Genomic DNA, 57,671 nt, shown 5'->3' with positions numbered 1-57,671 from the left:
TTGAATGTTTTGACCAACATTCTTCAAAAGCCTTACGAGCACGTTTTCAATGAATTTGAAGAAAACGTAGACCTGGAAGAATACAGAGACGGTGATGTAAAATATCACATGGGTTATACCTCGCAGGTGTCTACTCCCGCTGGTAAAAGAGTCAGTATGAAACTGATGGCAAACCCTTCTCACCTTGATGCGGTAGACCCTGTGGTGTTGGGTTATGCTAGAGCAAGGGCAGATGCTCACTATGAAAGTGGTGGACGAAAAGTCAATAACTTTGATGATATCTATGATAAAATCCTTCCGATTTTGATTCATGGAGATTCGTCGTTAGCCGGTCAGGGCATTTTGTATGAAATCATTCAAATGTCAAACCTGCCAGGCTATTATGTTGGTGGTACACTTCACTTGGTGATCAATAATCAGGTTGGTTTTACAACAGATAACGATGACGCCAGGTCAAGCCTTTACTGCTCTGACGTAGCAAAAATTCTTGATACACCGATCTTCCACGTGAACGGTGATGACCCTGAAGCAGTGGTTTACGCCATGCAGTTGGCCATTGAATTCAGACAGGAGTTTAATCGTGACGTGTTTGTGGACATGATCTGTTACCGTAAGTACGGTCATAACGAGGCTGATGAACCAAGGTTTACTCAGCCGACCATGTACAAACTGATCAGCAAACACAAAAACCCAAGAGACCTCTACCTTCAGAAATTGAAGGAACAGGGTGATGATAACCGTGATCTTGCCAAACAATTGAAATCTGCTTTTGATAGCAACCTTCAGGATCTTCTGGCTAAAGTGAAGCAACGTCAGTTGCCATACGAGCCGCCAAAACTGGAGCGGGACTGGTTAAACCTGAGGAAATCCGAGAAAGGAGATTTTGAGACATCTCCAAAGACTGGTATAAGCAAAAAGGATATTGAGAAGATTGGGAATGCTATGAGCAATATCCCTGAGAACTTCAATCCAATAAAGCAAATCTCAAAAGTGCTTGAAGAGCGTCAGGAGATTTTTGCCGGTAAGAAAGAATTCAACTGGGCGGCAGCAGAGCTGATGGCTTATGGTTCAATTCTGAATGATGGCAAGTGGGTAAGAATGTCTGGTCAGGATGTGGAGCGTGGTACTTTCTCGCACCGTCATGCTGTTCTGCATGATATTGAGACCAACGAAAAATACAACAACCTTGAACACATCGGCGAAGGCCAGGGTAAGTTTGAAATTTACAATTCCCTCCTCTCTGAATATGGTGTAATGGGTTACGAGTATGGTTATGCTATGGCAAACCCAAATGCTCTGGTTATTTGGGAAGCTCAATTCGGTGACTTTGCCAATGGAGCTCAGATCATGATTGACCAGTTTATTTCAGCTGCTGAGTCAAAATGGAAAACTATGAATGGTCTGGTGCTACTTCTTCCTCATGGTTATGAAGGCCAGGGACCTGAGCACTCAAATGCCCGTCCGGAGCGTTTTCTTCAGCTTTCGGCTGAATATAATATGTATGTGTGTGCATGTACTACTCCGGCTAACTTCTTCCATATGATCAGAAGACAGCTGGCCTTGCCTTTCAGAAAGCCATGTGTGCACATGTCGCCGAAATCAATGCTTCGTCATCCTTTGGCAATATCGCCAATGAGTGATTTCACCAGCAATACCACTTTCCAGGAAACAATTGGTGATGATTACGCCGATGCTAAGAAGGTGAAAAGAGTCTTGCTCTGCTCAGGAAAGGTTTATTATGATCTTTTTGAGAGACAGCAGGAAGAGAGCAGAAAGGATATCGCCATTGTTAGAGTAGAGCAATTACACCCATTCCCGAAAACACAGGTGGAAGCTCATCTTGCCAAATACAAGAAGGCAGAAACCATCTGGGTACAGGAAGAACCTGAAAACATGGGAGCCTGGTCATTTATCTTAAGAGAATTCCCTGAAATCGGAATCTCGGATGTGATCGCCAGAAAGAAAAGTGCATCACCTGCCAATGGTTACACCAAATACCATCAGGCTGAACAAAAAGCAATCATCGACAGAGCTTTTAACATTTAAGGAAATCAGAAAAGACAATAGAATAAAGAATCATGGCAATTGAAATGAAAGTGCCTTCAGTAGGCGAATCTGTAACTGAAGTAACCATTGCAGCCTGGGTAAAACAGGACGGTGACTACGTGGAAATGGATGAAGTCATTTGCGAATTAGAATCAGACAAAGCAACATTTGAGTTGCCTGCAGAGGCTGCCGGTGTTTTGAGAATCATCGCTTCTGAAGGAGATACACTTGAAATAGGTGCTCCAATTTGTAAAATTGAAAAAGGAGAAGCTGGCTTAGCCTCTGCTCCTGAAGCTCCGAAAGAGGAAGCTCCTGCCGCTCCGGCTGAATCAGCAGCACCTGCCTCTGGCACTGGAGAAACTGTTAAAGTTACCATTCCTACTGTAGGTGAGTCTATTACTGAAGTCACTGTTAGTTCATGGGCTAAGCAAACAGGCGATACCGTGGAAATGGATGAAATCATTTGTGAGCTTGAATCTGATAAAGCTACTTTTGAGCTACCTTCACCAGCGGCTGGTGTAATTACCACAATGGTTGAGGAAGGTGCTGTAGTACCTGTTGGTGATCTTGTGGCTACTATTGCCGCAGGAGCCTCTGCCCCAGCTGCTGCTCCGGCCTCCAAAACTGATTCTCCATCTAGTTCACCTGCGACCTCAGGTAGTTCAGACTCTTATGCCTCAGGCCATCCTTCGCCTTCTGCCGCTAAGATATTAGCTGAAAAAGGAATAGACGCTTCGGCAGTAAAAGGTACCGGCGTTGATGGTAGAATTACCAAAGAAGATGCTCAAAACGCTCAGAAATCTGCTCCGAAAGAAAGCAAGCCAGCGGCTGCTGAAACGGCAGCACCGGCTCCGGCGGTTAAAGGAAGCCGTGATTCACGTAGAGAGAAAATGACTTCTTTGCGTAAAACAATTGCCAAGCGACTGGTTTCTGTGAAAAATGAAACGGCTATGCTAACCACCTTCAATGAGGTTGACATGAAGCCAATCATGGATTTGAGAAAAGAGTATAAGGATAAGTTTAAAGAAGTACATGGTGTAGGTCTTGGCTTCATGTCTTTCTTCACCAAAGCTTGTGCAATTGCCCTTCAGGAATTCCCGAATGTGAATGCCTTTATTGACGGAGAGGAAATTGTCTACAATGATTATGTAGATGTTTCAATTGCCGTATCAGCACCAAGAGGTCTTGTAGTGCCGGTAATCAGAAATGCAGAAGGTCTGAGTTTCAATGAAATTGAAAGTGAGGTGGTTCGTTTGGCCACAAAAGCTCGTGACAATAAACTTACCATTCCAGAAATGACTGGTGGAACCTTTACCATCACCAATGGTGGGATTTTCGGGTCAATGCTTTCGACACCGATCATTAATGCTCCTCAATCAGCGATTCTTGGAATGCACAATATCGTGCAAAGACCGGTTGCTATTAACGGACAAGTAGAAATAAGACCTATCATGTACGTGGCCTTGTCTTACGATCACCGTACAATTGACGGCAAGGATTCAGTAAGCTTCCTGGTACGAGTGAAGCAGCTACTGGAAGATCCGATGAGAATGTTATTGATGGTTTAATAAATACAAAATGAAAGACCTGAGCACTTGGGTCTTTTGTTTTAAAAACAATATAGAAAATGGATTTTGATGTTATCATAATTGGTTCTGGCCCAGGTGGATATGTTGCAGCTATCCGTGCAGCACAATTGGGTAAAAAAGTGGCCATTATTGAAAAATACAATGTTTTAGGCGGCACCTGTCTTAATGTAGGCTGTATTCCGTCAAAAGCTCTTCTTGACTCCTCAGAGCATTTCCACAATGCCAAACATCATTTTGCGGAGCATGGTATTAAAATCAATGCACCCAAAGCTGATCTGAAAACAATGATTGGCCGCAAAAACGAGGTGGTTGAAAAAATGAATGCCGGTGTTGAGTTTTTGATGAAGAAAAACAAGATCACCGTTTACAATGGTTTTGGGTCTTTTGTTGACAAAAACACAGTCAAAATTGCCAAGACAGACGGTGGTGAAGAGACTATTTCAGGTACAAATGTCATCATTGCTACAGGCTCAAAACCTTTGATTTTGCCTTTCATGAATTTCGATGGTGAGCGAATCATCACATCGACTGAAGCCTTAAATCTCAAAGAAATTCCGAAACACCTTATCGTTATCGGTGCAGGTGTTATTGGTGCTGAGCTGGGTTCGGTTTACGGACGTTTGGGTTCTAAAGTAACTTTCGTTGAGTTTGCCAGTAGCATGATTCCAACCATGGATGGTACAATGGGCAAAGAGCTTCAGAAATCACTGAAGAAGACTATTGATGCCGAGTTCAACTTTGATACTAAAGTGACCAAAATTGAGAGCAACGGAAAAGAAGTTACTGTAACTGCTGAAAACAAAAAAGGCGAGGAAGTTACTTTCAATGGTGACTATTGTCTGGTTTCTATCGGAAGAAGACCTTACACCGATAAGCTGAACCTCGAAGCTGCGGGAGTAAATGTTGATGACCGTGGAAGAGTGGCTGTTGATGATCATACTCTTGAAACAAATGTAAAGGGTATATACGCAATTGGCGACGTAGTTAGAGGTGCTATGCTAGCTCACAAAGCAGAAGAAGAAGGTGTTTTAGTGGCCGAGACTATCGCAGGTCAAAAACCGCACATTCATTATAACCTAATCCCAGGTGTAGTTTATACTTGGCCTGAAGTTGCCTCTGTTGGAGCAACAGAAGAGGAATTGAAAGCCAGCGGCAGAGCGTATAAAAACGGTAAATTTATTTTTAAAGCTTTGGGTAGAGCCACCGCCAGCGGGGATACTGATGGTTTGGTGAAAGTATTAGCTGACAAAGAAACTGACGAAATCCTGGGTATGCACATCATTGGGGCTCGTGCGGCAGATATGATTGCTGAAGGTGTAACGGCCATGGAGTTCAGAGCCAGTGCAGAAGACCTTGGACGTATTTCCCACGCCCACCCTACTTATATGGAGGCGGTTAAAGAAGCTGCTTTGGCGGCTACAGATAATCGTTCCATTCATAGCTAATGTCTATTCGTTAGATAATATTCAAAGAAAAGCCGGAAGTTTGTACTGCAATGAAAAAGCTGTACTTCCTTTCGGTTTTTGCTTTTCTTTCAGCCTGCATTTTACCTTATGACAAGGCTTTTAAGGCTCAAAGGACTGTACTCATTATCGACGCTCTCCTTACTGACAACCCTTCCTTAAATAAAATCACTTTAAGCAGAACAGAGCCATCTCCCGCTATTGATGTTTATAGTTTCAAAGAGACCGGAGCCGAAATATTTCTGTTAACCGATACTGGGGAGCATATTACACTCATCGAAAACAAACCCGGAGAGTACCATTTTCCTGAGGGTTTTATTGCCAAAGAAGGACTCTCCTATTTTCTCAATATTACAACAGCGGATGGCTCTTATTTTGAGTCAGACCCTCAGAGACTTACTCCTACATCCCCAATTGAAAGTGTTACTCAGGTATATAAAACTGAGAATGAAGCTGATTTTATTGGAGCCAGAGACGGACATTCAATTTACTTGAACAGTTCTGATAAACCAGATCAGAAGAATTTCTATCGGTGGGACTGGAAGCTCTATGAAAAAGCTACATGGTGCAAAACCTGCAACGAATCAATCTATTATCGCGATGATACTACACCTCCTGAAGGAGAATGTCGGGCGTCAAGAGGACAATTCAGAAACCTCGTGTTTGACTATAGCTGCGACGGTGAGTGCTGGAGAATAATTCAATCACAAAATACCAATATCATGAGTGATGAATTTGTGGATGGCAGACCCATTCAAAACCGACACATCGCCAACATCCCGATTTATCAATACCGTGGTGCTATTCTTGAAGTCTTTCAATACGGTATAGACGAAACCGTTTATAACTATTTTAAACTGGTTCAGGGAGTGGCAGAAAACACCGGTGGATTGGCAGACACACCACCCACCAGTCTACAGGGAAATGTACGATGTATCTCAAATCCCGGTCAGCCCGTAGCCGGAATGTTTATAGTAGCCGGCGTTTCAAAAACCAATTATTGGTTGGACAGGTCAGATGCACCAACTGACTTTCCTGCTATCGGTTTTCTTGATGGACGTTTTCCAAACCCTGAACCAACTACACCTACAAGGCCGCCACTTGCACCATGTTTGGAGAGCTTGGGCTTCACTTCCACTAAGCCTGTCGGTTGGCAAGACTAATTTGTCGAAATGTTATAATTCAACTATTCGACTGTCATTATTAAACAGTATCTTTCCGATTGACTTTAAACTATTTCATGTCTAATAACCTATTGTCTATCCTTAAAAAAGCAGCTATTGCCTTTCTTTTGGTTAGTGTCGCGTGTGTAGACCCCTATCTCAAAAGGTTTACGGGAACCCAAGACATTATTATCGTAGAATCTATCTTATCCGATCAGGTGATGGGTAATTATGTCTCTTTAACCGAATCAAAGGCCGGTGATGGATTTAATACCAGTTACCAGCCTCTAAAGGGAGCTCAGGTTACGGTCAAAATAAATGATTCTGAAACTATAGCACTCCAGGAAACAGAATCAGGCTACTACGCATACCCAAATGGTTTTAAAGGGGAACCAGGCAATACTTATCAACTTTTCTTTACGACCAAAGGCCAAAACTTTGAATCACGAAAAGAGACGATGCTTGCTGCCCCGGTTATTGAAAATATTTACCATGAGTTTGACTCCAGAGGCATTAAGGACCTTGATGGGAAGCTCAGCCCTTCTCAAAAAGTCTATATTGACACCTCTGACCCTGTGGAATCCCGCGATTTTTATATGTGGAACTGGACTCTTTTTGAAGAACAATTATGGTGTAAAACCTGCGACAATGGCTATTACTATCGTGATAACTCCACCGGTCCTTTGGGCGAATGCCGTGAAGAGCGTTTCAGAAGAGGAAAATTTGATTATCTCTGTGATACACGTTGCTGGGATGTTTTTTCCCAAACTGAGATAAACATTATGAAAGATGAGTTCTCAAATGGACAAACGATCAAGGGAAGGTTAATTGCTAATCTTCCCATTTATCAATTAACAGGTTCTCTCGTTCAGGTTCAACAATTCAGCATAAGTGAAGAAACCTACAAATATCTAAATCTGGTACAGACCCAGGGGCAAAATACAGGCGGACTGGCAGATACGCCACCTGTAACTCTGATTGGGAATGTTTCAAGTACTACAGACTTCAATCAGCCTGTGGCAGGCTATTTCGTTGTGGCCTCTTCAGATCAGAAACTTTACTGGCTTGATAAGCTGGATATTCCAAAAGGAACAATTGCTCTGGGTCTTCTGGGTGACGGCCGAAGTGCCAGACCTGAACCCTCAGGAATGGACCTGACAAGGCCTCCGCTTGCTCCTTGTATCAATAGCGACAAAAGAACATCCGTTAAACCTGAAGGCTGGATAAACTAAGAATTTCATGAGATTACTTATAGCTGTTTTGTTCCTGATATTAACCGGCCCTTTGGCTGCTCAGGAAACTTTTCTTTTTAAAGGAATAGTCACCGATAGCCTTGATGGTGAACCACTTGTAGGAGCTACGGTAACTATTGACTTTGGTGACCAGACCGACTTTGTAAACGAAAAAGGAGAGTTCACATTTGTACTGCCCCGAAAAAAAGTGGTGGCCGTTGTAAGGTACGTTGGCTACTTGCCTTACAGACAAACCATCAACCTTCCTGAAGAGAATCTGAAGGTAAAAATGAGGAGAGTTGAGAATCAATTACAGGAAGTTATTGTCAGCGGGCTTGGGAGTGAAACAGTTAAAAGACCGGTTCTTGGAGTAAGTACTTTGAGTGTAAAAGCCATAGAAAAACTACCCACTGCCCTGGGAGAGGTCGATATTTTGAAGGGTCTTCAAATGCTTCCGGGCATTTCAAGTGTTGGAGAGGCCTCAAACGGCGTAAACGTAAGAGGGGGCACCACAGACCAAAATCTCTTCCTTCTAGATGATGGGCCAATTTTCAACCCTACGCACATGTTTGGTTTGTTTTCGGCTTTCCCATCAGAAGCCGTAACCAGCTTTGATCTTTACAAAGGAAATGTACCCGCTCGTTTTGGCGGTAGAGCAGCGGCCGTACTGGATGTAAAACTTGCGAACCCTGATCTCTCAAAATTCAAAATGCAGGGCGGCATCAGTTTGGTGTCTAATAAGCTCAAAATGGATATCCCGATCATCAAAAACAAGATGGGTTTAATGGTGGCGGGTAGAGGTTCTTTCAACGATTTCCTCTTTCCGATTATATCTGACCAGTTAAGAGATCTTAAAGCAAAATTTGGGGATGGAGCAGCCAAGCTGTTTTACCAGATCAACGATAAACAAACCTTAACTCTGTCTTCTTATTATAGTTACGACTTTTTCCAGACCGAAATGCTGGGAACTATCGGAAATATTAATGCCTCGGCATCGCAATTTGAATACAGCACCAGAAACTTCTCAGGTAAGTGGTTCTGGGCCTTAAGCGATAAAGCTAATATTCAAACAACCCTTGTCAGCTCTTACTATCAACCAAGCACATTGCTACCGGAAAACAACTCAGATAATACAGTAGAAATAAAGCAATCAATCGATTATCAACAGGCCAAGACTAACCTCAATCTTTACCAAGGTAAAAACAACATTGAAATGGGACTAGATGTGGTTAAATACTCCATCAATCCAGGGCAAATTTTACCGGGGATGAGTGAAAGTGTTTTACCGCTAAGTACACCGGTAGAGCAAGGGGTGGAAATGGGCTTTAGCCTAGAAGATGTCATTGACCTCAATGATCGTACAAGCTTCTCACTCGGCCTTCGTTACTCTCATTTTCTAAGTCTTGGGCCTTCAGATGTTCGTGTTTATACTGAAAACGAACCCCGTGATACCAGATCCCTTTCCGAAACTATTACCTATGCCAAAGGTGAAGTGGCTCAATCATACGGAGGTTTTGAGCCCCGTGCAGGATTACGATTCTCTTTATCGGACAGGAGTAGTATTAAACTGGGGTATAATATGGCCCGACAATACCTTCAAATTGTCTCCAATACCACCACGCCGATTCCGACCTCCCGATGGAAACTGTCTGACCTTAACATAAAACCTCAGGTTAGCCAGCTTTACTCTGTTGGCTATTTTCAGGATTCTCCGGGCTCGGTTTTTGAATTCTCAACAGAGCTCTATTACCGTAATACAGATAACATCATTGACTATAAACCGGGGGCCGACTTTCTGTTAAATTCGACACCTGAAACAGAGATCTTACAGGGTATTAACCGCTCGTACGGTGCTGAATTTATGTTCTCGAAAAAGAAAGGAGAGGTTACAGGATGGGTAAACTATACCTATGCCAGATCGCTAAATCAGGTTAATGAAGGACCAAAACAAGATCAGCAGGTGAATTTTGGACAGTGGTACGCGGCTAATTATGACAGGCCACATACCCTGAACGCCTCAATGGTGATTAATCAGGGAGAGCATCATGATTTCTCGTTCATATTCACCTATTCCACAGGCCGGCCATTCACCTCACCACAGGGTTATATTTCCTATAATAATCAGATTTTGCCGTTCTATTTTAACCGTAACGATATCAGGCTTCCCGACTATCACCGCCTTGATTTTGCCTGGAATATTTACAATCCAAAGCTTCGAAATAAAAAGTTCAAAGGTAATTTCGCCTTCTCTATTTATAACCTTTACGGCAGAAAGAACGCTTATTCAGTCTTTTTCAGATCAGAAAATAACAAGTTGAATCCGTATAAACTGACGATTTTTGGAGCACCAATACTTTCTCTTGCATATAAGTTTACCTTCAATCATTGAGTCAAGGCCGAGCATCATAAATTAACTTCTGTCTAATTTCGAGATGACAGCTGACTATACTTTGAGGCAGTCAAAAGCTGATTTTGCTCCGCAATTATAGGTATCAAAAGGTCCCCTCAATTTTTACCGCGTAAATAAACTTTAAAGCGTAAGGTTCTTAAAAAATGAAGGCATCCTTACTCAACAAAACGAACTTCCAGCCTTTGAAAGTAAGACTTTATTAAAAGCCTTACTCCCAGCGAATATCCGTTGCTCCCGCCGGTAAAACGATACCTCTTCCTGATTGAGACAAATAAGAAGATCCCACATAAAGTTCTCTTACCGATTCTTTCCCGTCGACTTTGAACCTGACCTTATGACTCCCTTTAGGAGCGACCTCTACCTTTAGACCGGAACGGAACCCTTTCATTTTTCCCTGATTCTGACTAGCCATAAGGCTCAACTCTCCTTTGGTGTCCACAAAACTCACGAGAGCCTTTCCATCTCCGGGCACTAAAAAACCAGAACTCCAACTCTCAACAAAACCGCCCTTTTGGTCATTGATTAGAAGAAGACCATTGGAAGCATCATAACGACCCGAGTGCTGTTCATTTCCAAAGTTATTACCGACCATAAGTACATCGGGGTAACCATCCTGATTAAAGTCCTGAATGTTGGTACCATTCATAGCGGATAACTGTGCTCGCACAGGCAACTTTTTAACTTTGAATTTCCCTTCGCCAAGGTTTTCGACGTAAACACTGGCGTTAAAGTTCAGAATATCTTTTCTCGCCTTTTCACGTTCTGCCTCAGTTAGAACATTTTCTAAACCTGCTTTTGTAAACTCACCAAATGTCTTGAAGCGTGTCCTGATCGGGTTTAGTTGTTTGTTCAGGTCATCTCTGGTGTTATAAGGCACCTGAATTCTGTTATTGACAGAGTCTCTGAAATACACAAACGGAATAATATCATAGACACCATTTCCATCAAAATCAGCCGAATAGACCTCAACCGGATACTCAGGAGTACCTTTGAAAAGTGCATTTTCTCCAATATTACCAACGATATAATCAACATCACCATCAAGGTCAAAATCAGCACCGTTTATACTTGACCATAAACCTTTTATACCTTCTAAACCTGTTTCAGAAAGTTTTTCGAATCTTCCATCAGTATTCCTGAAAACTGTAATCTCCATGAAATCGCCGGCGACTATCAAATCATTATCGCCATCTCCATCAAAATCTGTCCACAAGCCATCACAAATAAGGCCTATATCAATTAAATCAGGAATAACGGCCTCTGTCACATTACTGAATTTAGGTACACCGTTGACAGATTCGTTTTTCAGAATATAACTGCTGGTAGGCATTGGGTATTTATGAGGTACATTTCTACCAGCGACAAGAAGATCGAGATCCCCATCACCGTCGTAATCACAAGCACGCACACAGGAGCCGGCAGTTTTGACCTCGGGTAAGGCATTTTTTGTCAACTCAAACTTTCCTTTTCCATCATTGACATAAAGCCGATCAAGAAATGACTCTCTTTGTGGCCATTTTTCATTTCCTCCGCTGACCACATAAAGGTCATTATCTCCATCGTTATCAGCATCAAAAAGCAGTACACCAGTATCTTCTTCAATTTTGGAAGCCGAATCAACTTTTGGTAGAAGCAATGCATTCTCAAATCCTCCATTGCTATTTTGCAATAAAAAACGACCTTGTTTAAAGACGGGTCCTCCGAGGAAGACATCTTCCAAATTGTCTCCATTCACATCACCCACCGCTAATGCAGGGCCCATTTGAGATAATCTGAAAGGAATAAGGTTTTGAAAGTTAAAGTCAAGAAAATCTGCTTCACTGTGTGTGAAATTAACCTCAAACTCCTCAAAAAGCGGTTCTAAATCATCTATCTCAGGAACATAATCAAGCTCAGCATCAAGCAAATTGACCGTCAAAACCTGATTGGAGCTGACATCTTTCATTATTTGCATTTTGCCATTAGGCCAAATAACCCGAAGCTCAGAAAGCAAAGAGTCCTTCCCCATCCCAATATGACAAAAAGGCTCCACTGTCGATTTATAGCCTCTGAAAGGGCTATTTTCAAAACTAAACTTTTCACCTTCCTGGTAGATAGCTTCAACTCTGGCACCGATTCCGTTTTGATTTAATGGGCCACCCTTAAAGGCTATACGTAAATAGTTTGTTGAGTTACCCTCCGAATCATTTGAAGTGTTTCGATAGACGAATGCTTCGTCATTTATATTATTGACTACATAATCTAAGTCTCCGTCATTATCCAGGTCAACATAAACAGCTCCGTTACTAAACGACGGTCTTTTCAATCCCCATTCTTCAGTCTTATCACTAAAGCTTAAGTCTCCGTTATTCTTAAACCCATAATTCGTGATTTTAACCGCCGGAATCTTCTCAAGAATTGTCTCTTCTGTCACCAGATTCTCAATTTCAGCCCGGTAAGCCATAAAATCCATGTCTGTTACATCTTTCGGGAAACCATTGGTAACAAGAAGATCACGGTATTTATCATTATCAAAATCTGCAACGGAGGGTGTCCAGCTCCAATCTGTTTCCGCTACGTCAGCGTAGAAACTAATATCAGAGAAAGGCTGGCCCTCACCATTATTGAGCTGCAAAGTATTTCTACCATACTGATAATTGAACTTGTGTTTATCACTAAACTGGAAGAACAGCGAACTATTCGCCGGTGTAAACAATTTCTTACGCTTATTATCACGTGGTACCATGTCTAAAGCAATGATATCGTTAAGACCATCATTATTGATATCAGCGACGTCATTGCCCATAGCAGAATGACTTGTGTGCTTCAGGTATTCGTCCAGTTTATTGGTAAAAGTACCATCCTGATTGTTGATATAAATAAGATCATTGGTCACATAATCATTGGTCACGAAAATGTCCTTCCAACCGTCCCTGTTAATATCAGTAATGTTTATTCCAAGCCCAAAACCCTCAATTTGAATGCCTGCCTCTTTTGAGACATTAGTAAAATAAGCATGTCCAAGGCTGTCAGAATAGTCATTCCGGTAAAGCCTGTCAGTGTTCGCATTTTCACCGGCTACATATTTCTCTCTGAAGAAATTCGGGAACTGGTCAATCTTGTTGGTAAGAACATAAAGATCAAGATCCCCATCGTTATCATAATCAAAAAAAGCAGCGTTTTCAGAATGCCCGTCGTCATTGACTCCATATTCAGCAGCCATTTCCTTGAAAATTGGGATACCGTTTTCAAGTCCCTGATTTACAAAAAGCGTGTTCTCCCGATCTTTGGCCACACTATTATTGGTGGACGTTGCAGCAACATAAATATCCATCAGTCCATCCTGATTAATGTCAACAATTGCTACACCGGAAGACCATTTGTTTTTACCCGCTACACCGGCTATTTCAGTAATTTCCTCAAATTTAAAGTCACCTCTGTTTAAATAGAGCTTATTCTCGGTTTGATTACCACTGAAAAACAAATCCTGATTGCCGTCACCGTCAAAATCACCTACTCCAACTCCCGCTCCGTTATAGATATAATCAAACGAAAGAATGTTAATTGTATCATTCTCAATGATGGTATTTGAAAAGGTAATTCCACTTTCAGTGGAATCAACTAACTCAAAAAGCGTACTTTCCTTTTTACAAGACAAAGCTGAAAGTACGATTAGAAAAATTGCAATTCTTCTCTGCATCCCTAAAAACCTATTTCTTTTCAAAAATTAAAACCTTATCGTTATTTCTGGCCACCACTAATTGATCATTAATCAAAGCCAGATCACGAACTTCTCCCTTTACCGATATACCGGATTTTTGAGGATCAATAAATTTGAACTTCCCATTCCCAATACCTTTAAAATATCCACCCTTGAAACCATCATGTCTTCCTATTTCAGGCTTGAGACGATAATAATTGCCACCAAGGATATAATCTGTAATTCCATCTTTATCAAGATCTGACACTTCAATGGCAAAAACAGGTGAAAGCTGGGCCTCTGCCTGTAAAGGCTCTAAAACCAGCCCGTCAGGTGTGTTTTTCAATACCGAAGTCGAGAAGTTAGTGGCTACCCTCTGAGTAGATTTCACCAACGCGTCCTCCGGAAAAATATCCCTGACTTGCTTTTGTGCATAATCCTGATATTTTAAAATACTCTTTTTCAATGAAGGCATCTGAGTGGTCAAATCCATCTTTGTGGCGAAAGGATAAGGCTTTTGGTCCTCAAAAGAAAACCACTCCATAATGATATCGGGTCTTTGATTTCCATCAAAATCATTAATATATAACTTGACAGGTCTCTTTTCACTAGCCTTTATTTTCATATTCTCACCCCAGTTGCCAAGCAAAAAGTCAGTATCTCCATCTCCGTCATAATCGGCCGCTTTGATGCTATTCCACCAGCCGTGACTCATAGGAACTTCAAGGCCTTTCTCAAGGCTTCCCTGATTATTGATAAAAACTGTGACCGGTATCCACTCCCCTACTACAATTAAATCAGGAAGTTGATCCGCATTTAAATCGGCCCAAACGGCATCTTTTACCATTCCTATTGGGCCTGTATGTTCACTTGTAATATCCGTGAAAGTACCACCCCCGTCATTTCGTAAAACATAAGACCTTGGACTCAAACCATATGCTCCGGGAATAGACGACGCTCCAAGAAATAAATCAAGGTCGCCATCATTGTCGATATCCTGCGGCTTGATACAACTGAATTGACCTTTGGCCTTAGGCCCCTTGACCGCCTCTTTGGTAAAATTACCTTTACCATCATTCAGGTAAAATTTTGTGGTAAATACTGATATGTCGCTTTGGGGTTCATTTCCACCAGTACCAGCCAAATAATCTAAGTCTCCATCTCCGTCAGCATCAAATAATGCTCCGCAAACTATCTCCGCTTCCTTCTCCAACTCAAAAGCCGGAGTCTTCTTGAGAACAAATCCATTTCCCGTTTGAATAAATAACTGGTCTGCAAAGCCTTTGGCCCCGGGTAAAATCAGGTCCTCCTTTCCGTCATTATTGACGTCTCCTTTAATAAGTTGAGGCCCCTCGGCAGAAAGCATATGTGGTAGAAGCCTATCCTGATCATAGTCAATAAACAGATTCTCAGTATGGACCATTTGAGTCTCTATTTTTCCGAATTCCCCCGACTGAGAAGAAGGGTATGAAAACATTTCAGTGGCGTCTGCGATATTGATACTTAAGATTTGATTGACCGCCTGCTCTCTTAAAAGTTGACTTTTACCACCCGGCCAGATGATTCTAACAGAATCAATTTTCTCAGAATTCGGGAATCCAAAAATTAAGTCGGGGTCAACCGAACTTTGAAATCCCCGGGCTGTTAGGCTATGAGCATTTTGAGCTAACTCATTCTGATATACGAAAACCTTTGTACCAATTCCCTTAGGATTTTGTTCACCTCCCTTCAGCTTGATTTTCAGATAGTTCTTTCCTGACTCTACAGCCTTATTTTGATAAACAAAGGCCTCCATATTTACATTATTGACCACCAGGTCAAAGTCTCCATCATTATCCAAATCTCCATATGCCGAGCCATTGCTGTAACTGGGTTGGTCTAAGTCCAACCCTTCCGAAAGATTCACAAACTGATTACCTGATTGATTGATGAAAGCATAATTTTTCCGCTGGTTATTTGGCAGATATTCTACAAAATCAGAAAAATCATATCGCCCTTTTTCTTCAACTACTTTTTTAATTTGTTCTCTATCACTAATAAATTCGATGAAATCTGAATCCGTTATATCGTGGTAAATGCCATTACTAACGAAAAGGTCTTTAAGGCCATCCATGTTCATATCAAAAATCAAAGCTCCCCAGCTCCAATCAGTTGCACCAACGCCCGAAAAATAAGCCGACTCCGTAAACTGTCCATCTGCAGAATTTATCTGGAGGCAATTCTGGATGAATTGGTAGTAGTAACTGTTTTTATATTTTAAATCAAACTGATAATACTCATCAAATTTTGTTGCTGCCTTTACTCTGTAATTATCCGGCGGCAACATGTCCGTGGTAAAAATATCCAGCGTACCGTCATTATTGATATCCGCAATATCAGACCCCATACTGGATACTGAAGTATAAGGAATCCGTTCAGTTAGTTCGTCCTTAAAAGTACCGTCCTTTTGATTTATATAGAGATAATCTCTCTCCCAGAAATCATTTGAAATGTATATATCAGGATAAAGGTCATTATTAACATCACCCACCGAGATTCCAAGGCCAAAGCCAATATCGCTCGAGTATATCTTAGATTCTTCTGTAATATTGGTAAAGCGGCTGCCGTCATTTCGGTAAAGCCTGTCCCCACCACTGCTGTTATAATCGAATCTATTTCTGGAAATTAATGAAATGCGTTCAGGGTCTTTGTAGCTATTATTGAGTACGAAACAATCCAAATCACCATCAAGATCATAATCAAAAAAGGCCGCATGTGTTGATAGACCAGAATCATTTAAACCAAACTCAGCCGCACGCTCCGTGAATGTTAGATCGCCATTATTGAGAAATAATTCATTCTCCTTATTTTCCTTTGCTGCATCACCTGAATAACAAACGTAGATATCCAGAAGACCATCTGCATTAACATCAGCAAAGGTTACTCCGGTACTCCATGAGCTTTTCCCTTCTACTCCAGCGGCTTCAGAAATATCTTCAAACTTCATATCTCCTTTGTTGAGATAAAGTTTATTCGGACTCATATTAGCTGTAAAGTAAATATCATTCAAACCGTCGTTATTGATATCACCTATAGCCACACCCCCACCGTTATAGTAATTCCGATAGGTCAGGACATTAAAGTCTTCCCGATCCTGGACTTCGTTCACGAAAGTTACACCGCTCTCTGAGCCTGAAACAAGCTCAAAAGGGATTCCATTATAACCGACCTCAGCTAACTTATTTCCAGTTTTAGCACATGCGAGAAGCAAAGGAATAAGAGAGAATATTAAATACTTCATTTAACTTTCCAGGAGTAGAATATGGTATACAAAACTAACGAAAATTACATGCCTGATCATAGTAATCAGGTTATTATAAAAACAAAAAAGGGGCCCTGAAGGCCCCTTTTCTATATAAACAAAATCAGATTTTAGTAACCAGGATTTTGAGTAAGTGTACCATTAGATTTAGAAATCTCGATAGCCGGGATAGGGAAAGCATCATGTCTTGGCTGAACAGGCTGAGCGTTGTTCAGAGCAGGAACAAGAACTTTTTCTCTGGCTACATATTCTGCCATGTGAGCAGCATAGTTACCCCATCTTTTCAGGTCAAATACTCTGTGTCCTTCAAGAGCAAGCTCAAGTCTTCTCTCAGTTCTTACAGCCTGACGAGCAACAGCTTTGTCTGTCCATGGAGAATCATAAGTACCCACATTATAGTTAGCCCAAGTGATTTCCGGAGAATCGATAGGAACCATAAGGTTTCCAACCTCACCCTGAGCACAGTTACCAGCTCTCTCACGAATCATGTTTACATATTCTCTGGCTTTCTCTAGTGAACCAATCTCTACTTCACACTCAGCAGCCATTAGAAGCACATCAGAGTAACGTAAAAGAGGAATGTTCAAAGCAGAAAGCTGAGTACCTGTCCAACCACCGGCAAGAGTAGGATTAGCTTTAAGGTGAACCGTTTTCTTAGGAGAGTACCATCCCTGATAACCCTGGCCACGAATCCAGCCATCACTATGTACATCCCAGTCAAGGTAAGGAACACCTGTACGACCAGCAGCATAATCAACACGAGGATCCAAAACATCAGAAGCACCAGACTCAATTCTTTTCACTGGTACACCAGTTGTAGACATTGGAAGTCCGTTATCGTCAACTTTAAATGCCATTACTAGGTCAAACGTAGGTTGCTTAAATCCACAGCAGCTCGTAAAGCTGGCACCGTGAGGAAGTCCAAGACGGTCATGGTTGTTAGCGTTAGCTCCGTTAGCATCACCATCATTTACTGAAGACTGAACAGATAGCATGTTCTCACTGTTGTTCTCCGTTGCAAGATTGAAGTTGTCAAAAATACAATCAGACAATTGATACTTACCACTGTTAATTACAGTATTGAAGTCAGCTAGTGCACCGGCATAGTCACCAGAGTATAGCTTCGCCTTACCAGCATAAGCAGTAGCAATAGTTCTGTCTACTCTACCAACAGCTGTTTTGTTTGGAGCCGCCATTTGAGCAGCTTTTTCAAAGTCAGCGATGATCATAGGCATAATATCCTGATCATTTGGCTTGTTAAACTCGGTATCTTCCTCGTTGAAGTAAGGAACATTTTTGAACACTTTATAGAGCTCAAAGTGCTGCCAACCTCTTAGGAAAGTAGCCTCTCCTTCAACCTCTGTTGCATAAGAAGCCTGATCAGGGTTTGATTCAGCAAACGATCTGGCAGTTGTAATAGCAGAGTTTGCTCTTACAATACCTTCGTAACAAGAAATCCACTTATTATGGAATGATCCTTCAGCCGGGTTCCATTGGAATAACTCAACAGCCAACCAGCCATCACCATCACCGGGCTCAGAGCCTTTGTGAAAATCATCAGCTGCAAGGTTGTATACCCAGTTAGTTGGAGCAGCACCCCATGCGTTAGCACCTGCACCAATCCAGCCACCAAGGCTTTTATAGGCAGAGATCAGGGTAGCGTCAACACCACTTTGATTCGAGGCCAAAAGTGTGTTTGAAAGAGCCGCCTGTGGAGGCGTATCCAGAAACTCATCTTTACACGAATAGACGCTGAGTGCCATCATAGCCGTGGCTCCCATCAGTATTTTTAATGAAAATTTCATATCGTATTAATAATTATTAATTAAAATTCTAAGCTAATACCCAAGTTCCACTGCTTATTAGCCGGGTAGTTACCGTTGTCAATACCCATACCACCATCGTTTACGCCACCACCAATATTTGCATTAGAAATATTAGGGTCAGTACCAAAGTAGTTAGTCAAAGTAATCAAGTTTTGACCTTGAACGTACAATCTGGCGTTAGAAGCTCCAATCTTGCTGCTGATAGAAGCAGGAAGGTTATAAGCCAACTGAAGGTTTGTCATTCTCAGGTAAGAACCATCCTGAACATAGAAGCTAGATACTGCAGGAGACGATCTGTCCTGACCATTGATAGCAGGCCAAGCTTTACCGTCTACTATTTTGCCTTGATTTTCAAGAATGTTGTTCAATACGTTGGCATTGAAGTTCATGAAATAAGACTGAATCCAGTAACCAGTGAAGATATCGTTACCGTAAGAACCAAACCAGAATGAAGTCAGATCAAAGTTCTTGTAGTTCAATCCGATGTTCAAACCACCAGTCAATTTCGGGTGAGGATTACCGATGAAATCCACATCAGCACCAGTTACTTCACCGTCTCCATTAACATCTCTGAACTTCAGACCACCGATGGCAGATCCACCAGTACCAGTGTGCGTAGCCAGTTCAGCTTCGTTAGTGATCAGACCGTCAACCACGTATCCGTAGAATGAAGAGATAGAGTGACCAACCTCGTTACGAACAGAGATACCAGAGTTAGGAATACGGCTGTTAAGAGAAGTTCCATCCGGATAGAAGAAATCCTGATCTCCAGATACTCTCTCGATAGTATTCTTGTAATGGCTCAAGTTCAAACCAAGGTTGATTCCGAAGTCATTGCTAAGGCTCTTACGCCAGTTTGCAGAAAGGTCAAATCCTTTGTTCAACATCGAACCTACGTTTACAAACGGAGGAGATGCAGCACCAGCAGTTCCAGGTAGTGCAGGGTTAAACAATAGATCTGAAGTACTTCTTGAATAAACATCAAGAACTACGTTGATCGAGTTGTTGAATAAACCGGCATCAAAACCAATGTTTCTTGTTTTTGAAGTCTCCCATGTTGTATTCGGGTTACCAAATGAAGTCTGAGCATAACCAGTAGCAGCACCAGAGTTTGTACCATTGATATCGTAGAATGTAGTACCAACAGCACCACCATAAATAGAGGCAAAGTTGTAATCTCTGATCTGCTGGTTTCCTAGCTCACCATATGATGCTCTAAGTTTGAAGTCAGACAGCCAGGTAAGATCCTGCATGAAAGACTCCTGAGATAATCTCCAACCAACGGATACCGCAGGGAAAATACCATATCTTTTTTCAGGAGTAAACTTAGATGAACCATCTCTACGTACTGTAGCCGAGATCAGGTACTTATCATCAAAAGTATAATCCACTTTACCGAAGTATGAAGCTAATTTAGCCTCGTTTCCGAATGAGCTAACCGATCTTGAAGCAGGATCACCCAAAGCAGTATTCAAGTACCAAGCATTAACATCAGTAGTGAAATATCCAGCTAACTGACCGAATACCTGTCTGTACTTGTTAGAAATAGCTTCCTGACCTGCCAAACCACTAACCTGGTGCTTACCAAACGTGTTGTTATACAAGAACGTGTTAGTAATGTTCCAGTTTGTAGACTGATCCCATCTCTCATTAAAGATTCTGGAAGCAGGTGTTTTAGGTCCTTCAGCACGATATGGCTGCTCGTAAGTAAAGCTACGTCCCCAGTTCTGGCCAAAGTCAGCACCAAAATTGGTTCTGAATTTCAAGCCCTCAACAATCTGAAGTTCAGCAAAGAAGTTACCCAATACTCTTCTTGTTGTATTGGTATTGTTGCTACCATCAATCAAAACCTGAGTAGGGTTAGTAAAGTTACCAGTTGTAGCTGCTACGTGTCCACCAGGGCCACCATTGATGTTTTCAACAGGTACTACAGGAGTTGCCTTGATTACCTGACCCATGATACTAAACTCACTGTTCTGACCACCGTCAAGAACACTCCAGTTGTTAGCAAACATTAGGTTCTCACCTACTGTCAATCTCTTACCAACTTTGAATGTAGAGTTCGCTCTTAAAGTAGCTCTGTTAAACTGAGTAAAGTTCATGATACCTTCCTGATTCAGGTATGAACCAGAAACATTATAAGTAGCAACGTCATTACCACCTGATACATTCAGGTTATGATCGTTAATCTGAGCCGTTCTGGTGATTTCATCCCACCAGTTAGTACCTACCTGATTCGTTTCAGTTACAATGTTATTGATCGGATCAAATTCACCTGGATCAACATTACCATAAATGTTGTTGGCATCATGTACGTAACGCGGTAGAGTACCTGGAGTAGCAAACCAAGCCGGAGTATCAGAACCCAACTTCAATCTTACTGCATCAGCATAATACTGAGAAGATTGGTTTAAGACCTCATCATATCCTTTCACAGGATTTGCAAAACCTACTGAACCGTTATATGTCAATTTAGCTTTACCCGCCTTACCTGACTTCGTTGTGATAACGATTACACCATTAGATGCACGAGAACCATAGATAGAAGCAGCAGAAGCATCTTTCAGCACCTGAATAGACTCAATGTCATTCGGATTGATGGTGTTCTGGTATTTGTCAACGGTTGGTACACCATCAATTATATACAGAGGGTCATTTGAAGTAAATGACGAAATACCACGAATACGAATGTTCGTAGCATCACCAGGCTTACCTGATGTAGAAACATTCAAACCTGAGGCTCTACCTGCAAGGTTTTGAATAAAAGAAGAAGACTTTACGGCTGTCAATTCTTCGGCATCTACTACCGTTACCGCACCAGTAATGTCTTTTTTACGAATTTGCTGGTAACCAGTTACTACGATTTCCTCTAGTGAGTTAACGTCAGTTTCTAGAGTGAAGTTAATCACTGACTGGTTTCCAACAGTTACGGTTTGCGTGTTGTAACCCACGAAACTCACAACCAACACATCGTTGTTGCCTCTTACGTCAATAGAGTAGTTACCGTCAACATCAGTAGTTGTACCTGTAGAAGTACCTTGAATAACTACCGAAGCTCCCGGAATACCCAAATTGTCGTCAGAGCCGACAACCTTTCCACTTACTTTTCTACCCTGAGCGAATGCACTACTTAATGTAACTGCAACACCCATGGTAACCAAAAGAAAGTACCTTAGATAAAGCTTAACTTTCATAAAATAAAAGGTTAAAATGGTTTTAAATAAAAAATAGATAGTCCTTAACCCATCTCCGTTTGGTACTATTTCATCACAAAACAATACCACTTTGATGAATTAGGGGGCAAATAAAAACAATATCTTCTATAAAAAATACTATAATGTTAAAGTTTTTTAAAAATAAGTGTCGGACAGACATATTTCACCGTTTGAACCCATAATAGCCCCGCTCGTAGTCAGAAATGAATGTTTCATAAACATAATCTGAAGAAATAAGTTAAGGTTTAGGTTTTAAGTGCACAGCAAGTCAAACACCGAAGATTAATGTTTCCAGATACCCTGTTAATACACAATCACAAATCTAAGACTATTGCATTTTTACGTCAAATAATTGCACTTAAAATATGATTTAACGGTGGAGTATTTTGTTTATCTAGCCTTGGCAAGAAGAATTTTAGCCCGTTGAGAGAGAACGTCACCGTCAGTAATATACTGTGCCACAACAATATAATATCCCATTGAAAGATTCTCTCCTGTAGCATCAGAACCATCCCATTGTGTGGTAAAAAATCGATTAGTATACTGGTTTTTTGAGATAGTTTTTACCAAAACACCATTGATATCAAAAATTGATATATCTAAAACCCCACCATCCTGAGCATTTATTGAAATAGTCGTTTCTTCATCTATTCCATCATTATCCGGAGTAAAGACTTCCGGGCTCAATACTAAACGGAACCTGTCATCAACATTGGCAGGTACTGCCCCATACCCAGGGGTAGCATAATTTTCAGAAGCGGAGGCAGATTGCCAAAAAGTGTTTACCGCAGAATTATTTTGAATAACGCGTTCCAAAGAAACTCCGTCCGGATCATCAATGGATACATGGTGCATATCTTCATGATATTCGAAAGAATCAAAAATTCTGTAATCAGAGTCTATCAAGAGCACTTCGCCTGTCTCATTCGTATAAGATGGTAAGCTTGCTATTTCAATAATATTACTTTCTACCGCTTTAGGATAATTGATTACCTGAGCTTGCTTATCTTCTGTAAAACATAAATATTGACCCGGTTCTATAATGATATTATTACCAATAAGATCCGGTTCCTCAATTTCTCCTATGGTATTTTTTCTGCTGAAGCCCAGTTCTCTTAAACTTAACTTCTGATCTGAAATGTTCACAATTTCAACAAAGTCAGAACCGCCTGGTCGCGGATTGAACAGCACTTCCGATAAAAGCAGGTCACCCGGCTCGGCTTTCCGTATGTTACTCAACTCCAACTCAAGAATGTCGGCTGAATTCCCTGTACAATCTGCCACTCCATCAATAGTGAGCGTGAAAGAATCGCCGGAAGTAATTTCGCTCTCTAGCTCTACAATGAGCCTGTTCCCTTCAACAATCCTAAATTCTGCAATATTGATAACGCCCGGTTCCAGAACAACGACCAAATCCCCCACTGATTCATTAATATTTTCTGAAAAGATCAATTGGTAAACCAAATTGTCTTCAGAACTGTAGCTCAACAATTTCGGAGGCTCGGTATCGACAATTGAGTTAGCCGATGCATTAGCCTCCCCGGGAGTTGCTCCAAGTTCGGAAAGGCTGGAAGTCCAGTTTTCAAAATCCTTGCAAGCATAATTTAAATCAATCATCTCCAGAGAATATCCCTGATCGCGACCGGGAGAGTACCAGTCAGAAGAATAGGCGACCTCAAAAACCAATTGACCGTCGGCATTATACAGTGTCAAAGTGGTGCCGGAATTCAGCAAACTGAACTGAGAAAGAGAAATAACATCTCCGTAGGGCTCAAAAAGTTCAGCATTATTAAATCTTGCCGCAATTACATAGGCACCCGGCTGTAACTCAAAATCAGGCAAAGTAACCTGTGACGTATTATAATGAAGCTCAAAACCTTTAAGAGAAACGACAGAATTGGAGTTATTATAAAGTTCAATAAACTCTTTATCCGGTAAGCCTCTTGATGGAGTAGGATCCGCGAAAATCTCTGTAATTAAGATCGAGTGATATCCCTGAGCACTGATATTGAGTGCAATACTGAAAAAGAAAGCGAATCTAACAAGCAGTTTAAAGTTCATGGATCATAGTATATCTAGAATTTCAGCTCGCTGTTTTAAAGAAGCAATTCTATATTTGATAAACATTTCTATGTCCGAAACTAACTATTTCATTAATGAAGTACATTCATATAAAACGAATAATTTATTCTTCTCTCTCCCTAATTCTTTGTTTCAGCCTTGCCGGATTTTCTCAAAATCCGCAAAAAAACATATCGGAATATACGTTTAGCGAAAAAACAAAATGGGCTGACGAATTCAATACTTCAGGCCGGCCCGACAGGAATATCTGGGGCTACGACCTCGGTGGCGGAGGCTGGGGAAATAATGAACTTCAAACCTATACAGACAATATTCAAAATGCCCGTGTAGAAGATGGTTTTCTAATTATTGAGGTTTTAAAAAATGAAACAGAACCAACCTACACCTCAGCAAGATTGGTCACAAAAAATAAAAGAGATTTTCTTTACGGTCGGATTGAAGTCAAAGCGAAGCTACCCGAAGGAAGGGGCACCTGGCCTGCAATATGGACTTTAGCTACTGAAAACAATTATGGAAATAACTATTGGCCTGATAACGGTGAGCTCGATATCATGGAGCATGTGGGATATGATCAGAACAGAGTTCATTCAAATATTCACACTAAAGCGTTTAATCATGTCATTGGAACTAACAGAGGCAATAATCGAATCGTAGATAAGGCCTCTGATGACTTTCACCTTTACCGTATGGACTGGTATCCAAACCTGATCCAATTCTTTATTGATGATCAAATGCACTTTGAGTTAAAGAAAGAAGAAAAGTTTGGTTGGGCCGAATGGCCTTTTGACAAACCTCAATACCTCTTACTCAATATCGCCGTAGGAGGAAACTGGGGAGGTCAGAAAGGTGTAGACGAAAACATATTTCCTCAGAAAATGGAGATTGACTACGTCCGGTATTACGAATTGGAAGAGACTAACCCTTAATTGAACAAAGGCTGCTTTACTTTAACAATTACCCGGTCGTTAATTACAACACCCGTGTATGTTTCAATTCTGAAATGATAAGTACCATCATTCAATGGCCCTAAATCGAAGACATTACCAAATTCAGGGATATTGTAATAAACCTGGCCTGAGTTAACATTTACGAGCCTTTGGTCCATGTCCCAGTTAATACCTTGCACGGTTACAGATACCCTTTTGTCATGTCGGGTCATCGTGGTAACAGTAGACCAGTGTCCTCCCTGATAATTTCTGTAAACATTATATCGTGCGGCAGTCTTCCACCCATCATTTGACACATCTAAGACGAAATCTTTCCTTGCAGGAAACAAGGCAGGAGTGTCCATTTTGTCAGGATTAGATCTGAAGGAAAACAAATCATAGGTGTACAGTTGGAACTGAGAATATTGGCTACCGTCAACACGGAGAGATAAATTATTTACCACTCTATCTGTAAACAAGTTATACACCGGAATAGCATCGTAAAAGCCCCTATGCTCAAGCTCTGAATTCACCATAAAGTTAACATCGATAGCCGCTGGTTGAGTATTTCCCATCGATGGAGTAGAGAATCCAGTTTCTTCCTCAAGCGTTTCAGCCAGCACCTGCTGATTTCTTACATCTCTGAATTCCTGACAGCCAGCCTTAGTTCTAAGAATAATATTACGCGAACCTCCATCTGAGGGTTCCTGAAAATAAAACAGCTTCTCAGCAGAACCCGGTTTAACGGCTCCGGCTGAGCTCATTACTTTCCAGTCCGTTAATCCCTCAATTCGATACTCCGGAGCGTAAATAGCAATAAGATTTCCAACAAATGAATTTGAAGAAGTATGTCCGTATAAATGTGGATTTGCCGGTCCATGATTCGCGAGGTTTTCACAAACTTTCTCACCTGTTGGTGTCGGATCAGGATCGGGGGTTGGATTGGGGTCTGGATTGGGATTAGGATCCGGGTTGGGATTGGGATTAGGATCAGGCTGGGGCAACTGGGCAACGATACGGGCATCAAAACTGCTTCCGTTTTCTGAGTCAAAAAAGTCTTCCAAATCAATATTATCTGTAGCCTGAACTTCAAGACAGCCTGCGGTGGTACCTTTCACCAGTGTATTAATTACAATAACCGAATTAGATGATCGCTGAACACAGTCTGGTCCGTCAATAATTTCAGATATTTGCAATTCGGCAGCTGTGCCAAGTGCATCTGAAGTTCCATTGGTCCCTCCTACCGGGCTTTTTTGAGCTATTGTGGTAAGAGACAAGAATAGGAAAGCTGTTAAAATTCTTAGTACTCGCATAAGTATTTATCAATTCCATTAATTCATACCCAAGAATTATGCCACTTAATCAAATCACAAAAACAAGTATGGAGGGTCTGAACAGGTCTGACCTTGAAACTTTCAGGCGAGAAGAAAAAATACCGGTGGTTTTAGTCCTTGATAATATCAGGAGTTTGCAGAATGTAGGTTCATTTTTCAGAACTGCTGACGCCTTTAAAATTGAGAAAATTTATCTTGTGGGCATTACGGGGTCTCCGCCGAACAAAGAAATTGAAAAAACAGCTCTGGGTGCGACTAACTCGGTGGCCTTTGAACATATACACTCCGAAGTAGAGTTAATTAAGAAGCTTCAATCCGAAGGCTTTTCAATTGTTTCGATCGAACAAACCAATCAAAGCGTCATGCTGAATGAAGTCACTTTTGAGAAAGGGAAATACGCTTTTGTATTCGGAAACGAAGTTTTTGGCGTAAGCCAGGAATTCCTTGATACTTCAGACAGAGTCATTGAAATTCCTCAATTTGGGACCAAACACTCACTCAATGTAAGCGTTTCAGCAGGAATTGTCATTTGGCACTACTACTCAAAAAACAGCCTGAATCTTTTCTCCAAACCGTCGTAATTAACGACCATGATATAGAAGCCATGAAAGACCTGCTGATCAAAAACAAACTCATATGGCAGGTTTACATTACGTATCTGCTGCGATCTTACCACCGCTTTCCCCTGAGTATCAAAAATACCTATCGAAAGTAGATCAATAGGCTGATCTGAAGTAAGGTAGACCTTATTATCAACCGGTGGGGAAGGATAAACCACAAGTCCTTGAGCATCCTCAACCTTCTCAAAGAATAAAAGTCCGGAGTCATTTGAAAGGCACAAGGCGGCAAAAGGAGCCTGGTGCCTTTCATACCCTGCTATATTCAAAAATCCATTGGACGGAGGAGCCACCTGATCAGAGTTCTCACCTTCGAGCAGTTGACCCTCAAATTTCCAGATATAGCTCTCATAAACCTCATCATTGACTACCCCAACAGAGTAGGGTCCATTTTGAGTGATCGTTGGAGGTGCTGGTTTCGGGTAAATATTTACCTCCACCTCATCCGAGAATGGCGAGCTACAGCCTTCTGGAGTTTCCGCCTTGGCTGAAAAGATAAAATTACCCACACCCGAAACGCTCTTTGAAACACCTTCGCTACCGTCACTCCAGATCACCTTAGCTGCTGAAGATTGTGCGTTCAGTATAACTGCACCTCCCTCACATTCTCCGAAATTACCATTTGCACTTGTCAGCACAGGGGGAGAAGGATTGGCAACTACTCTTAATGATATCTGATTAGACAATGGTGATGTACAACCCTCAGCATTGGTATACCTTGCATAAATATCCTCCGTTGTTGTTGCAGTGTAAATGGCCGCTTCTGAGCCGTCTTGCCAGGTGATTTTATAATCGGTTCTATCGGCTGTAAAGGTAGCTGTACTTCCCTCGCAAATCGTGTTTTGGCTTTGGCTGGAAATAACCGGGGCAGAAGGAAAAATATTTTTTACTTCAATGACCTCTGAAATACTTGTATTCCCATTAGGATCTTTCACTTTAGCACTTATTCTGCCAGATGACAACTGTATTACATCGGCTTTAACTCCATTACTCCAACTTGGTGTGTTGGTACTATTGTCTTTCAAGCTTATACGGGCATTTCCACCACTTACACAAACAGCATTTAAAGGCAAAATTGGCTTCCCTTGAATCGGTGTCATCTGGTTCAAAAGGTTTTGATTCAATGTACCATTCAGAGCCTCTGCCAATTCAGAGATACCATCTAAAAAACCGTTATTAAAGAGGTGTACACCATCGTAGCGGGGAATCCCGACATAGTCTGTTAATGGACCGGAAAACACATTCGGCAGCTCATTGATTACTTTCCCCTGTGCAAACAATATTTTGTCAAAAGAGAGATTAAAGTTCAATGATGTTTTTGTAATTATCCATGGAATAGTTTTCCCAACATCACTCCCAACTTTATTCACAAAATACTTCAGGTTAGCGTAATAAATATCTCCGTCAGTCTGGTAATCGCTCTCACCTTGTATCCAGATGATAGAACGCATTCCATAAATATTGACATGATTTTGAAGAATTATCTTCAGAAATGAATAAGGAGCACCTCCCGTAAAAGTGAAGCCATAACCCTGGTGTTGAGTAGTTTCGCCTCTGGCACTTTTTACCCAGTTTTCAATCAAGGTGCCTTCGTACGCAGTATTGAAAAACAAAACAGGCACATTGTACTTGGCTGCCAGCTTGTCCCCCAGCTCACCCCAGGCCCAGGCACTTTGGCCATGAGGACCAATATTCAGTTCTCTGTCGATATGCCTGATGTCAGTCAAAGTTGCGTTTTCGTCAATAAAATCAGCTTTGTAAAACCCATAACCATTGACACGATCATCCACTGAACCTTTGGGATTAAACCGTAAAAAGCCTTGAGCATTTGATTGCCCCGATATCACAAAAACCTCCCCTATTCCCACTTTCTCAATCACGGAAATTGACAACAAATTACCATTTGAAAAAGCCCTGACCTGTAGTTTATACCAGCCACCTTTTCCCGAGATCTGACCTGAAAACGTACCACCAATCAACTGTTCATCAATTAGTTGCCAATCCGTCTCAGTTCCCTGACCAGCAACTACAGGAGTAAGTTTTGCTTCAATAACCGTTGCCTCTTTTGAAGCAATTCCCGAAATAGTAATATAACCGTTATTCTGATTATCCCTTTGAAAAACGGCTCGTTCAGCAGGAAAAGTGATCTCTAACTGTGCGTAGGAAAGACCAGTGAACAATAAGTTTGAAACAAGAAAAACAGCAACTTTTATTAACCGACTCATCTCAGATTTAAGCACCTTTAAACTGACTCAAAAAGCGAACATCGTTATCAAAAAACAAACGAATATCATTGATATCATATTTCAACATGGCTATTCGCTCTATCCCCATTCCAAATGCAAAACCAGTGTATTCTTCCGGATCAATACCTGAACTTTCAAGAACAAACGGGTCTACCATTCCCGCACCACCGATCTCTACCCAACCCGTTTTTTTACAAATATTACAGCCTTCACCTTTACAGATAAAGCACGATATATCTATTTCTGCACTAGGCTCTGTGAATGGAAAATAACTCGGTCTCAATCTGATTTTTGTATCCTTACCAAACATCTCTTTCGCAAAGTGGAGAAGTGTATCTTTGAGGTCCCTGAAACTTACGTTTTTGTCAACATAAAGGCCTTCAGCCTGATGAAATTGGCAGTGAGCCCGGGCAGAAATAGCTTCATTTCTGTATACCCTTCCTATCATAATTGACCTTAAAGGAGGCTTTTGATGCTCCATCAACCGTATCTGAACGTTTGAAGTATGGGTACGCAATAAAGTATCATCTTTTTGCTCTTTACCCCTCGCAATAAAGAAAGTATCCTGCATCTCTCGGGCGGGATGATTCTCAGGAAAATTTAGGGCGGTAAAATTATACCAATCAGTCTCCATTTCAGGGCCATCTTCGCTGTTAAAGCCCATTCTGGCAAAGATTTCAGATATTCTTCTTCTGGTCAGCGTCAATGGATGCAGAGCCCCGAGACCATCAGGTACCTCTGGCAAGAAAATATCAGGACGATCAGCCGAATGCCCGCCAGACTCATTTCCTTGTTCTTGCAAGGAGCTGAACTTTTCCTCGATTTGGGTCTTTAACTTATTCAGCTCTTGCCCAAATTCTCTTTTTTTCTCGTTGGGAACCTGCTTGAATTCATCAAAAAGCTGATTGAGCTTTCCCTTCTTACTCAAAAAAGCAAGTCGAAAATTCTCAACATCCTGTGCACTTTTTGCAGACCACTCTGAAGCTTCTTTCAGAATACTTTCTATTTTTTCTAACACGCTTTTTTCGGTTTTGCTTAAGAGGCACAAAGATAATGAGTTTTAAAAAACATCGACAACCTCGGCCAAACCTAAATACATATCAATAAAGTGATAATTTATCTTCTTTTCATCTAAGGTATTTTTACCTAATACCTAGAGTAAAATCTCGCATTTTGGTATACCTAAATTATCACAATGCACTATTTATCAAATAGTTAAATCAAAACAAGAGCCCTTCAGGCAGTTTGAATCACCATACTCCCTTCACTAACTTGGATCACAGATTTAGAACCACTACCACAAGTATTAAATGACAACAAAAAACAAAAACACCCTTCGTTTCATGAAGGGCAAAAGTGAGCATAGGGTAAAAAAAGAAGATATTATTCGTCTTGAGGGCAAAGTCAATTACACCTTCGTATACACTAAAAATCAGTCCTTTCTTAGCTCTAAAACCTTGAAGGAGTATCAGTATGAGTTGAACTCCTCCGACTTTATCAGAACCCACAAATCACATATCATCAATAGAATTCACGTCATATCAACGGATTTCCAGAAAGGCCAAGGACAGGTCGAATTGAGAACAGGTGATAAAGTAGATGTCTCCAGGAGACGTCTGCGAGAAGTGAAAAGACTATTGTCTCCACACCGACTTACCCTCTAATACTTTAGTGGTTAGGTGATCCAAAAGCAGTTGCCCTTTGGGCGGCTGCTTTTTTCTATTCAATAAGCTTATATTTCTCTTTGGCCACAGCAAGACTTGTGGTGTTGAAATGCCACCATTCGCTGTTTATTGGAGTAAAACCTGCCTTCCCCATCATTTTTCTTAAGATTCTTCTGTTGGCTATCTGCTTCTCATTCAATTGGCCACTCAGTAACATTTCTTCCTCTTTTCTTGGATATGCCAGATGGCCAAAATAATCATATTTGGTACCCATATCCAGAAGGGTATCAGCTCTAACATCATAAATTGAGAGATCTACAGCACAGCCGTAATTATGAAGAGAACCCAAAGCCGGATCAGCCACAAATGCCTTTCTGTTCAGAGGTGGAATGCTATCTAAAGCCTCCCACAAAATAGTTTGAATTCTATGTGGTCTTACGGCATCAAAAACCAGAAGCCGGTAGTCAGGATAATCAAACTTAAGCAGTTCATTTGCTGTTTTTAATTCCTCCGCCACATCCAGAGGCAAATAGGCTCTGGTAAGCTCCTGATATACATCTTCGCCAAAAAAATTATCAGTAGTAGAATATTTAAGGTCAACATAGATTGTCGGGTCTACTTCCTGAATATCAACAAGACCCTGATCTACAAGTGATTGTTCAAACGACCCAATTGGGGCCAATTCGGGAGTTTTTCCCGGTTCCTGAATTTGAATTTGGTAAGATTTAAGCTCCTTATCACCTTCTTCATTTTGACAAGCAGAGATCATCAGAAACATCAGGAAGGAAAACGTAAATTGTTTCATAAATGTGCGGCGAATACTTAATTTCGCAGGGTTCGCAGCGAAATTTCGTGATAAAAATTTACTCTGATCGCCTTTTATGGTATTAAATTATGTCTGGGCCGGTTTCTTTCTGGTAGCTCTTTTTGTTGCTCTCATTAAATATTTCTTCTTCCAGGATGAGCAAATTTTTGAATTGCTCGTAGGTGGTGTCTTCGATTCGGCCAAAACAGGTTTCGAGATTTCATTAGCTCTAACAGGCGTAATGACTCTCTTTCTGGGTATTCTTAAAATTGGTGAAGAAGCCGGTGCAATTCGCTTTCTTGGACGGATTATAGGGCCTTTTTTTCGAAAACTCTTCCCTGAAGTACCAGCAAACCATCCGGCTCATGGTCAAATGATTATGAACTTTTCGGCCAATATGCTTAATCTTGATAATGCTGCCACCCCGTTTGGACTTAAAGCGATGGAAAGCCTTCAGGAACTTAATCCGAGCAAAGACACGGCCTCAAATGCCCAGATCATGTTTTTGGTACTACAGACATCGGGCCTCACATTGATTCCGATAAATATTATGACATACAGAGCATCTATGGGAGCAGCAGACCCCTCTGATGTTTTTATGCCTTTGTTAATCAGTACGTATTTCGCAACAGTGATCAGCCTGATGGCGGTAATGCTGAAGCAAAAAATTAAAATCTGGGACAAAACAATTCTGGGATGGATCGGAGGAATTTCCGGAGCCGTTGGACTTCTTATTTGGTATTTGAGCACTTTATCTCAATCCGAAATTGAATCCTTCTCCAAGGTTTACAGCAACCTCATTCTTCTGGTTGTGATTGTAGGCTTTATTGCCGGAGGTCTTTGGAAAAAAATTGATGTTTTTGACACTTTCATTACCGGAGCCAAAGAAGGTTTTCAGGTAGCTGTCAAAATTATTCCATATCTCGTCGGGATGCTGGTTGCGATCAGCATGCTCAGAAATTCCGGAATGCTAGGTTATATTACTGACGGACTGGCATGGGGATTTGCTTCGCTCGGTTTTGATACAAAATTTGTGGAGGCCCTTCCTGTAGCTATTATGAGGCCTTTATCAGGTAGTGGTGCCCGTGGATTAATGCTTGAAGCGATGGCTCCGGAAAACGGTGGACCTGACTCATTTGTAGGCAAACTCGTTTGTATTTTCCAGGGAACTACAGATACCACCTTTTATGTGATCGCATTGTATTTTGGTTCGGTTGGAGTTTCCAAGGTTCGATATGCCATACAATACGGCCTTCTGGCGGATTTTGTGGGCATTGTAGCCGCTATATTGATGGGCTACATGTTCTTCGCCTAATGCCTTCTTCTATATCTTCCTGATCTTCTTTGAGGCGTTTCACAGCTTTTATTACTACACCCGGAGTGAAGAAGAGCTTGTGCCAAAAAACCTCCTCCTAAAATATAGAGGAAAATATTATGATGATAATAAAATGCACAAGCGAGTAAAACCAAGGATACAACAAGATGCGTAAGTCTGAGTGGAGTCCAATTTTTAAGTAAAGTATTCATTTCGCCATGGTAAGAAGTACATTATTAGAAACATTGAAACAACAATTAAAGTTTGTCCTTGGCCTTGCTCTCATTATAGTTATTACTCAGGCTTGCAACGTAGACAAGGTAAACCCTGCTACCGATCTTGATGAAGATGATATGTCCTCGGTTTCAAGTGGGACAGAGACCGTTTTATTTGAGGGAGAATTTATGAACGGAGCTCACCCTACCTCCGGAAAGGCTAAGGTCATATTGGAAGAAGACAATTCACTTTCTCTTGTTTTCCTTGATTTTAAAACTGATAGCGGACCCGATCTCAGGGTATATATGGCGGAGGATAACAGAGCTACCGGCTTTACAGAAATCAGCAAGGAAGTTAAAAACGGAAGTGTGAAATATAAGCTTTCAGATGAAACCGATGCTGAAAAAATGGACCACGTTTTGATTTGGTGTAAAGCTTTTTCAGTCAATTTCGGGTCTGCAGTGCTACAAAAAGTGGAAGAATAAGCCCGTATTATAAAATATTGACCTCCTTTTAATAATTTGTTAAGTCTAGCCTTAATTTTGGTTCATGGAGAATATCAGGTAAAATTTGGTATGTCTTAATTCTTAACCTAAACCAAAATAACCATGGGAACCACATTGAAAAATCTAGCTATTGCTGTCTTGCTCATGTCCATAAGTTTCGCCTGTTCAAAAAGCGGAACTAAAGCTCTGGAGCAGGGAGATTATTATAACGCCGTCCTTCAGGCCGTTGACAAACTTAAAAAAGATGTTGATAATGAGAAGTCGCTTGAGGTCTTACCACAGGCCTACGCTTACGCTTCCGAGGAGTTAATGGCTGATATCAACAACGCAAAACAAGCAAATCAGCAATTCCGTTATGAAAGAGTTTTAGACGGCTACAGCAAACTCAACAATATGCATGACCTAATCTCCAGATGCGTGAGTTGCCGTCGTGAAGTAAGTCCTCGATCCTATTTCAAGGAAGCGGAAGAAGCTCGCGAGTTAGCCGCAGAAGAAAGATATACTTATGCAAATTCTATGCTGGAAAAAGGTACCATTGAAAGTGGAAGAGATGCTTTTGAGTCATTCCAGATCCTTTTTGATTTTGCCCCAAACTTCAAAGATGTCAGAACCAAAATGGATGAGGCACTTGACGCAGGTTCATATCATGTTGTGGTAGAACAACCAAAAGTCAACTCCAGGGTTTATAAAATCAGCAACGAGTACTTTCAGGACCGAATTGATGAGTTTTTGAGGGAGAATAAACGACTAAATAAGTTTATTCGCTTTTACTCACCTGCTGAAGCGAAAACAGTTGAACTAAGACCTGACCATGTGATCCGTCTTGACTTTGTGGATTTCGTTGTTGGTGAAACTCTCGTGGAAAGATCTGAAAAGACTGTAACCAGTGAAGACTCCGTCAAAACAGGCACAGCAACTATCAGAGGTAAGTCTGTAGATGTCTATGACAAAGTAACTGCTACTTTATCTCAAAACCGAAAAATAGTAAACTCAAAAGGTATTCTTTCAATGGAGATTATTGATTTCCAGACAGATCGTATTTTGGACAAAAAAGAGTTTCCGGGTGAGTTTACCTGGGTTAATGAATGGGCCAGTTTTAATGGTGATGAAAGAGCTCTTACCGAGGACGAGCTGGCAATGTCAAAAATGAAAGAAGAGCTACCTCCTCCACCTCAACAGCTTTTTGTAGAATTCTGTAAACCGATTTACGATCAGTTTACCCGCGAGGTAAGACGCTTTTATGATAGATACTAACAAAAAATCCCCTCTGAATATCAGAGGGGATTTTTTTATTTAAGTTCTATTTCTTCGCCGTGGGCATTCAGGAAATGAAACTCTGTGATTCCAAGTGACGAATCCTTTATGAGTTTAATCCATTTTTTGTATTTGAAATACCATTTCAGTTGTCTGGAGATTACCCCCTCCCGATAATACGCATATAAGAACGGATGGAGGATTATACTCATTTTGGCCTCATTTTGCTTCTCCATCAAATGATCGAGATGGTTTTCAAGCAAATCAGTAACCGTAATACTGGCCTGAATACTGCCCGTTCCATTACAGCTTGGGCATTTCTCCTTGGTTACGATGTTCATCTCAGGACGTACCCTCTGACGAGTAATCTGAGCCAAACCAAACTTAGTGATAGGGAGAACAGTATATTTTGACCTGTCGCCCTTCATTTCATTTTTAAGGACGCTGTTAATTTCTTTGCGGTTAGCAGCCTGCTTCATATCAATGAAGTCAATCACCACAATACCGCCCATATCCCGAAGCCTTAACTGACGGGCAATTTCGCGGGCCGCTTCCTTATTTACATTAACGGCTGTGGCTTCCTGATCCTCTTCACGAGTTGATTTGTTACCACTGTTTACATCAATAACATGTAAAGCTTCGGTGTGCTCAATTATAAGATATCCTCCGCTTGGTAAGCTTACTGAACGTCCGAAAAGACTTTTCAGTTGTCGTTCAATACCGTATTGCTCATACAGTTTTGACTTGCCATTATGGAATTTAAGAATTTTAAGCTTCTCGGGAGCAATACTTTGAAGTAGTGCCTTTAGCTTCTCGTAATTGTCTTTTGAGTCAACAACTACATTGTCAAAATTATCGTTAAGCATATCCCTAAGGATAGAGGCAGCACGATTCATTTCTGAAACTATTCGATCTCTTGGCTTTGCTTTTTTAAGCTTAAAAATACCTTTCTCCCACTTCTCTACACATTCCTCCAGATCTTTCTGTAGCTCATCAAGTTCCTTATTTTCGGCAACAGTGCGAACAATTACACCAAAATTCTCCGGCTTTACAGAGCTGAGCATTTTATGCAAACGCTGCCGCTCTTGTTTACTGGTGATTTTCTTAGAAATGTTTACTGCATTCGCGAAAGGAACAAGCACCACATATCTTCCTGCGATTGAGATATCACAGGAAAGACGCGGCCCTTTTGAGCTGATTGGTTCTTTTACTACCTGAACCAGAATAGACTGCCCTTTGGTCAGGACGTCGGTAATTTTACCGAGTTTGTCAATCTGAGGTTTAAGCTTGAAACCCTTAAGACGCTTACTGAAAGGTTTCTTATTCAGTATTCCTTTAGTGTAGGCGTTCAGAGATAAAATATTGGGACTGAGATCATGATAATGCAAAAAAGCATCCTTCTCATACCCGATATCTATAAAAGCTGCATTAAGACCAGAAACTACTTTTTTGACTGTACCCAGATAAATATCACCGACAGAGAACTGATGCTCTGCTTCGTCGAAGTGGTATTCTATGAGTCGCTTATCCTGAAGAAGAGCTATCCGCTCCCCTTTCTCAGTAGAACTGATGAATAATTCGTTGCTCAACGCTGAGTTAGAATTAATTGGTTAATAATAATTTATACAAAAAAAGCAGCAAACAGACGGTTTCACACTTTTCAGTGTCCTCTGTTAACTGCTAATTTATAGAGAAGAAACCGGTAAATGTATCTACCCCGTCAGGATGGATTACTTCTTCTTGTGACGGTTTTTTCTTAGACGCTTCTTTCTCTTGTGAGTAGCCATCTTATGTCTTTTTCTTTTCTTTCCGCAAGGCATAATTTCTGTAGATAACGATCTCTTCCCTTTGAGATCAATTTCACATAAAAATCTTTATAACAACACCCTCAGGGATCAGGGCTGGTCATAATCGAACCGCAAAAATAAAGATTACTTTAGACTTTCCAAAGTCTTGTCAACTTCATTTTGAAGAACATCATCAAGGCCTATTTCACTGAGACCTTCAAGAATACTTTTGGCTTTGTCTTTCTCGCCGGTTTCTATCAGGCTGTAAGCCAAACCAAGCTGTGCATTCAGATTACCTTCATCAATAGCCAAAGCCTGCTCAAAGCGGCTCACTGCCCTGTCATATTGACCAGACTGCATTGAAAGAGCACCCATACTCATAATAGCCGGCACATAACGAGGGTTTATTTCTAATACCTGTCGAAGCATCATGATAGCCTGCATCGGTGATGCCGACGTCACATACGTCATAGCCGTATTCGTTCTTGCATGCAATTGATTTGGATTAATCTCCAAGGCCTTTTGATAGGCCGAACGAGCTTTCTCAGCAAACTCTTCCTGAGTAACAGGATTAAGGCTCAAAGAATAAGCCTGATAGTAATAATCACCGGTCATTAACCACTCTTGCTCGTTATTTATTTCAGAAGCTCTTTTTTCTGCATAAAAGGCAGAGCTATCATACATATTTGCTCCGGCAAAAAATATAGCCAAATCCTGATATATGTCGAGAGGGTCTTTTGATGAATTTTTTATTTCAGCCAAGGCCTGATCTTGTTGTTCGCTTAGCTGAAGATGTGGTTCTTTTTCCGTTGTCGTGGTTTTAGAGGAAGATTGAGCGGGCTGTTCACCGGTTTCATTCTGAACTACATATTTTGGTAAGCTAAATAAGCCAACTGCTGCCAGCACTCCGGCAATCACTACAAATAATATGTGTTTTTCAGGTTTAAGCCCGCTCATCTTAATTGTTACTTAATTTTTGACTTGATCATCTCAACAAACTCCTTTGAAGGCTTGAAGCTTGGTACGTGATGCTCAGGTACTGTAACAGTGGTTTTCTTAGAGATATTTCTCGCCTTTTTCGCAGCTCTCTTCTTGTTGATGAAGCTTCCGAAACCTCTGATATAAAGAGCTTCTCCTTCTCCAAGGGTGTCTTTCACAGTTACGAAGAATGCCTCAAGGGTAGTAGATACACTGGCTTTATCGATACCAGTCTTGTCTGAAATTGCTGCTATAGCTTCTGCTTTCGTCACGATTAAATTAAATTTTTGGTTATACTTAGTGTTAAAAGTTTCTTATTCCTTTCTTGGGGGCACAAATATAGACGAATTGCTTTTCCTCCCCCAATATATTGGAGATATTTTTCGCTTAAAATATTTATTACAAGTAAGTTACAGGAGGCTTTCGCTCAATTAAACATTTTTTCTGACATAATAAATGCTTTCTTCCAAAATTATCGAGTGGTATCATCAAAACAAGAGAAATTTACCCTGGAGAGAAACATCAAACCCTTATTTCATCTGGTTATCTGAGGTTATTCTTCAACAAACCCGGGTTGACCAGGGTTTGGAGTACTACCTACGGTTTATAGAGGCCTACCCGACAGTCTTTGACCTGGCCGGTGCTCATCAGGAAGAAGTTCTCAGAAACTGGCAGGGTCTGGGTTATTACTCAAGAGCCCGAAACTTGCATGCTGCTGCTCAATATATTGCAAACGAACTCAACGGCAACTTCCCCTCTACCTTTACCGAGCTAAAAAAAATGAAAGGAGTGGGTGACTACACCGCCGCTGCCATCTCCTCGATTGCCTTTGGCGAGAAGAAAGCGGTTGTTGATGGCAACGTATATCGGGTACTCTCAAGGCTTTTTGAAATCGATACTCCAATAAATAGCAATAAAGGCATTAAAAAATTCTCAAATCTGGCTGATTCGCTGATTGATAATAAAAGACCCGGCGATTACAATCAGGCTATGATGGAGCTTGGAGCTACCATTTGTAAGCCTAAAAAACCTTTATGTCCAGAGTGCCCCTTGGCTGCCGAATGCCAATCATTGAAAAACCAAACTCAACAGAACTATCCGGTAAAAATTAACAAGACCAAAGTTAGAGATCGCTATTTCAATTATCTGGTAGTTGAGAATGAGAGCAAAATATTCTTTCAAAAACGGCCTCAAAAAGGAATATGGGCTGGTCTGTTTGAATTCCCTCTGATAGAGACTGATAAAGTCGTTGAAGATTTTCAACTGCTTGTTAAAAACCTTCCTGACTGGATTAAACCAAAAGATATTGCAATAGGCATTCCATCCTCAAAAATACACTTGCTGAGCCATCAGCGGATAAATGCTCGCTTTTGGCCAATAGATTTAGCAAAAGTTGACAATCAAACCAGAATTAACTTCTTTACCGAAGATGAAATAGAGCAGTTACCTAAACACCAGCTAATTGTGAACTATTTAAACGACAATCCAATTTTTAAAACGTAACTTCACTTTCTGAAAAAATACAAAAAATGGCAGGACTAAATAAAGTACTATTGATAGGAAATGTAGGTGGTGACCCAGAAATCCGGACGTTGCCTAGCGGGTCGAAAGTGGCTAACTTTTCACTGGCTACCTCCGAAACCTATAACGACAGAAACGGACAACGCCAAACGCAGACCGAATGGCACCGAATAGAAATCTGGGATGGCCTGGCCAATGTTGTCGAGCAGTATGTAAAAAAAGGAGACCCACTCTTTATAGAAGGTAAAATCCGAAATGAAAAATGGACTGATCAGAATGGTCAGGAGCGTACAGGTGTCAGAATAAGAGCTCTCGCAATGCAGATGCTGGGAAGAGCAGGTGGAGATAACTCATCTTCAGGCGGAAACGACTACCCCTCTTCTGAGGGTACTTATGGAAATCAAAGCCCGGCAGGTAGTAGCTCTAGAGTAAATGAGCCTGACCCACAGTTTACTACCGGAACAGACGAAGACGACCTTCCATTCTAGATTCGCTCAATCTGAAGAATCCTAAACTCTGTACGTCGGTTTCTGCGGTATTCGGCATCTGTGCATTGCACCCCGTCGCCGCAGTTATTGACCGGAGAACTCTCACCTTTCCCGATGGCCTTCACCCGATTAGCATTAACACCTTTGCTGACAATGTATTTTTTAACCTCGTCGGCACGCTTTTGAGATATCAGAAGATTATCTTTAGCACTACCTCGGCTATCGGTATGAGAAATTACCTCAATGACCATATCAGGGTATTTATTCAATACTGAGGCCAACTGATCCAGATTTCCGGCCGCTTCTCCACTCAAAGCAAACTCATCTGCATTGTAGTAGATTTTATCCATTTTCACCACATCGCCCACCCTGAAAATATCAGGATCAAAAAATGAAGTACTCGATGCCGAAGCCGCTGAACTCTCTTTCTTTGGTAAGATACTTCTCACTTTTGCAATTACCTTTTTTTCAGGCTCTCTTGCTATAAACTCGTAGTTGGTAGCAAAGCCGGCTTTCATGGCTATAAACTCGTAGTCGCACTCTTTGTCTCTTACAAAAGCATATTTTCCATCGGATTTCGTCTGAACCTCAATAGTTTCGCCAGTGCACTTATTGATGAATCTAACCCGCACACCCGAAACCGGCAAATTGTCTTTCCCAGTTATTTGGCCGGCATAGTAATTTTCAAAACGGGTATCTGTAGTCCTTGCCATTACTTGTGGCACTACCTGTTTTGGCTTCTCTTCCTGAGGGAATTCAGAAAGTTTTAGTTCGACCGTCAGTTTTGAAGCACGGATATCAGAGAGATTATGAGTCGAGAAATAGATTTTCTTTTGCTCAACTCTCTTATTATCAAACTCAAAATAAAATTCCTTCTCGGCTTCCAAACAAAGATTAGCCTCGCCATTCACATCTAAAATACCTTCAAAGGAATTCTCAGGCTCTCCGATGACATAATATTTAAAAGTCAAGCCAGGCATTACCTTTCCATTCCCAGCCTCCGAAGCTGTGAGAATTACGTTTCTGCACCCGAACTTTGAGCCGGTGCGAGTAAAACTGTAAATATCATCATCCGAATCACCATGCTTGCGGTTGCTACTGAAATACCCGGAACTAAAATCATCATTGGCGAGAATGCCAAAGTCGTCCCATTTGGAATTCAGAGGAGTTCCCAGGTTGTGAACCATACCCTCGGGCTTACCATTCATAGCCAGTGAAACCGTAAAGAGATCAAGCCCTCCCAAGCCAGGATGCCCATCTGAAGCAAAATAAAGCTGATTATTCTCATCAATAAACGGGAACATTTCATTGCCCGAGGTATTAATACTCTCACCGGCATTTACAGGCTTCCCCCATAGACCGTCAAGATATTTTGAATAATAAATATCGGTTCCTCCATAACCTCCCGGCATATCAGAAACGAAGAACATAATATTCTCCAAAGCCACGAAAGCCGGATGTCCGGTACTATAATCTCCACTATTATAAGGAAAAGCCCTAAGGTTTACCCATTTATCACCCACTTTATCGGCCATGTAAAGATGGACTCTGTTAACGCCATCAGGGTTTTCATAAGACAAAGAGCCTACTCCATTTCGCGTAAAAACAATACTTTCGTCATCATTAAAGAAAACGCAAGGCCCTTCGTGATAAATTGAATTTAAGGTTCTGTCTATTCGCTGGGCATCCAATTTTGGCTTCTCCATAAATCCCGTTGTCGCCTTGTAAGACAAAGTGGGACCATCATTTGCTGTTTGAGGCGTGTATGAGTCGCTCCCCAGCTGTTTAAACCTTTTTTCTGACAAATCACCTCCACTTAGACCGGAACCATTGTCTTGAAAAATCTTATTGCGGTCATCCAGAAAATACAAATCAAGGAAGGGCGAATCATCCCACTGGAAAATTCTTTTAACCCCATTAAATACCGGCCGGCCACTTACAAAAACCAAGCCATCCTTAAAATTAACAGGACTAAATTCCGCGTAAGAGGAGTTAAATGGCAGATAATCAATCGAGTAACTCCTAACATTACGAATCAAGGGCTCCGGATCATCCTGTATCAAGGCAAAGTCCTGTGCCACCTGCTTATTCTCAGCTAACTGAGAATAAGCCCTCCATGCATCCGAGGACTCTGCATGTTTGCCGTTAGCCGACAACACCTGAGCATACCTCAGGAGCAATTCGGAATCTTGATTAAGGTCTGATTTTTTGTTTAATGCTTCTCTAAAATATTGCTCAGCCTTAACATAATTCTTTGTAAAGTAATGAGCATAAGCTAGTTTCTTCAGAACGTCCTTTTCGATTTCGGAGTCAATTCCCTTATCTATATCAAGAAGATATTCCCCCGTATTGATAACATTCTGGTAGGCATAATTATTAAAATCGGTTTCCATTTTGTTGACCAACCGGACGTTCTTCTGTGCAAACGCCCCGGTTAGCGATACAAAAATCAGCAACCCTATTTTTAATAATTTGTTCAATTTTGGAGTAAAGTTTCCTTTGCAACGAAAAATTGAGCAAAAATCATGCCTTGCGAAAAACATTTGACAAAAAAATCCCGACTTATTTCTAAGCCGGGATTTCAATACAATCTTAAACCTTACTGAGGGTCTAAAGCCTGTTCAATTCGCTTCTGTAAATCCTGGTAATGATACCTTGTCAACTTATCAGACACACGAACAGCGAGAGCCAATGCCCGCTGGATTTCAATCAAGTGACCTCTTGCAATTGAAGGAATGTCTGTCTCAGATAAATCCACTATTCTGGTATCGTAACCGGCAGTAATACCTACCGGAATAGAACGCATAGCTGCTTTATCTGGCTCTAAAAGGTCAATGAGTTTGGAAACGTATACCTTCTGAAGGTTTCTTCGGTAAATATCTGCCGAAACTCTTCCACGAACTTCCTTGAGAACTTCTTTTTCCATATCTGTCAAAAGTTCATCAACAGAATAATTCTCTGCACTTAAAGCAGAATACTCCAGCATGCGGGCCATACGCTCTCCACTCAGCACCTGATTGAGAATAATAGATTGCAGAGACTTTAATGCCTCAACACCCGTTTCTGCCTTGGTTTTGGCATAAATATTCTCATCAAAAAGCCAGATTGGCGAATCAAACAATTGCTTGTTGATAAAGTCGACGGCTTCCTTCTGTGTTGACTTTGGCACAACCTCAAATTGAGAGCCGTCCATATCATAGGTCTTAGGGGAATCGTAAACACCACCAATATTCTTCAGGACATGCCCCATATACCTTCTATATTGACTTGCCACGGCATCGTTGAGCTCTTTCAGTTCCTTGTAGGATTCAGCATCCTTTGTACTCCATTCTTCAAGATTAGGAAGTATTCTTTTCAGGTTCCTAATACCATATTCAGAAGCTTTCATAGCATTATCACCTAAGTCCTCTGTCTGGTATCTCGGATCATAAGGACTGATTTCGGTGCCAAAATGAAGAGCTGGATTCTCGTAGGCCTCTTTGGTCCACTCATTGAGAATTAGCTTCTCCTGATCTTCGTTTTCTGTCTCCGGGATATAACTATAACCCCACTTTATAGCCCACTTATCATAAGCACCAATACCAGGAAAAAGATTTTCAACAGCAATACTATCTTCTGGCTGAGCCACGTAGTTAAAACGGGCGTAATCCATAATGGAAGAGGTGTGTCCGTTGGCAGTAAGCCAATCGTTATCTCTAAGTTTCTCAACAGGCGTGGCACTTGAAGCTCCCATATTATGTCGTAAACCAAGAGTATGACCCACCTCATGAGAAGACACAAATCTTATAAGCTCACCCATTAAGCGGTCATCAAATTCCATTTCTCTGGCCTGCGGATCGACGGCTGCCGTCTGCACCAGGTACCAATTACGAAGCAAACGCATTACATTATGATACCAACCAATATGACTTTCAATAATTTCACCACTTCTGGGATCATGAACATTTGGGCCATAGGCATTAGAAATGGGTGAAGCAAAATACCTTACTACCGAGAAACGGGCATCCTCAAGACTCATTGTGGTGTCATCTTCAGGCCAATACTCCCCGCGAATGGCATTCTTCCAGCCTGCCCCTTCAAAGGCCACACTCCAGTCGTCAATCCCTTGTTTAATATAAGGCTTCCACTTATCAGGTGTGGCCGGATCTATATAATAAACAATTGGTTTTGCCGGCTCAATGAGCTCACCCTTTTGCTGACGGGCGGCATCAAGAGTACTTTTGGGCTCCAGTCTCCATCTTACTGCAAAAACATCGGTGTCAGCTTTTTGAGACTCTTCTTCAAAAACACCGTACTGATTCGCAAAGTAACCAACACGGGCATCAAAAAGCCGTTTTCTCATTGGTACTTTTGGAAGTAAGACCATCGAGTTATTGAATTCCATTGTCACTACGCCGGCATCTCGCGAGGCGGGTAAATAACGACCCACTGAGGGCGATGGACTGAGCGAAATTCTGGGAGGAGTAACACCATAGGTTTTAACGGTTTTAATCTCAGTATTTATAGGGTAGGTCTTTATACTTGAAATAAAAGACCGGTCACTTTTCAGCGAAGTGATGTTTAGCCGCTGTTTGGTAGTAGGGTCAAGCGAAAAAATCTGCTCGTCTCCTTCAAACGTGGATGTAACATCAATTACATAAGATTTGAATCCATTTACCGTATCGTCCTTTATTGCTTTAATTTCAAAAGCTCCAACAATAGGATCAGCACTGGAGTTTTTAACTGCCGTAGCAATTGGCTTCGTACTGTCAGGACTCATAATCACATAAGAAATTGACCTCAGGAAGAGCTTATCCTTAGGACCTTTCTCCCACTTAACCACTTGTCTGTTTACGAGTTCGCCGCCATATATTGAACCACCTGCAGCGGTTTGTGAATACCTTGAAATCGTCATAATCTCACGCCCGAGCAGAGAATCTGCGATTTCAAAAAACCATTTGTCATCTTTGAAATGAACTCCATACAAGCCAGTCTGGCTTACCGCTGTACTGTCTATAAAATCACTGAAGGCTTTCGGTCCTTTCTTCTCCTTTTTCTCAGGTTCCTTTTTGGTCGTGGAGTCAGAAACAGCAACGGCTGATTCATCCTTCTTCTTTTTCTTTTTTTCCTTTCGCTGAGCCTCCGCCCCAAAAACGGTTAAAGTGCATAGCAAAAAGACCAGCATTAGTCTGGACTTATTCATAATTATTTAGTTATAGTTTGTTTGATTTATTTGACCAAAATTAGCTGAGATCGTTGCATTTCCTTCACAAAATGGCAAAAAAACAGAAACCATTTGCAACGCAAGTCAGGCGTTCAGCAACTTCTAAATAATGAAAAACTACGTTAAGCTTATTTTGATTTTAACCCTGACCAGTTACCACAGTACGGCTCAGGAAAACTCTTTGGTTATTGTCGATGAAGTTACTGTTCTCAATAGTAATGAGGATGAGGCTCTTTACTATTACCAACAAAACTGGGCAAAAGCCAGGGAGATAGCGAAAGAAAGAGGCTATATTCAGGATTTCTTTTTGCTACAAAATGACCAAAAACCAGAGAGTCTGTTACTTATTACCATCCTGAAAAATGAATCTCAAAAAGAGAGTTTAGAAGAGAATTTCAGGAAAGTTTTTCAGGCAATGCCGCCTGGTCCAAAACTCCTAAATCGTAAGAAGCCCAATGAATTCAGAGAAGTTTCCACTTTGAGGTTTACAAACGTGACGACACCCTAGGCAGAACCAAAATTGGCAGTTCTTATTTTTTTGAGCATATTGCCGGGCAAACCCTACCGTTTATACCGAAATGTCTGCTGTAGCACCCATCGTTTCGCCAATCATTAAGGAGAAGAAATTGAAGATTAATCTCAAACGGATAAAGTCAGCCCGAACTCTCGAATACCTCAAAAAAAATGCTCTGGCAGATATCAGTGATCTCGATAAAATAGTACCACTCTGTTATCTTGAGGGAATTGAGAATGACTTCCTGAAACATTCAAAAAGTTACAAACTTCCTTATTCGGTTGACGACGTATGGGATGCCTATATCAACATTCCTCCGGCAGAATCATGGGCTGGCAACCGCATCGGCTTTTCTTTTTCCTATAACACCGACAGCAAAGATTTTCATTACCTGCATGACCAATATCATGGGCTGGAGGTTAATCAACTAATCTTCATCGAGATTAAGCTTCTTTTTGGTCTTTTCAAACTAGCGGTAACGCATCATGTGAATCAAATTTCACCTGAAGAAAAGAAAATTAAGCTGTGCTACGTAGAGGGTGGAAAGTCCTCAGGTTCGCAGATTATCACCTTTAAAAAGATAAGTGAAAGTGAATCAATAGTGGTGCATGACACTTTCTATAAAAGTGACTCAAAATTCAGAGATGAAAAACTCTATCCTTTCCTTCACGAGCTGATAATCAATCAGTTTCACAAGAATGTAAGGAAATATATGGACCGTTAGATGACGGCTCCGAGCTGATCAGAAAGTCGCTGTATCACTTTTTTAACTTTCATCATCTTTTGTAATAGGTCATTGATTTCTTCTTCATTTTCAAGAGTATCCAGTTCCTGAGAAAGAGAGTTATAATTTTCCTGAAACCGGTCTTTTTTGATTCGAAGTATGTTTTTGTAACTCAAATCATCCAGCTTTGAGGTATAAGAAGGAATGTGAATCTCAAACTTAGACCAGTTTTCACTTAATTCATATCTCGGAGAAAGCCAGTTAACTACTTTATCCTGAATCTTTTGATTTTCATGACGGGTAAAAAAAGTAGTTTCAGGATAATTACCGTTGTCATATGATGCCCGATAAGAGACTACAATCTCATTTAAAAGACTATCAGAGAAGTTTGTTTCACCAATTTCATTTAGCAGATAATCTGCCAACCTGATCTCCTCATTGGTTTCGGGGTCTTTGTCAATAATCTCGTGACCATAGCATACCAGATCTTTAACAAAAAGCTCCTCTTTTAATGACCCTGATGGATTTACATCTACCTCCTCAACAGGCCCACCGTCAACAAAAAGATCATCCGGCGGCGGAACAATCCCCTCAAGGAGGTTTCTATCGTAGGGTTTAGGAGTATTCTCTTTTACTCTTTTTCTTGATAGTTTATTACCCTCCGTTATCAGAACAGATTCGTCAATTTCAAGTAAGTGAGCTACTTCCTTATAGAAAACGGCTCTTTTGATGGCATCGGGAATCTTGGTTATGGTCTCCACCAAATCAGAAATCAGACCAGCCCTGGCCACGGGATCGTTGCCGACTTTTTGTAAACTCACCTCGGTTTTAAACCGAATAAAGTCCTTCTGATTTTCTTTGATATAGTTTACAAAGCCATCTGAACCAACCTTTTGAACATAACTATCAGGATCTTCTCCGTCAGGAAAAACAACAACCCTCACATTCATTCCTTCTTCAAGAATGAGGTCGGTTCCTCGCAATGACGCGTTAATACCAGCCGCGTCACCATCGTATAAAATGGTAATATTGGTACTAAACCGGCGAATAAGCTGAATTTGCTCCTTAGTTAGCGAGGTGCCGGAAGAAGCTACAACGTTCTCAATCCCCGCCTGATTAAGCGAGACTACATCGGTATAACCTTCAACCAGGTAACAGTTATCCTCCGTTCGAATGCCATTTTTAGCCGTGTAAATTCCATAAACAATTCTGCTTTTGTGGTAAATCTCAGTTTCCGGGGAATTGAGGTATTTTGGTGCTTTGGTATCTTTTTTAAGAATTCTTGCTCCAAAAGCAATCGGCTTACCCGCCACATTATTGATTGGAAAAATCACACGCCCTCGGAACCGGTCAATCGGATCTTTCCCTTCTTTGATAATAGACAAGCCAGCTTTCTCAAGGATTTCAAGCTTAAACCCACTTTTGATGGCATGTTTCGTGAAAGCATCCCAGCCATCACGACTATACCCTAAACCAAATTTCTCTATCGTAGACTGATTAAAGCCTCTCTCTTTAAAATAAGATTGACCTATGCTTTGACCTTCCTCTGTCCTGAGCTGGTCAGCATAGTATTTTTGAGCAAAATCTGTAACGATAAATAAGGACTCTCTTTCATTTTGAGCCAAAAGCTCTTCATCCGTGTATTCCTTCTCCTGAATTTCAATACCGTACTTCTTGGCCAGCCATTTAAGAGCTTCGGGATAGCTCAGACCTTCCAGATCCATGATAAATCGCACAGAATCACCACCCTTACCGCACCCAAAGCATTTATAAATCCCTTTTGTAGGTGAAACCGAGAAAGAAGGGGTTTTCTCATTATGAAACGGACAGCAGGCAATCATGTTTGACCCTCTTTTTTTGAGAGAGACAAAGTCTCCGACCACATCTACCACATCTGCAGCCTGAAGTATTTGCTGAACCGTTTCCTGAGGAATCATGCCCAAAATTAAGCTTATTTCTTGTTTTGCTTTCCAAAGCCAAAAAAGAAAGTGAATTGGCAAGATTCTTGACCACTAATCATGGATTAGATATCACAAAAAGTAATAATGAAAAGCAGGAAAATACTATTCACTATTTTCCTTTCTTCCGTAATAGCGTTTACAGCGTGCAAAAAAGACGGAGGAGAGGTAGACCCTGAAAATCAGGTAGAGCTTTCTACACCAGCCTCTGATTTTGATTCTTCCATTCTTACCGAATACAATGCTCTTCAGTTAAAACTAATCAATAATACACCTGGTTACTCAGCCCCTGTGGCAGCAAGAAGTATTGCCTATCTGGCTCTGGCAGCTTATGAGGCAACCGTACCTGGTATGCCTGATAACCAAAGTCTTGCCGGGCAACTCCAAGGCTTAGACGACTTGCCAAAACCGGAAGAAGGTAAGAAATACGACTGGGCTTTGGCCTCAAATGCCGCTCAGCATACCTTGATGAGGCAGCTCTATGCAACCTCAGGCGATGTACTGAAAGGTAGAATGGATACTCTTCGCAAAAACTTTGAAGCCAAATATCAACCCGGAGTTGGTACCGATGCCATTGAACGATCAATAAACTTTGGCAACAGTATTGCCCTGGCTATTTGGGAATATGCTAAAAAAGATGGTGGCCATGAGGCCTGGAATAGCAACTTCCCTGTTTCAAATGGCACTTTAGGTGGTAGTTCTAAATGGGAACCGACCGGCGATCAATCAAGACCTCTTCTTCCAAACTGGAAAGATGTCAGGACGTTTTTACCCGGGAATACCAATATCACTTTGGACAATCCCACCAACTTTTCATTCAATGTCAACAGCGATTTCTTCTCTCAGGCTCAGCAGGTTTATCTCACTTCTTCAAATTTAAACCAAGCTCAAAAAGATATAATGACTTTCTGGAATGATCCTGTAAATGCATCCTACACTTCAGCGGGGCATCAACTGGCCGTGGTGAATAAACTGATTGGTAAAGAAGGATATAACCTAGAAGAAGCATCTAAACTTTATCTTAAAATTGGTCTGGCCGCTCATGACGCCTATGTAACCGCTTTTAAAAAGAAGTATTCGCAAAATATTATGCGACCTGAAACCTATATCAGACAGGCCATAGACCCACAATGGAAGGCGAATATAGAAGGCTCACCTTCTCCGGCATACATATCTGCTCAAGCTACTTTGGCTACAGCGATCGCAGAAATTTTAACTGCTGAATTTGGTGATGCCTATATTTTTGAGGATGACACCAAAAGTTCTGTAGCAGCTAAAAGACCATATAAAGGGTTTCAGGATTTTGCCAAAGAAGCCAGAATGGCTCAGGTTTATGCCGGCAATCAATACTCTATAAGTATTCAACATGGTGAAGAGCAAGGCAAAAAAATAGCCAGCAACGTGATGAATCTTCAGCTGCTGGCTCCTATTGTTTCCGATACTACATCTGCTTCTCGTTAAGCAGCAAGGTTTTCTCTTAATTCCTTTTCGAGTTCAACTACTTTTTTCACGAGTACCATGTCTTCAATAACGGCGTGTTTCCGAAGCTCATATTCAAAAAGCGAAACCTGATTCAGGAACACACTGAACGGGAATATTGCATCTGATTTTGCAGCATATTCCCTAATGATTTGACCAACCTCACGAAGCTCATCTTCTACCGAGTCGTGATTATCTTCAAAGTCTTCAACCGTTGTATTCTTTAACAAAAGCTCTAGTTCCTTCTTGGTAAACTTACCTTCCTGAGCCTTGGCCAGTGTTTCAATGAACGGAAAGAACATTTCTTCTTCCATTCTGATATGTTTCACCAGCTTTTTCTTGTAATTATTAAAATATACCGCCAAACCTGCCAATAAGCTATGCGAGCTACCGAACTTATTGACAATATGAGCTAACGACTGTTCTATTTCAGGTAACTTCTTCGTCAGATAATAGCCATGAGACGCTCTCAAAAATTTCACCAACTGATCTACAGACAGGCTCTCCATCTGGCTACAAAGTAAATCAGCATCAAAATCAGAAATCAACTGATTCAAATCTTCTTCTGAACTCAGATGCTGAGATTGACTAAAAAACGAATTTGCGAAGTTTTCGATTTGCTTACCGGAAAGCTGATCCATAGTTTTATCTGTTTTGTTATTACAAATATGAGGTCTGCCCGTCCGGAAGAATATGACCAATGTCAGTTAAATCAAAGTTCTCTCCGATTTAACGGTACCTGATACCCAACTGAACGTTTCTTGTTTGAGAGTTAAAGCCATAGATTTCCTGATATTCCGAATTAAGAAGATTTTGAGCACTCCCATAAAGAGAGAAACCTGCTGGTAACGCATAACTCACTCCACAATTTACTAAAGTGTAAGCACTTAGAATAACCTCCTCGGTACTAAATGTTTCGGAATTATAAAACCTGTCTGTACGGCTCCCTACGAGGTTGACGGCAAAATTAAATCTAAGTTTTTCACTCAAAAGGAGCTGAGTTGCCAGGCTAAATTGATCTTTGGGCCTCCTGATAAACTGGTTTTCACTTTCTTCAGGCTTTGCCAGGTAAGTGTAATTCCCGCTTAACCCTATTTTAGAAAACGCATAGGATGCGATGACCTCAAAACCATTCGCGTTTTGCTGATCCTGATTGATGTATTGACCATATGGATCTACATCAATGGACTGATAAATAATCAGGTTCGATGTATTTCTATTGAAATAAGTAGCCTCTATTCTGGCCTTCTGATCAGCAAAAGCAGACCTGAAACCTAAATCAAAGGTTTTAGCGTCTTCCGGTTCCAATTCAAGGTTTCCATATGGAGAAAAGAGCTGATACAGCGAAGGATTCTTGAAGCTCTTACTGTAAACACCAAAAAATGTCAGATTCTTATTCAAAATGAAATATGGATTCAGTGCATAAGAATGATTAATTCCATATACATCATGTGAATTTAACCGGCCCGAAACCTCAAGCCCAAGTCCGTTTTCAAGTGCCGAAGAAATTGAACTGTAAACACTAAAATTGTGAGTGGTAGTCTCAGAGTTCTCAATTGGCACATCTTCAAAAGGCCCGAAAGAACTCACAGAAAAGTACGTTTGCTCCATACTCTGTCTTCTGTAGTCTGTACCCAGAAGTATCTGAGATGAATTACCTATTTGAAAGCTTCCGAATAACTCCGCAAAATCAGCTACACTCCCCAGAGTATTTAAACTGTAATTATTAAAGGCGGTTGGTGGCACATCAGTGGAGTCATCCTCAAAAGTCCGGTCAGTCAGTGTTCTCAGGGCATTAAAGTGTAGTTGCCCTTTCTCCGAAATTCTGCTTCCTTTCAGACCCAATTGAACATTCCGGCTATTGAAAGTATTGTCTTTGTCATCAGTAAAAGCTCCGGCATCAAGATCTGATTTGTAATCACTTATACGAGTCAGAAAAGTAAGGTCTGTTGATCCCACCTTTTTCTCAAGCTCAGCCGAAATGTTTAACCTTCTTAAACCATCGTTTTCAAAGCCCTCTCCACTGGCCGAGCTAAAACCATCGCTTCTGAGAGCATTTAGACCTAGTTTGTAATGAAGACCCTGAAACCCACCTGCAACGTCAGCTCCGAGATTAAGTGTGTTAAAGGAGCCGTAAGAAAGATAAGGAGAAGTTTGAAACGGCTTTGCAGAGCGGCTTTTCGTAATAAAGTTAATCACACCTGCTACTGCGTCTGACCCATACAGAGCGGACTGTCCCCCTTTGAGTATCTCCACACGTTCAATATCCTCAAGGTTAATAAGGTTGAGGTCAAAATTACTTTCGATAAAAGATGGGTCATACATAGGTACTCCATCAATAAGTATCAATGTTTTACCCGTTTGGGCACCTCTTAAATAAACACTTTGTACACTGCCTGGTGTCTGATTAGCCCCAACGACCTGAAGCCCGGCCTGGTTTTGAAGTAATTGAGTCACCGAATATCCGGAGTACTGCCTGATTAACGAGTCAGAAAGAACGATCATCGGCTTGCTAAGCTCACTTTCCTTTAGGGGAAGTTTGGTGGTTTTTACTGTGATTTCATTTAGTGATTTTTGGGCAAAAACTGAGGTAAAGCCAAGGCACAACAGAGCCACCAGGCACTTTCTTAAAAATGCGAACATTGATTTTGTTTTGATAAAATAAGAAATATCGAACGCTCATTGCAGATCATCCACCGTAATCAGGACAACAAGAATGATTTCAGGCAGGTCTCCTGGCTCATTGTCACCTGAATTTGCCTTCCCGCCGAAGCAGTGGCTTGTGGTTCAGGTTTTGACAACTTACAGTTGCGGGGACAGCTCATGTTTTACACATGATTCCCTATTAAGTCGAAGCTCCCGAAGAGAGCTTCTGACACCCAAAACTGAGGCAAAAGTAAGACATTGAATCTGATTGAGATCAATAAGTTTCAAAAGTTTTTGATTAGCAGAGGCACTTCTATAAATTGCCTGAACATATCAATAAGTAATCCGGGGAAAGTATGCTATCAAACCTGAAACTCGACAAAACCGCAGAAAAAAATATCAAAAAATGGCTTCGTGGTAAATATGACGACGAAACCAAGAATATAATCCAGAAGTGGATTGAGGAAGGAAACACTACCCAACTCACCGACTCCTTTTACAAAAACCTCGAGTTTGGAACCGGGGGAATGCGTGGTGAAATTGGTGTGGGCTCTAACCGTATGAACAAATACACGGTAGGAGCAGCCACACAAGGTCTGGCCAATTATTTGAACAAGTTTTATTTAGGCGACGATGTTAGTGTAGCCATTGCCTATGACAGCCGGAATTTCTCTCCTGAGTTTGCCAGAATAGCCGCCGAAGTTTTATCTTCAAACGGTATCACAGCTCATCTTTATCCTGAGTTAAGACCCACTCCTCAATTGTCTTTTACAGTGAGAGAATTGGGCTGTCAGGCGGGCATTGTGATTACTGCTTCACACAACCCTCGTGAATATAACGGATACAAGGTATACTGGAATGACGGTTCTCAGGTGGTAGCCCCTCATGACAAAGGAATTGTGGAAGAGGTTAATGCCATCACCACCGTAAGTAAGATCAAATTCAGAGGCGTTAAAAAGAGGATTAAAAGCATCAGACCATCACTTGACAAGAAATACCTCAAAGCTGTTAAGAGTATCTCCGTTTCTCCTGGAATCAACAGAAAACAGTCTGACCTGAAAATTGTTTTTTCTTCAATTCACGGTACCGGTATAACTATGGTACCGGCAGCTCTTGAACAGCTGGGCTTCCAAAATGTACACGTGGTTAAGGAACAGGCAAAGCCCGATGGCAATTTCCCTACCGTGGTATACCCAAACCCTGAAGAGCAGGAAGCCATGTCAATGGCTCTTGCTAAAGCAAAAGAAATTGACGCAGACTTGGTTTTGGCAACTGACCCTGACGCTGACCGGGTGGGCATGGCCGTTAAAGACCCGACAGGCGAATGGCAATTACTGAATGGAAACCAAGCCGCCAGCCTCATAATCTACTATTTGCTCAAAGCATGGAAAAAGGCCAAGAAACTTACAGGTAGCGAGTTTGTGGCTAAAACCATTGTTACCACTGACCTTATTGATAAAATGGCTGAAAAGGCCGGTGTGAAATGCTATAATACTCTAACCGGATTTAAATACATTGCTCAGGTAATCAGAGAAACAGAAGGCAAGGAAACATTTATTGGCGGAGGGGAAGAAAGTTATGGTTACCTTATTGGTGATAAAGTCAGAGATAAAGATGCAGTGGCTTCATGTGCTATCATTGCTGAGCTCACGGCCTACGCCAAACACAATGGAATCAGCTTGTTTGATTTCCTCTCCGATATGTACAAACAGTATGGTTTCTTCTACGAGGGACTTATCTCGGTAACTAAAAAAGGAAAATCAGGAGCAGAAGAAATTCAGAAAATGATGGCTGATTTCAGAAAGAACCCTCCTGCCGAACTGGCGGGCTCTCCTGTCATCCTGATGCGGGACTATAAAGACTTGACAAGTACCAACCTGATCAACAAGGAGCAAGAAAAAATTGAAAAAGGTATGGGCATTGAAAGCTCAAATGTTCTTCAGTTCTTTACCAAAGACGGCACCAAGTTTACCTGCAGACCATCAGGTACAGAACCTAAAATCAAGTTCTATGTAGGTGTTCAGGGTAAGCTCAAATCAAAAGAAGAATACAACAGTACTTTTGAAAGCCTAAAAGCTAAAGTGAAGCAAATCCAAAACGAGCTTAACTTGAACTAAAATAAACCATCGGGTTAAATATCTTCATGGTATTAGATATACAAGAAAGTCTGGCCGAAATCACCGGCCAGACTTTTCTGTTTATTAGTATTCTGTCAACAACCCGTACTCCCTTTTAAAATCTTATCAAACGGCCAAACCTGCTTTTCCACAAAGCAGAGACCGCTTTTTGATAAAAACTATCACCCAGTTCACAAAAGCAGATTGTAAATTCGATTCCAAAATTCTATTTTCGTGGAATTAAACGCTGACTAGAGCCACAACACAAAGATTTTTTTCCTGACAAATTTAGCGAACAAATAAGCCCGTCATTTTTTAGACGGGTTTTATTTTTATTTTCCAAGTTTGGCTGTAATTATTCAAAGAAGCTATGCTTTGAGTTTCAGATTGTAAGGCATATCTCTAATTTTGAATTTAATCTTCGTTGGATGCCAGAAATAACTATCATAAAATACAACGCCGGCAATGTGATGTCTGTAATGTATGCTCTTGACCGCATCGGTGTCAGCTATCAATTAACAGATAAAATTGAAGACATTCAGTCGGCAGAAAAAATCATTTTCCCAGGTGTAGGTGAGGCAAGCACAGCTATGAAAAGCCTTCGTGATAATGGGCTGGATAAAGTTATCCCTGATCTAAAACAACCTTTTCTAGGCACTTGTGTCGGAATGCAACTGCTTTGCAAACACTCAGAAGAAGGCGATGTTAATTGTCTGGGAGTTTTTGATATTCCCATCGTTAAATTTCCCAAAAAAGAAGGCTTCAAAATCCCTCAGACGGGCTGGAACAGCATTTCAGACTTCAAATCAGAACTTCTTAATGGAGTAAGAGATGGAGATTATGTCTACTATAATCACAGCTTCTATGCCCCCATTTCTGCGGAAACAGTAGCCACAACCGATTACATTCTCCCCTACTCCGGCATGTTACAAAAAGACAACTTTTATGCCTGCCAGTTTCATTCAGAAATCAGTGGCGATGTAGGCGAGCAAATATTTAAAAACTTTGTAAAACTCTAGCTCATGTTTCAGATCATACCAGCCATAGATCTCATTGATGCCAAATGTGTAAGGCTCACTAAAGGAGATTATGACACAAAGAAGATCTATAACGAGGACCCGCTGGAAGTGGCGAAAGAATTCGAAGATCACGGCATTACCCGTCTGCATTTAGTTGACCTTGATGGTGCCAAACAAAAAAAGGTCATCAACTTCAAAGTTCTTGAGAAAATAGCCTCTCAAACCAAACTCAAAATTGATTTTGGTGGCGGAGTACAATCTGATGAAGATATTCAAAAGGTATTTGATTTTGGAGCCTCTCAAATAACCGGTGGGAGTATTGCAGTAAAGAACCCGGAAAAAATGCTGAGCTGGGTTACAAAATACGGTGGCGACAGAATCATTCTTGGAGCAGATGCAAAAGACAGAAAAATAGCTATTAGCGGCTGGGAGGAAGACAGTGGGCAGGACATCATGGCTTTTATAGAGACCTACACAGCAGCCGGTATCAAGTATATAATAAGTACCGACGTTGATAAAGACGGTTTACTGGCTGGGCCGGCCTTTGAGCTGTATGAAGAAATGAAAGATATGTTTCCTGAATGTAAAATTATTGCCAGCGGGGGTGTTTCTGAAATGAAAGATATTGAGAAACTTGCAGAGCAAAATCTTTACGGCGTAATTGTCGGCAAAGCCATTTATGAAGGCCGCATTTCTTTGAGTCAAATCGAAAACTTCATGATTTCATAGGGATATGATAAAATTTGAATCTTCTAAAAACACTTTGCTTTTAAGCTCTGACAAGTCTCTTTTAAATATTGATTTCGTTCACAAAAACCTGACTAAAAGTTACTGGTCCACGGGTATCCCTCGGGAAACTGTTGAAAAAGCAATTGAAAACTCAATGGCTCTGGGACTTTATCTCAATAAGGTTCAAATCGGGTTTTGCAGAATAATTACGGACTTAAGTACCTTTGCCTATCTGGCCGATGTGTTTATCAGTGATAAATATCAGGGTAATGGCTATGCCGTCTGGATGACTGAAGAAATTCAGAAAATACCTGAACTACAAGGGCTCAGAAGATGGGTGTTAGCTACCAGAGACGCTCATTCTTTGTACGAAAAGTCAGGTTGGAAACCGATGGAAAACCCACAATTCTTTATGGAAATTGTGAACCGTGACATCTATCTAAAGAATCAGGAATGCTGACAAAAAGAATAATCCCGTGCCTGGATATCAAAAACGGCAGAACTGTCAAAGGCACCAACTTCGTCAACCTTCGCGATGCCGGTGACGCTGTCGAATTGGCCAGGATTTACGCCAAAGAAGGAGCTGATGAACTGGTTTTTCTTGACATCACGGCAACTGTAGAAGGCCGCAAAACCCTGCTTGAACTTGTCAACAAAGTCGCACATACCATCAATATTCCGTTTACCGTAGGAGGTGGTATTAGTTCTGTAGCTGATGTTTCTGCATTGCTAAATGCGGGTGCAGATAAGATTTCAATTAATTCATCGGCTGTAAGAAATCCGGAATTGATCTCTGAACTTGCCCAGGAGTTTGGCAGTCAATGTATTGTGGTCGCTATTGATACCAGATATGTTGATGGTAAACACACTGTTCATACACATGGTGGTCGTAAGCCCACTGACCTGGAAACTATTTCATGGGCAAAAGAGGTAGAAGATCGTGGTGCAGGCGAGCTGTTATTAACCTCAATGGATACTGATGGCACCAAAGACGGTTTTGCCCTTGAACTAACAGCTGCTATTTCCTCAAATGCCGGGATTCCGGTGATTGCCTCCGGAGGAGCTGGTAATATGGAACACTTCTACGATGTTTTTACCACTGGGAAAGCTGATGCCGGATTGGCCGCATCAATTTTCCATTTTAAGGAAATCCCAATTCCAGATTTGAAACTTTATTTAAAGGAAAGAGACATCTCGATACGCCTCTAATTGCTTCAAACTGACATAATTTCAGGCAAAAACTTCTTGGCATAGAGCTTGAACTATCTACTTCTGCAATAAAGATTTGAATTATTCGGTTGCTTTTGTACTTTCATTATGACAGTATGGCAGCATACGAATTTAGAATACACCTAATGAACAACGACCTGGAATTGTTAGAGAGGCTTGCGGGTAATACCCCAAAAATCGAAAACGTGGAGATGATAGAAATTACCTCACCTGATGAGGTAATGGAGAATGAAGATAATTTACCTGAAGAGCTTTCTCTGCTTCCTTTGAGAAATACCGTACTTTTTCCCGGTATAGTTATACCGGTAACTGTTACCCGCTCCAAGGCCATAAGGCTGGTAAAAAAGGCTTATCGTGGAGACCGTACACTTGGTATAGTTTCTCAGCTA

The 57,671-nt window shown here is 41.2% G+C and carries 40 protein-coding genes and 1 riboswitch (2 of these 41 cut by a window edge); of the genes, 23 read left to right on the top strand and 17 right to left on the bottom strand.

The window, feature by feature from the left end:
• The 6 genes from AFM12_RS12695 to AFM12_RS12670 form a co-directional block, all read left to right on the top strand.
• On the top strand, positions 1–2,046 hold the 3' portion of the coding sequence (locus tag AFM12_RS12695) for a 2-oxoglutarate dehydrogenase E1 component (protein ID WP_055148758.1). The gene continues 720 nt to the left of window position 1, outside the view; only the last 2,046 of its 2,766 coding nucleotides appear in the window; its start codon lies beyond the left edge, outside the window; it ends in the stop codon at positions 2,044–2,046.
• 32 nt (positions 2,047–2,078) lie between these two features.
• Positions 2,079–3,614, top strand: a complete 1,536-nt coding sequence (gene odhB / locus AFM12_RS12690; RefSeq protein ID WP_055148756.1) for a 2-oxoglutarate dehydrogenase complex dihydrolipoyllysine-residue succinyltransferase — start codon at positions 2,079–2,081, stop codon at positions 3,612–3,614.
• A 59-nt stretch (positions 3,615–3,673) separates the two neighbouring features.
• Positions 3,674–5,080 (top strand): dihydrolipoyl dehydrogenase, encoded by a 1,407-nt coding sequence (lpdA, locus tag AFM12_RS12685; RefSeq protein ID WP_055148755.1) that lies wholly within the window; start codon positions 3,674–3,676, stop codon positions 5,078–5,080.
• 50 nt (positions 5,081–5,130) lie between these two features.
• A complete protein-coding gene (locus AFM12_RS12680) occupies positions 5,131–6,261 on the top strand; it encodes a DUF4249 domain-containing protein (RefSeq protein ID WP_055148753.1) in 1,131 nt (376 codons plus the stop codon).
• A 77-nt stretch (positions 6,262–6,338) separates the two neighbouring features.
• Positions 6,339–7,493 (top strand): DUF4249 domain-containing protein, encoded by a 1,155-nt coding sequence (locus tag AFM12_RS12675; protein WP_055148751.1) that lies wholly within the window; start codon positions 6,339–6,341, stop codon positions 7,491–7,493.
• A gap of 7 nt (positions 7,494–7,500) precedes the next feature.
• Positions 7,501–9,882: a TonB-dependent receptor gene (locus AFM12_RS12670; protein ID WP_055148750.1), complete on the top strand. Its 2,382-nt coding sequence runs from the start codon at positions 7,501–7,503 to the stop codon at positions 9,880–9,882.
• A 229-nt stretch (positions 9,883–10,111) separates the two neighbouring features.
• On the opposite strand, the gene AFM12_RS12665 is transcribed toward AFM12_RS12670, so the two are convergent.
• From AFM12_RS12665 to AFM12_RS12645, 5 genes are all read right to left on the bottom strand, one after another.
• A complete protein-coding gene (locus tag AFM12_RS12665) occupies positions 10,112–13,582 on the bottom strand; it encodes a VCBS repeat-containing protein (RefSeq protein ID WP_055148748.1) in 3,471 nt (1,156 codons plus the stop codon).
• A 10-nt stretch (positions 13,583–13,592) separates the two neighbouring features.
• Positions 13,593–16,862 carry a VCBS repeat-containing protein gene (locus AFM12_RS12660; protein ID WP_055148746.1) on the bottom strand — a complete coding sequence of 1,090 codons (3,270 nt, stop codon included), beginning with the start codon at positions 16,860–16,862 and terminating at the stop codon, positions 13,593–13,595.
• Positions 16,863–16,993: 131 nt separating this feature from the next.
• Positions 16,994–18,688: a RagB/SusD family nutrient uptake outer membrane protein gene (locus AFM12_RS12655; protein WP_055148744.1), complete on the bottom strand. Its 1,695-nt coding sequence runs from the start codon at positions 18,686–18,688 to the stop codon at positions 16,994–16,996.
• Between the two features lie 20 nt (positions 18,689–18,708).
• On the bottom strand, positions 18,709–21,903 hold the full coding sequence (locus AFM12_RS12650; protein WP_131458350.1) for a SusC/RagA family TonB-linked outer membrane protein: 3,195 nt from the start codon (positions 21,901–21,903) through the stop codon (positions 18,709–18,711).
• A 411-nt stretch (positions 21,904–22,314) separates the two neighbouring features.
• Positions 22,315–23,985 (bottom strand): lamin tail domain-containing protein, encoded by a 1,671-nt coding sequence (locus tag AFM12_RS12645; RefSeq protein ID WP_055148740.1) that lies wholly within the window; start codon positions 23,983–23,985, stop codon positions 22,315–22,317.
• Positions 23,986–24,080: 95 nt separating this feature from the next.
• Between AFM12_RS12645 and AFM12_RS12640 the strand changes: the two genes are divergently transcribed.
• Positions 24,081–24,932: a glycoside hydrolase family 16 protein gene (locus tag AFM12_RS12640; protein ID WP_055148738.1), complete on the top strand. Its 852-nt coding sequence runs from the start codon at positions 24,081–24,083 to the stop codon at positions 24,930–24,932.
• Here AFM12_RS12640 and AFM12_RS19870 read toward each other — a convergent pair.
• On the bottom strand, positions 24,929–26,245 hold the full coding sequence (locus AFM12_RS19870) for a hypothetical protein (RefSeq protein ID WP_131458348.1): 1,317 nt from the start codon (positions 26,243–26,245) through the stop codon (positions 24,929–24,931). The genes AFM12_RS12640 and AFM12_RS19870 overlap by 4 nt on opposite strands.
• Positions 26,246–26,283: 38 nt before the next feature.
• Here AFM12_RS19870 and AFM12_RS12630 point away from each other — a divergent pair, with 38 nt between their 5' ends.
• Complete coding sequence (locus AFM12_RS12630; protein ID WP_229308500.1) at positions 26,284–26,847, top strand: RNA methyltransferase; 564 nt, start codon at positions 26,284–26,286, stop codon at positions 26,845–26,847.
• Here the strand turns inward: AFM12_RS12630 and AFM12_RS12625 are convergent.
• Together AFM12_RS12625 and pheS are read right to left on the bottom strand one after the other, a co-directional pair.
• Positions 26,805–29,108 carry an immunoglobulin domain-containing protein gene (locus tag AFM12_RS12625; RefSeq protein WP_055148734.1) on the bottom strand — a complete coding sequence of 768 codons (2,304 nt, stop codon included), beginning with the start codon at positions 29,106–29,108 and terminating at the stop codon, positions 26,805–26,807. The genes AFM12_RS12630 and AFM12_RS12625 overlap by 43 nt on opposite strands.
• Positions 29,109–29,115: 7 nt before the next feature.
• Positions 29,116–30,147, bottom strand: a complete 1,032-nt coding sequence (gene pheS / locus AFM12_RS12620; protein WP_055148732.1) for a phenylalanine--tRNA ligase subunit alpha — start codon at positions 30,145–30,147, stop codon at positions 29,116–29,118.
• A gap of 292 nt (positions 30,148–30,439) precedes the next feature.
• Here pheS and AFM12_RS12615 point away from each other — a divergent pair, with 292 nt between their 5' ends.
• Entirely contained in the window at positions 30,440–30,793 is a 354-nt protein-coding gene (locus AFM12_RS12615) for a LytR/AlgR family response regulator transcription factor (protein WP_055148730.1), read from the top strand.
• Positions 30,794–30,848: 55 nt separating this feature from the next.
• Here AFM12_RS12615 and AFM12_RS12610 read toward each other — a convergent pair whose 3' ends face one another.
• Positions 30,849–31,598 (bottom strand): M15 family metallopeptidase, encoded by a 750-nt coding sequence (locus tag AFM12_RS12610; RefSeq protein ID WP_055148728.1) that lies wholly within the window; start codon positions 31,596–31,598, stop codon positions 30,849–30,851.
• A 76-nt stretch (positions 31,599–31,674) separates the two neighbouring features.
• Here AFM12_RS12610 and AFM12_RS12605 point away from each other — a divergent pair, with 76 nt between their 5' ends.
• The 3 genes from AFM12_RS12605 (at position 31,675) to AFM12_RS12595 (ending at position 34,889) form a co-directional block, all read left to right on the top strand.
• On the top strand, positions 31,675–32,913 hold the full coding sequence (locus AFM12_RS12605; protein ID WP_055148726.1) for a spore maturation protein: 1,239 nt from the start codon (positions 31,675–31,677) through the stop codon (positions 32,911–32,913).
• Between the two features lie 245 nt (positions 32,914–33,158).
• A complete protein-coding gene (locus AFM12_RS12600) occupies positions 33,159–33,614 on the top strand; it encodes a DM13 domain-containing protein (RefSeq protein WP_157687388.1) in 456 nt (151 codons plus the stop codon).
• 123 nt (positions 33,615–33,737) lie between these two features.
• Positions 33,738–34,889: a hypothetical protein gene (locus AFM12_RS12595; RefSeq protein WP_055148721.1), complete on the top strand. Its 1,152-nt coding sequence runs from the start codon at positions 33,738–33,740 to the stop codon at positions 34,887–34,889.
• Positions 34,890–34,924: 35 nt separating this feature from the next.
• Here AFM12_RS12595 and AFM12_RS12590 read toward each other — a convergent pair whose 3' ends face one another.
• From AFM12_RS12590 to AFM12_RS12580, 3 genes are all read right to left on the bottom strand, one after another.
• Positions 34,925–36,478: an Rne/Rng family ribonuclease gene (locus tag AFM12_RS12590; protein WP_055148719.1), complete on the bottom strand. Its 1,554-nt coding sequence runs from the start codon at positions 36,476–36,478 to the stop codon at positions 34,925–34,927.
• Between the two features lie 342 nt (positions 36,479–36,820).
• On the bottom strand, positions 36,821–37,633 hold the full coding sequence (locus tag AFM12_RS12585) for a tetratricopeptide repeat protein (RefSeq protein ID WP_055148717.1): 813 nt from the start codon (positions 37,631–37,633) through the stop codon (positions 36,821–36,823).
• 8 nt (positions 37,634–37,641) lie between these two features.
• Positions 37,642–37,926, bottom strand: coding sequence for an HU family DNA-binding protein (locus AFM12_RS12580; RefSeq protein ID WP_055148715.1), 285 nt, complete (start codon positions 37,924–37,926; stop codon positions 37,642–37,644).
• Positions 37,927–38,110: 184 nt separating this feature from the next.
• Here AFM12_RS12580 and mutY point away from each other — a divergent pair, with 184 nt between their 5' ends.
• Positions 38,111–39,157 carry an A/G-specific adenine glycosylase gene (gene mutY / locus AFM12_RS12575; RefSeq protein WP_055148713.1) on the top strand — a complete coding sequence of 349 codons (1,047 nt, stop codon included), beginning with the start codon at positions 38,111–38,113 and terminating at the stop codon, positions 39,155–39,157.
• A 26-nt stretch (positions 39,158–39,183) separates the two neighbouring features.
• A complete protein-coding gene (locus AFM12_RS12570) occupies positions 39,184–39,663 on the top strand; it encodes a single-stranded DNA-binding protein (protein ID WP_055148711.1) in 480 nt (159 codons plus the stop codon).
• Here AFM12_RS12570 and AFM12_RS12565 read toward each other — a convergent pair.
• Positions 39,660–42,143 carry an OmpA family protein gene (locus tag AFM12_RS12565; RefSeq protein ID WP_165492347.1) on the bottom strand — a complete coding sequence of 828 codons (2,484 nt, stop codon included), beginning with the start codon at positions 42,141–42,143 and terminating at the stop codon, positions 39,660–39,662. The two genes, AFM12_RS12570 and AFM12_RS12565, sit on opposite strands and share 4 nt — an antisense overlap.
• Positions 42,144–42,262: 119 nt before the next feature.
• Positions 42,263–44,845 carry a zinc-dependent metalloprotease gene (locus AFM12_RS12560; protein ID WP_055148707.1) on the bottom strand — a complete coding sequence of 861 codons (2,583 nt, stop codon included), beginning with the start codon at positions 44,843–44,845 and terminating at the stop codon, positions 42,263–42,265.
• 130 nt (positions 44,846–44,975) lie between these two features.
• Between AFM12_RS12560 and AFM12_RS12555 the strand changes: the two genes are divergently transcribed.
• Together AFM12_RS12555 and AFM12_RS12550 are read left to right on the top strand one after the other, a co-directional pair.
• Positions 44,976–45,374, top strand: coding sequence for a hypothetical protein (locus tag AFM12_RS12555; RefSeq protein WP_055148705.1), 399 nt, complete (start codon positions 44,976–44,978; stop codon positions 45,372–45,374).
• Between the two features lie 70 nt (positions 45,375–45,444).
• Complete coding sequence (locus AFM12_RS12550) at positions 45,445–46,104, top strand: hypothetical protein (protein ID WP_055148703.1); 660 nt, start codon at positions 45,445–45,447, stop codon at positions 46,102–46,104.
• On the opposite strand, the gene dnaG is transcribed toward AFM12_RS12550, so the two are convergent.
• Entirely contained in the window at positions 46,101–48,041 is a 1,941-nt protein-coding gene (dnaG, locus tag AFM12_RS12545; RefSeq protein ID WP_055148929.1) for a DNA primase, read from the bottom strand. The genes AFM12_RS12550 and dnaG overlap by 4 nt on opposite strands.
• Before the next feature lie 108 nt (positions 48,042–48,149).
• On the opposite strand from dnaG, the gene AFM12_RS12540 reads away from it, so the two are divergent.
• A complete protein-coding gene (locus AFM12_RS12540) occupies positions 48,150–49,523 on the top strand; it encodes a phosphatase PAP2 family protein (protein WP_055148702.1) in 1,374 nt (457 codons plus the stop codon).
• Here AFM12_RS12540 and AFM12_RS12535 read toward each other — a convergent pair.
• Complete coding sequence (locus AFM12_RS12535; protein WP_055148700.1) at positions 49,520–50,182, bottom strand: hypothetical protein; 663 nt, start codon at positions 50,180–50,182, stop codon at positions 49,520–49,522. The two genes, AFM12_RS12540 and AFM12_RS12535, sit on opposite strands and share 4 nt — an antisense overlap.
• An 88-nt stretch (positions 50,183–50,270) precedes the next feature.
• Entirely contained in the window at positions 50,271–52,184 is a 1,914-nt protein-coding gene (locus tag AFM12_RS12530) for a TonB-dependent receptor plug domain-containing protein (RefSeq protein WP_055148698.1), read from the bottom strand.
• 65 nt (positions 52,185–52,249) lie between these two features.
• A riboswitch (cobalamin riboswitch) is annotated at positions 52,250–52,439 on the bottom strand.
• A gap of 104 nt (positions 52,440–52,543) precedes the next feature.
• On the opposite strand from AFM12_RS12530, the gene AFM12_RS12525 reads away from it, so the two are divergent.
• The 6 genes from AFM12_RS12525 to lon all read left to right on the top strand — a co-directional run.
• Positions 52,544–54,304 (top strand): phospho-sugar mutase, encoded by a 1,761-nt coding sequence (locus AFM12_RS12525; RefSeq protein WP_055148696.1) that lies wholly within the window; start codon positions 52,544–52,546, stop codon positions 54,302–54,304.
• 428 nt (positions 54,305–54,732) lie between these two features.
• Positions 54,733–55,323: an imidazole glycerol phosphate synthase subunit HisH gene (gene hisH / locus AFM12_RS12520; protein ID WP_055148694.1), complete on the top strand. Its 591-nt coding sequence runs from the start codon at positions 54,733–54,735 to the stop codon at positions 55,321–55,323.
• Positions 55,324–55,326: 3 nt separating this feature from the next.
• The gene (gene hisA, locus AFM12_RS12515; RefSeq protein ID WP_055148692.1) at positions 55,327–56,052 is read left to right on the top strand and encodes a 1-(5-phosphoribosyl)-5-[(5-phosphoribosylamino)methylideneamino]imidazole-4-carboxamide isomerase; all 726 of its coding nucleotides are present in this window, start codon (positions 55,327–55,329) and stop codon (positions 56,050–56,052) included.
• Positions 56,053–56,056: 4 nt separating this feature from the next.
• A complete protein-coding gene (locus tag AFM12_RS12510) occupies positions 56,057–56,512 on the top strand; it encodes a GNAT family N-acetyltransferase (RefSeq protein WP_055148691.1) in 456 nt (151 codons plus the stop codon).
• On the top strand, positions 56,506–57,261 hold the full coding sequence (gene hisF, locus AFM12_RS12505) for an imidazole glycerol phosphate synthase subunit HisF (RefSeq protein WP_055148689.1): 756 nt from the start codon (positions 56,506–56,508) through the stop codon (positions 57,259–57,261). The genes AFM12_RS12510 and hisF overlap by 7 nt, the downstream gene beginning before the upstream one ends.
• A gap of 146 nt (positions 57,262–57,407) precedes the next feature.
• Positions 57,408–57,671 carry the 5' end (the start) of an endopeptidase La gene (lon, locus tag AFM12_RS12500; RefSeq protein WP_055148927.1) on the top strand. 2,205 nt of this gene lie beyond the right edge of the window, so only the first 264 of its 2,469 coding nucleotides appear in the window; it begins with the start codon at positions 57,408–57,410; the stop codon falls past the right edge of the window.

It is taken from the genome of Jiulongibacter sediminis (assembly GCF_001306455.1).
Taxonomy (GTDB): domain Bacteria; phylum Bacteroidota; class Bacteroidia; order Cytophagales; family Spirosomataceae; genus Jiulongibacter; species Jiulongibacter sediminis.
The sequence above is the reverse complement of the archived record's forward strand: the minus strand, read 5'-3'. Positions and strand labels throughout refer to the sequence as shown.

What these genes read in the sequence shown, in the direction of transcription:
- odhB (WP_055148756.1), top strand. Translation starts at nt 2,079, where the DNA reads ATGGCAATTGAAATGAAAGTGCCTTCAGTAGGCGAATCTGTAACTGAA.
- lpdA (WP_055148755.1), top strand. Translation starts at nt 3,674, where the DNA reads ATGGATTTTGATGTTATCATAATTGGTTCTGGCCCAGGTGGATATGTT.
- AFM12_RS12680 (WP_055148753.1), top strand. Translation starts at nt 5,131, where the DNA reads ATGAAAAAGCTGTACTTCCTTTCGGTTTTTGCTTTTCTTTCAGCCTGC.
- AFM12_RS12675 (WP_055148751.1), top strand. Translation starts at nt 6,339, where the DNA reads ATGTCTAATAACCTATTGTCTATCCTTAAAAAAGCAGCTATTGCCTTT.
- AFM12_RS12670 (WP_055148750.1), top strand. Translation starts at nt 7,501, where the DNA reads ATGAGATTACTTATAGCTGTTTTGTTCCTGATATTAACCGGCCCTTTG.
- AFM12_RS12665 (WP_055148748.1), bottom strand. Translation starts at nt 13,582, where the DNA reads ATGCAGAGAAGAATTGCAATTTTTCTAATCGTACTTTCAGCTTTGTCT.
- AFM12_RS12660 (WP_055148746.1), bottom strand. Translation starts at nt 16,862, where the DNA reads ATGAAGTATTTAATATTCTCTCTTATTCCTTTGCTTCTCGCATGTGCT.
- AFM12_RS12655 (WP_055148744.1), bottom strand. Translation starts at nt 18,688, where the DNA reads ATGAAATTTTCATTAAAAATACTGATGGGAGCCACGGCTATGATGGCA.
- AFM12_RS12650 (WP_131458350.1), bottom strand. Translation starts at nt 21,903, where the DNA reads ATGAAAGTTAAGCTTTATCTAAGGTACTTTCTTTTGGTTACCATGGGT.
- AFM12_RS12645 (WP_055148740.1), bottom strand. Translation starts at nt 23,985, where the DNA reads ATGAACTTTAAACTGCTTGTTAGATTCGCTTTCTTTTTCAGTATTGCA.
- AFM12_RS12640 (WP_055148738.1), top strand. Translation starts at nt 24,081, where the DNA reads ATGAAGTACATTCATATAAAACGAATAATTTATTCTTCTCTCTCCCTA.
- AFM12_RS19870 (WP_131458348.1), bottom strand. Translation starts at nt 26,245, where the DNA reads ATGCGAGTACTAAGAATTTTAACAGCTTTCCTATTCTTGTCTCTTACC.
- AFM12_RS12630 (WP_229308500.1), top strand. Translation starts at nt 26,284, where the DNA reads ATGCCACTTAATCAAATCACAAAAACAAGTATGGAGGGTCTGAACAGG.
- AFM12_RS12625 (WP_055148734.1), bottom strand. Translation starts at nt 29,108, where the DNA reads ATGAGTCGGTTAATAAAAGTTGCTGTTTTTCTTGTTTCAAACTTATTG.
- AFM12_RS12615 (WP_055148730.1), top strand. Translation starts at nt 30,440, where the DNA reads ATGACAACAAAAAACAAAAACACCCTTCGTTTCATGAAGGGCAAAAGT.
- AFM12_RS12610 (WP_055148728.1), bottom strand. Translation starts at nt 31,598, where the DNA reads ATGAAACAATTTACGTTTTCCTTCCTGATGTTTCTGATGATCTCTGCT.
- AFM12_RS12605 (WP_055148726.1), top strand. Translation starts at nt 31,675, where the DNA reads ATGGTATTAAATTATGTCTGGGCCGGTTTCTTTCTGGTAGCTCTTTTT.
- AFM12_RS12595 (WP_055148721.1), top strand. Translation starts at nt 33,738, where the DNA reads ATGGGAACCACATTGAAAAATCTAGCTATTGCTGTCTTGCTCATGTCC.
- AFM12_RS12585 (WP_055148717.1), bottom strand. Translation starts at nt 37,633, where the DNA reads ATGAGCGGGCTTAAACCTGAAAAACACATATTATTTGTAGTGATTGCC.
- mutY (WP_055148713.1), top strand. Translation starts at nt 38,111, where the DNA reads ATGCTTTCTTCCAAAATTATCGAGTGGTATCATCAAAACAAGAGAAAT.
- AFM12_RS12570 (WP_055148711.1), top strand. Translation starts at nt 39,184, where the DNA reads ATGGCAGGACTAAATAAAGTACTATTGATAGGAAATGTAGGTGGTGAC.
- AFM12_RS12560 (WP_055148707.1), bottom strand. Translation starts at nt 44,845, where the DNA reads ATGAATAAGTCCAGACTAATGCTGGTCTTTTTGCTATGCACTTTAACC.
- AFM12_RS12555 (WP_055148705.1), top strand. Translation starts at nt 44,976, where the DNA reads ATGAAAAACTACGTTAAGCTTATTTTGATTTTAACCCTGACCAGTTAC.
- AFM12_RS12550 (WP_055148703.1), top strand. Translation starts at nt 45,445, where the DNA reads ATGTCTGCTGTAGCACCCATCGTTTCGCCAATCATTAAGGAGAAGAAA.
- dnaG (WP_055148929.1), bottom strand. Translation starts at nt 48,041, where the DNA reads ATGATTCCTCAGGAAACGGTTCAGCAAATACTTCAGGCTGCAGATGTG.
- AFM12_RS12540 (WP_055148702.1), top strand. Translation starts at nt 48,150, where the DNA reads ATGAAAAGCAGGAAAATACTATTCACTATTTTCCTTTCTTCCGTAATA.
- AFM12_RS12535 (WP_055148700.1), bottom strand. Translation starts at nt 50,182, where the DNA reads ATGGATCAGCTTTCCGGTAAGCAAATCGAAAACTTCGCAAATTCGTTT.
- AFM12_RS12530 (WP_055148698.1), bottom strand. Translation starts at nt 52,184, where the DNA reads ATGTTCGCATTTTTAAGAAAGTGCCTGGTGGCTCTGTTGTGCCTTGGC.
- AFM12_RS12525 (WP_055148696.1), top strand. Translation starts at nt 52,544, where the DNA reads ATGCTATCAAACCTGAAACTCGACAAAACCGCAGAAAAAAATATCAAA.
- hisH (WP_055148694.1), top strand. Translation starts at nt 54,733, where the DNA reads ATGCCAGAAATAACTATCATAAAATACAACGCCGGCAATGTGATGTCT.
- hisA (WP_055148692.1), top strand. Translation starts at nt 55,327, where the DNA reads ATGTTTCAGATCATACCAGCCATAGATCTCATTGATGCCAAATGTGTA.
- AFM12_RS12510 (WP_055148691.1), top strand. Translation starts at nt 56,057, where the DNA reads ATGATAAAATTTGAATCTTCTAAAAACACTTTGCTTTTAAGCTCTGAC.
- hisF (WP_055148689.1), top strand. Translation starts at nt 56,506, where the DNA reads ATGCTGACAAAAAGAATAATCCCGTGCCTGGATATCAAAAACGGCAGA.